Consider the following 45,714-nt stretch of genomic DNA (forward strand, 5'->3'; position numbering starts at 1 on the left):
CCCGCAGCTCGCCGGCCTCCCCCAGCTCGGCCAGCGCCTGCTCGTTGAGCGCGATCACCTCTTCGTCCAGCCCGCCCACCAACAGCAACGTCGGGGTACGCACCTGGGCCAGCGCGTCCCCGGCCAGATCCGGCCGACCACCCCGGCTGACCACGGCAGCCACCCGATCGGCGCGCGACGCCGCCGCGACCAGGGCAGCGGCAGCACCCGTACTGGCCCCGAACAGGCCGATCGGCACGTCGCCGGCCGGACGCCCGGTGGCGAGCCAGTCGACGATCCCGGCCAGCCGGCTGGCCAACAGCCCGATGTCGAAGCGCAGTTCGGCGGTTCGCGTGTCCACCTCGTCCTCGACCGGGGTGAGCAGATCCACCAGCACGGTGGCGAGCCCACTGTCGTTCAGTGTCCGGGCCACCGACACGTTGCGCGGGCTGTGCCGGGAACTGCCACTGCCGTGCGCGAACAGCACCACGCCGACCGGCTGGGCGGGCAGCGTCAGGTCGGCGGGGAGCTGGGCCTCCCCGATCGGCACCATCACCGTGCTGCGCTGCTCGTCCATGCCTCACCTCCGGGTGCTCACCGGTGCTGCGCGTACCCGGCCCGGCGCGCGCCACGCACGCCGGGGCGGTGTCACCGCCGGGCCGTGGGCGCGCCCGCCGGGCCGCGTTTGCCCGCTGGGGCGTCGGGTACGCGACGAGCGACCGCAGACCGTGTCGGCGCCACCGCGCCCCGACGGATCGCGAGGATCGCCATGGCCAAGCAGCAGATCTCCCGGCAGCAGCAGCTGACCGAGCAGGCCCAGCGGGAACAGGACGCCGAGCGTAACCAGGACTTCGGGGACCAGGATTTCGGCGACCAGGCCGCGTCGGCCCGGCTGCCCGACGACCCGAAGGCGGCGGCGCCCAGGGACGCGATCGGCCGTCCGTCGACCGGCGAGCCGGTCTGATCGACCAGTGCGGGGTGGGGCGGGAACACTCCCGCCCCACCCGTCACTGTTCGCGCTCGGGCAGCCGCAGCAGCGGCGAGCGGCCCGGTGGCTGCTCGGGCGCGGGGCCGGACGGATCGGCCGGCGGCACCGGCACGGTCACCGGCTCGTCGCAGGTCACCCGCAGTAGCTGGTCGTGGTGGCGCAGCTCCACCACGTCGTCCGGGCCACCGTGGCGCAGCGAGTACGTCGTCTGGTGCGGTCGGACGTCCACCCGCAACGCCAGCCCGCGCCACTGCAGCGAGAACTCCAACCGGCTGAGCCGGCTGGAGAGCCGGGGGGCGAAGGACAGCCCGCCGTCGTGGTCCCGCAGACCACCGAACCCGCTGACCAGGGCGAGCCACGCACCGGCCAGCGACGCCATGTGTACGCCGTCGCGGGTGTTCTCGTTGAGGTCGTGCAGGTCCATCAGCGCTGCCTCACGCAGGTAGGTGTGCGCGAGTTCGGGGTGGCCCACCTCGGCGGCGAGCACCGACTGGGTGCAGGCCGACAACGACGAGTCGCGTACGGTGCGGCGCTCGTAGTAGAGGAAGTTGCGCACCTTCTCCTCGGGGGTGAAGGCATCCCCCCGCCAGTGCATGGCGAGCACCAGGTCGGCCTGCTTGACCACCTGCTTGCGGTACAGCTCGAAGTACGGGTAGTGCAGCAGCAGCGGGTACTTCTCCGCCGGGGTGTGGGTGAAGTCCCACTCCTGGAGCCGGGTGAAGCCCTCGACCTGCTGGTGCACGTCGAGTTCGTCGTCGTACGGGACGTGCATGGAGGTGGCGGCGTCCCGCCAGCTCGCGGCCTCCTCGTCGGTGACCCCGAGGTGGAACGCCTCGTCCCGGTAGCGCATCACCACGTCGGCGGCGGCGAGCAGGTTCCGCTGCGCCATCAGGTTGGTGTAGACGTTGTCGTTCTTCACAGCGGTGTACTCGTCCGGGCCGGTGACACCGTCGATGTGGAACCGCCCGTGCCGGTCGTGGTGGCCGATCGAGCGCCACAGCCGGGCGGTCTCCACCAGCAGCTCCAGCCCGATCTCCCGTTCCATCTGGGTGTCCCCGGTGACCATCACGTAGCGGCGCACCGCGTCGGCGATGTCGGCGGCGATGTGGAAGGCGGCGGTGCCGGCCGGCCAGTAACCGGATGATTCCGGGCCCTCGATGGTCCGCCAGGGGAAGGCGGCGCCCCGCAGGTTGAGCGTCTCGGCCCGTTCCCGCGCCGAATCCAGCGTGCTGTGCCGCCACTGCAACGCGCTGCGTACCGCGCTCGGCTGGGTGTACGTGAGCACCGGCAGGACGAACATCTCGGTGTCCCAGAAGGCGTGGCCGTCGTAACCGGGGCCGGTCAGCCCTTTCGCCGAGATCGGCCGCTGCTCGGCGCGCGCGCCGGCCTGCAACACGTGGAAGAGACCGAACCGGACCGCCTGCTGCACCTCCGGGTCGCCCTCGACCAGCACGTCGGAGGCGTCCCAGAACGCGTCGAGATAGTTGCGCTGCTCCCGGTGGAGCCCGTCCCACCCGTCCAGCCGGGCGCCGGCCAGTGCCGCGCCGACCTGGTCGCGCAGCGCCGGCAGTGACCGGCGACTCGACCAGCTGTACGTCAGGTACTTGATCACCCGCAGCTTCTCGCCGGGCTTGAGCACGCAGGCGATCGTGGTGCGCACCCAGTCCTGGTAGCCCTCTGACTCGATGGTGGTGTGGTCCGGGCCGTGCACCTCGTGCTCCATGGCGGCGGCGACCCGGAGACCGGAGACCTTGGTGCGGTGGATCAGCTGCCCGCCGTCGGGGGTGGTCAACTCCTCCTCGGCCAGCAGCGGCGACTCCAGCACCGCCGCGACCCGGGGGTCCTTGCTCTGCGCGGGCAGCGACTCGTTTGCCACCAACTCGGATTGCACGATGAGCCGCAGCGGGCCGTCGACGGCCTCCACCTCGTAGCTGATGGCGGCCACGGACCGCTGGGTGAACGAGACGAGGCGGGTGCTGCGCACCTTGACCTCACGGCCGGCGGGCGAGCGCCAGTGCAGTTCCCGGTGCAGCGTCCCGGCTCGCATGTCGAGGATCCGCTCGTGGGCGAGCAGCTCGCCGTAGCGCACGTCGAGCGGTTCGTCGTCGACGAGCAGCCGGATCAGTTTGCCGTTGGTGACGTTGACGATGGTCTGCCCGGACTCGGGGAAGCCGTAGCCCGCCTCGGCGTACGGCAGCGGGCGCAGCTCGTAGAACGAGTTGAGGTAGGTGCCGGGCAGGCCGTGCGGCTCGCCCTCGTCGAGGTTGCCCCGCAGGCCGACGTGCCCGTTGGAGAGCGCGAAGACCGACTCCGACTGGGCCAGCACGTCCATGTCCAGCCGGGTCTCCCGGACGTGCCACGGCTCGACCGGATAGGCGCGCTCACGAATCATGCGGAGCCCCGTTCGGTGGCGGTGGGGGTGGGCGTCGGTGGGTCGGCGACGTCGAGCAGGTCGGCGAGGTCCGTCACGACGATGTCGGCGCCGTGGGCGAGCAGCTCGTCAGCCTGCCCGACCCGGTCGACGCCGATCACGTAACCGAAGCCACCGGCGCGGCCGGCGGCCACCCCGGAGAGCGCGTCCTCGAAGACGGCGGCCTGTGTCGGGTCGACGCCGAGCAGCCTGGCCCCGGCGAGGAAGGTGTCGGGGTGTGGTTTGCCGCGCAGTCCCTGGGCGCGGGCGACCAGCCCGTCGACCCGGGCCTCCAGCAGTGACTCGAATCCGGCGGCGGCGACCACCTCGGCCCCGTTCGCGCTCGCGGTGACCACGGCGCGGTGCAGCCCGGCGGCGGTCGCCGCCTTCAGGTAGCGCACCGAGCCCGGGTAGACCTCGACGCCGGCGCTGCGCAGACGGTGCAGCAGCAGGACGTTCTTGCGGTTGCCCAGGCCGTTGACGGTTTCCGCCTCAGGCGGGTCGTCCGGGTCGCCTTCGGGCAGCACGATCCCCCGGGAGGCGAGGAACGACCGGACGCCGTCGGCCCGGGGCCGGCCGTCGACGTAGCGGTTGTAGTCCGGGCCGGGATCGAACGGTTGGAACGGCGTGCCGGAGGCCGCGGCGCGCTGGCGGAGAAACTCGTCGAAGGTCTGCGTCCAGGCGGCGTTGTGTACGCGGGCGGTCTGCGTCAGCACACCGTCCAGATCGAAGAGACAGGCGGTCACGTGAGCAGGTAGGCCCAGCACGGTACGAATCTATCCACCCTGCTGGACCCGCAAACCCATTTTCCGCCGCCCCGAGGCGGTTCAGTTCGGTCGCAGCGTCCAGATCACTGTCATCACCGCGGTTGGCTTTCCGCTCTCGGTGGCGATCTCCACGGCGACCGGGAATTCCGGACGCTGCCCGGCCTCCAGCTCCTCGATCACCTCGGCGGCCGGCCGGCCGAGTCGCGCGGTGGCCAGCACCGGCCCCATCGCGAGTTTCCGGTAGGCGATGTCGGCCCGGACGGCCAACGGCACGGCCCGGTCGAGCAGCTGCCCGAAGGCGGCCAGCACGACCGCGCCGGAGGCCGTCTCGCCAAGAGTGAACATGGCGCCGGCGTGTGGCCCGCCGATGTGGTTGTGGGTGGCCGGCGAGTCGGGCAGCCGGACGACCGCCCGGACGCCACCCTCCGCCTCGGGTGCCACCTCGACGAACTCAAGTCCGAGCGTACGAGCGAACGGCACCGCTTCCAGAATGCCGGCCGCCACCTGGCGGGAGTCGATAGTCATGACCCGACGTTACTCACCGGTAACCAGGCCGGCAACCAGCGGAGATCCGCCGACCGGGCACCCTCAGAGGTTGGCGATGGTGCGCAGGATCTCCGCGTAGAAGTTTCCGTCGATGCTGCGGAAGAAGGCAAAGTCCTGACCCGGGTCACCGAAGAACGGCCGCAGCGTCCAGGCCAGTTGGGTGCCGACGAAACCGAAGAGCAGGATCCAGATGTAGAGCAGGGTCATGCTCGCCGGCCGCTGCGTCGGCTCGCCGCGTCGGATCGGAGCGTTGTCCCACGGGCGCTGCGGCGGGTAGCCGGGCGGGAACGAGGCACCGGCCGGCTGCCCGGTCCACTGCGCCGGAACCTGCGCCGGAGCTGGCGCGGTGGTCACCGCGCCGTTCGACGTCGACTCGGCCACCGCCGCCCCGGCCGGCACGGCCACCGCAGTGGCACTCTGACCGGCGGGCGGAGTGCCGACCGGCGTCGCCCCGGCGGGCACCGCGGCCGGCACGGCCTGGACCGGCGCCGGGGCGGTGACCTGCTCGGTGGCCTTGGCGGTAGGAGCCTCCGGCGCGAGCAGGCCGTGGTCGTTGAGCACCTGCATGCCGCCGGTCAGGAAACGCAACCCGACCAGCGCCGACAGGGTCAGGATCGCCACGTTGAGCAGCTTGAAGAACCCGTAGTCGTTGGCGGTGATCAGGAAGAACAGACTGATCGGCGCGAACGCCACAGCGAGCATCGAGGTGACGGTGATCGCCACCATCACCAGTGCCAACGACTGCCGCACCGAGAGCCGGGCGCCGAAGACCAGGTTGAACAGGTAGAGCGTGGGCAGGCAGATGGCCAGCGTGACCAGGAACAGCAGTGGCAGCTTCAACGCCGAGGTCAGCGCCATCAGCGGGCTGTGGAAGAAGCCCAACACCGCCCCGTAACAGGCCAACGCGATGGCGGAGCTGGTCAGCATCCGCCCGGTCAGGCCGTTGAGGTCACGCTCGGCCACGATCTGCTGCCAGATGCCCTCGCGATCGCGCAGGATGCGCTCGATCACGAGCGGGCTGGGACGGTCACCCGACACGGGGACCCCTCTCGATGCTCTTGCACTGTGGACTGGGTGGGCAGACGGTAGGGCACCGGGTGGCCGGTCCGCCACCCCGCTCCGGCGCGTCGTCAGCGCCACCCCACGTCGATCCGGTCGCCACGCTCGTCGAAGAAGTGCAACGCGTCCATCCGCACCGAGACGGCGAGCGGGTGACCGGCACTGACCGCCGGGTACGGCGCCAGCCGCACCGCCAGCTCCGCCGGCCGTCGGTGGTGACGGCCCGGATCGGGGAGCACGCTGGTCTGGACGCCGCCTGTCGCGGGCTCCTGCGCCTCCACCGGCTTGCCGGTGAGCCGCTGCATCACCGAGCCGAACCGGCGCAGGCCGCGCTGGCCGACCGGCGGCGGATCGAGCGGGGTGCCCATCTCGTCCACCATGATCGCGGTCGCGCCGATGTCGAGGAACGCCAATGACTCGTGCCCGTGATGCTCCAGGTAACGGATCCGCCCGCGCAGCACGTCACCGGGGCTGTCCGGGGCGACCGGGGTGAGCGCCTCGGCACGCATGCCGACCACGATCCGCTCACCGTGGTAGTGCGCCACCGCCCGACTGCGGATGTCGTTCCAGGGCAGGTAGAGCGACTGGTCGCCGAGGTTGAGCGTGACGTACCGGTCGAGGTGGACGTAGACCGACGCCTCCAGCAGGTTCATCCGTGGGCTGCCCAGGAACGCCGCCACGTACAGCGTCGCCGGCCGGCCGTACACCTGGGTCGGGGTGCCCACGTCCTGGAGCACGCCGCGGCGCATGATGGCCACCCGGTCGGCCATGGTGAGCGCCTCGGCCTGGTCGTGCGTGACGTAGACGGTGGTGACGCCCAGCTCACGGGTCAGGCCCGAGATCTCCGCGCGCAGCTCGGCACGAAGACCACTGTCCAGGTTCGACAGCGGCTCGTCCATCAGGAACAGGCCGGGCCGGCGGACGATCGCCCGACCCATCGCCACCCGCTGCCGTTGCCCGCCGGAGAGCTGACCCGGCTTGCGGGCCAGCACGTCACCGATGCCCAGCGCGCTCGCCACGTCGCTGACCCGCTCACCCCTCGGCTCGGGCTCGATCCCGGCCAGCCGCAGCGGGAACGCGATGTTGTCGCCAACTGTCATGTGGGGGTAGAGGGCGAAGTCCTGGAAGACCATGGCGATCTTGCGGTCCCGTGGGGGGAGGTCGTTGGCCAACTCGCCGTCGAGCATCACCGCGCCGGTGGTGGGTTCCTCCAACCCGGCGATCATTCGCAACACCGTCGACTTGCCGCACCCGGATGGCCCGAGCAGCACCATGAACTCACCGTCGTTGACATCGAGATTGATGCTGTCGACGGCAACAGTGCCATCCCGGAAAACCTTGGTCACATCCTTGAGCGTGACGGTGCTCACCGTCTTCCCCCCCAGCGCGTCGGCCGAACCCTCCAAGACTGTGACCAGGATCATGGCGTTAGCACATCGGGTAAACGTCTTATGTTCGATCGATGTCGCTGCTATTACACGACAGACGGCCGATCAGCAGTGCGTGGACCTCTCGCCGGGCTCCCCGAGGAACACCTGGCGCACCACCCGCTCCGCCGCCCGCCCGTCGTCCATTGTGCAGAACCGGGCCCGGAACTGCTCACGCGCCTTCGCTGCCGAGTCCGAGCGCACCGCATCGGTGCGGAACACATCGAGAAGGTCGGCGAAAGTGGCGGCCACCGCGCCCGGCGGCTCGGCGGTGACGTCGAAGTAGACACCCCGGGCCAGCCGGTACGCCTCCCAGTCCGGGGTGTAGAGCACGATCGGCCGGTCCAGCACCGCGTAGTCGAACATGGCCGACGAGTAGTCGGTGACCAGCACGTCCGCCACCAGGTAGAGATCCTCCACCCGCTGGTGGCCGCTGACGTCCCGCACCCGCTCCCAGTCCTTCGGCCTACCCGGACGTCGATCCCGGTCGTGGAAGTAGTGGCTGCGCATCAGCAACCGGCCCGAGTCCCCCAACGCCTGCACGAAGCGGTCCGGGTCGAACGGTGGCCGGTAGCCGGGCAGGTGCTCGCGGTGCGTCGGGGCGTACAGGACGACCTGCTCGTCGGGGTCGAGACCGAACTCTTCGCGGAGTCGGCGCACCTCGTCCGGACCGGCCGTGACCAGGCGGTCGTTGCGCGGGTACCCCACCTCCAGGGTCGTGTACGTGGCCGGATACGCCCGGTCCCACATCTGGGTGGAGAAGCTGTTGGCGCTGATGCTGTAGTCCCAGCGGTCCACCCGGCGCAGCAGCCCGGCGAAGTCCATCCGGCCCGCGCCGATCGGGTAGCGCTGCTGATCCAACCCCATCACCTTGACCGGCGTGCCGTGGTGGGTCTGCACGTGCACCTGTTCCGGTCGCTTGCGGACGAAGTCCGGGAAGTTGACGTTGTTGACCAGCCACCGGGCGCGGGCGAGCACCCGGTAGTACGCCGGCGTGCCGGCCACCACGTACTCCACCCCGGCCGGCACGGCGTCCACCCGGTCCCGGCGCACGATCCACACCCCGCGCACCCCCGGCGCCAACCGGCGGGCGACCTCGTAGATGGCCGCCGGGTTACAGGAGTAACCCCGGTACCAGTACGCGGCGTACACCGCGAGCGTCGGGTCGATGGGACGTCGCAACTCAGCCCGGTAGTACTCGCGCAGCAGCCCGTCGCGGGTCAGCCGGGCACCGCGCCGGGCGACCGGGCCGACAGTGCGCCGAGCGGTGCGGGCCCGCCGGCGGGCGGCGTCCCGGGCCCGGCTGGCCGCCCGCAACGCGCTGAAGGTACGCCACCGGCCGGTGGCGACGAGCTTGTGTTTGATCCCCTCGACCCCGTCGGGCACCGGATAGCCGCCGGGCGGCAGCCAACGCTCGTAGTCGGCGGTGATCTGCGCGAAGAAGGCCTCCCGCAGCTCCGGCGCGATCCGCTGACCGTTGCCGAGCACCGTCAGGTAGTGCCAGATCATCCGTTCGAAGACCGCCGGCCGCAGCGCCTCCGTCGCCGACCCCCACGAATCCATCAGATGGAAGACCCGGTGCCACTGCGGGAAGACCTCGAAGTGCCGGTCACCCCGGGTCCGGGTGATCGCGCCCGCGCGGCGTTGGCGGTAGTTGACACAGACCCGGTCCAGTACGCCGATCCGCCGCGCCGCCATCAGCACCGGGTAGCTGAACGAGACGTCCTCGTACCAGCCGGGCGCGAAGCGCAGCCCCAGGTCGACCAGGAACTCCCGACGGACCAGCCGGTTCCACGCGGTGTGCAGCAGGTGCATCGCCTGCGGCCGGTCCCGCAACCGGAAGGTGCCCGAGCCCGGTGACTCCGGAAACACCTCCGCCATCGCGCTGCGGGTGGCGGTGTTGTTCCAGTGGGTGCGGACGTGATCGACGAGCAGGACGTCCGGGCGGGTGACCCGCAACCGTTCGGCGACGTCGGTCAGACACTCCGGCGCCAGCCAGTCGTCGCCGTCGAGGAACCACACGTACTCGCCGACGGCCCGGTCCAGCCCGATGTTCCGGGCCGGACCGAGGCCGACGTTCTCCGGCAACCGGACCGAGCGGACCCGCTGGTCGCGGGCCGCGTACTCGTCGATGATGTCGCCGCTGGCGTCCGGCGAACAGTCGTCGACGGCGATCACCTCGATGTCGGTCTCCGGCTGACCGAGGATGGAGTCCAGGCATTCCCGCAGGTATCCCTGCACCCGGAAGGCCGGCACCACGAAGCTGATCAGGGTCATCCGGCCGTCCCTCCGTCAGCGCGGCGCGGCACCTCCAACGCCCGCCGGCGCGACCGACGCCCGCGCGCTACGGGCCGGTCGCACGAACCAGGCCAGGACGACGCTCACCACGAAAACCACGAGAAGGTACGCACCGAGTGTAGCCAGTCCGACACCCGCAATACCGACGATCGCCGCGAGCGCCACCAGCACCGAACGTCCCTCCCAGCCCAGCGTCGCCGCGTGCAGCGGCGGTGCCGCCTGCCGCTTCTCCAGCCGGGCGGTCAGGTCGTAGTGGTGCACGGTGAGCACGAAGACGTACCCGAAGATCAGCCAGCCGGGCACCCCGCCGACCACGCCGACGGCGATCGCGAACAGGTACTCGGCGGCCCGCAACGCCGCCGGGACCAGCCAGTCCAGCGGACCGTTGTGCGCCGCCCCGGCGCCCAGGCCGCCGACCAGCAGCACCAGCAGCGCGACCGGCACCGCCCACCGGAGCTGATCGGGCGCGTCGTTCAGCAGCGCCCCGACCAGCAGCACCGCCGGGCCGAGCGCGGCGATCACCGCCAGGGTCAGCGGCCCCATCGGGCGCAGCACCGGCAACCAGCGGGCCAGCGGGCCGTCGTCGCGGTGCAGGGTGGCGTCGACAGTGTCCAGCACCGGCACCCACATCCAGCGGGCCCGCAGCGTCCGCAGCGCACCGGTGTACGCGAACGCCAGCACCCCCCAGACCAGCACGGCGATCAGGCTGACCAGCGGGTTGAACAGCGCCACGGTCAGCGCGATCAGCGCCCACCGCTCACCGATCGGGAAGACCACGGTCCGCTTCAGCCAGTACGACAGCGAACCGGTGTCCGCCTGCACCCGGGTCGACGCCGCGTTGAGCCGGTCACCGATCCCGCCGCTGGCGTTCGTCGCCGTACGCGGCCGACGGGCCGCCTCGTCGTGCAGCACCCCGTACCAGGTGTCGGTCATGTGCCGGACGGTCTGCAACGTCATCGCGGCGATCGCGAGCGCCCACCCGTTACCCAGCCCGGCGTGGCTCACCCCGAAGCCCAGACCGGCGTAGACCACGTACTCCTTGGCCCGGTCCGCCATCGTGTCCAGCCAGCCGCCCCAGGCGCTGAAGTGCCGGGTGTAGCGGGCCAGTTGGCCGTCCACGCAGTCCAGTACGAAGCCGAGATAGAGCAGCACCGCGCCACCGACCAGCGCGGGTCGCCCACCGACCCCGAACAGTACCGCCGCCGCCAGCGCGAAGAGCACCGAGATCACCGTCACCCCGGTCGGGGTGAGCCGGAGCCGCGCCGACAGCCGGACCAGGTACGGCGACCAGGTGCTGACGAAGTAGGTGGAAAAGAAGTCGTCCTTCTCCTTCACCGACAACCGCAGCTCGGCCCGGTCCTCGTCGACAGCGGTCACCGCCGCCTCGGCAACGGCCAGCCCGGCCGTGTCCTCGACCCGGTGCGCGACGAGCAGGCGTACCCGCTGGGCGAAGATCAGGGTGCCGAGCGCCGCGAGGCCCGCGAAGAGCCGGTCCACGGCGGGCCCGGGGGCACCGGCCGCGGCCGACCCGCCGGCCCCGGCGGTCGTCGGCAGCGGAGCCACGTCGCCGACCGGACCGATCGGGGCGGCGACGGGGAGCATTCCGGACGCGGCGGCCCGGGCGGCGGCCGCGAGGGTCGGCAGGTCGTCCACGCCGACCCGCAGCGCACCGCCGAACACGCCGGTGGCGTCCCCGTCGAGGGCGTCCAACGCGCCGGCGTCGACCACCTGGCCGCGCTCCTCCCGGACGGCGGTCCGACCGGGCACCGGCGGGTCGCCGAGCACCAGCGCCACAGTCGGCCCCACCGGGCTGGTGGCCAGGTGCCGCAGGACGGCGGTGTGCGCGACCAGGTCCGTTCCGGTGATCAGCACCGGGGCGGTCGCGGTGGCGACCAGGTCGGTCAGCTCGTCGAGGGTGGCGGCGAAGCGCACCTCGTCCGCCCCGGCCCGGCGCAACTGGGCGGCCAGTCGGTCGGCCAGCGGCTCACCGGTCGCCGTGGTCAGGCCCGCCGCGGATGGTCCGGCGGCGAGCACGATCGCGAGCGTCACCGCGGGACCGCGGCGTGGTACGCGTCGAGCGCCTCGGCGATGGTGCCGTCGAGCGTCAACCGGCCCGCGTCGAGGTACAACCCCCGACGGCAGAACCGGGTCAGGTCCTTTTCGTTGTGTGACACCAGCACCAGCGTGCGCCCCTCCCCGAGCAGACGATCAATCGTCGCGTAACACTTCTTGCGGAACTCCGCGTCCCCGACCGCGGTCACCTCGTCCATCAGCAGGATCGGGTGCGGCAGGTGCGAGATGATCGCGAAGCCCAGCCGCACCTTCATCCCCGACGAGTAGTGCCGCACCGACGTGTCGATGGCCCGTTCCACCTGCTCACCGGCGAACTCGACGATCTCGTCGAAGTGCCGCTTCAGGTAGCCCGTCGACAGGCCGTGCAGCCCACCGACCAGGTGCAGGTTCTCCCGGCCGGTCAGGTCGTTGGAGAAACCGGCTGACAACTCCAGCAGCGGCGCCACCGCGCCGTGCACCCGGATGTCGCCCTCGTCCGGAATGAGCACCCCGGCGATCAGCCGCAGCAGGGTGCTCTTGCCGGTGCCGTTGCGCCCGATCACCCCGACGGTCTCGCCGGGCTCCACGGTGAACGACACGTCCCGCAGCGGCCAGAACTGGCCGGGCAGCGCACCACGCGCGCCGCGGTGGATGAACAGCTCCCGCAGCCGCAGTTGACGGCGGCGGTTGCGGACGAACCGGATGCCCAGGCCGTCCGCCTCGATGATCGGCGTGGCCACGTCACAGCTCCTTGAGCACGGCGGGCTCCAACCGGCGGAACGACCACCAACCGGCGACCAGCACCAGCAGGCTGCCGACGACAGTGGTGGCGAGCAGACGGGCGTCCGGGAACTCGTCCGGGTACCAGATCGCGTGGTGCAGCTGGAAGATCCCCACCAGCGGGTTCAGCTCGTACACCACCTTCAACCAGCCCGGCAGACCGGACTCCCGGACCAGGCTGAGCGGGTAGATGATCGGCGTGGCGTAGAAGAGCACCCGGATGATCAGACGCATCAGCCGCTCCACGTCGCGCATCAGCACGTTCCAGGCGGACAGCAGCAGGGCCAGCCCGGTCAGCAGGACGGCCTGCACGGCCACCGCCAGCGGCAGGGACAGCAGCGACCAACCGGGGTGGATCCGACCGTGCGCCGCGTAGATCACCGCGATCGCGACCAGGATCGGCAGGCCGGCCGCGTACTCGGCGAACCGGCCGGTGACCCGGCCGATCGGGAAGACCTGACGCGGCACGTTCATCGTGGTGATCAGCCGGGACTGGCCGGTCAGCGCGTTCGTCGCCTCGCTCAGCGCCGAACTGGTCCACATCCAGGCGAAGATGCCGGTGATCAGGAACAACGGGTACGACCCGGCCGCCTCACCGAGGTGCCGACCGGTGTCACGGGAGTAGAGCACCCCGAAGACGAACCAGTAGATGGCGCCCATGCCGAGCGGCTCGATCAACGACCAGAAGTAGCCCAGCACCGACTGCTGGTACTTGACCGCCAGATCCCGCCTGACCAGGATGCGCAGCGAGTTGCGGTGCGACCACAACGCCGCGACGCCAGAGGTCACCGCCGCCTCCCGCCTCCTGAAACGGACGACAGGTTAGCAGTCGGTGAACGATTGCCCCGAATCGACCGGACTCAGCACTCGATCACGTTGACGGCCAGACCGCCCCGCGCCGTCTCCTTGTACTTGACCTTCATGTCGGCGCCCGTCTCCCGCATGGTCTTGATGACCTTGTCCAGCGACACCTTGTGCACACCGTCGCCGCGCAGCGCCAGCCGGGCGGCCGTGATCGCCTTGATGCTAGCCACCGCGTTCCGCTCGATGCAGGGGATCTGCACCAGGCCACCCACCGGGTCACAGGTCAACCCGAGGTTGTGCTCCATCCCGATCTCGGCCGCGTTCTCCACCTGCTCCGGGGTGCCACCGAGCGCCTCGGCCAACCCGGCCGCCGCCATCGAACACGCCGAACCGACCTCACCCTGGCAACCCACCTCGGCACCCGAGATCGACGCGTTCTCCTTGAACAGCACACCGATCGCGCCCGCCGTCAGCAGGAACCGCAGCACACCCTCGTCATCGGCACCCGGCACGAACCGGGTGTAGTAGTGCAGCACCGCCGGAATGATCCCGGCCGCGCCGTTGGTCGGCGCGGTGACCACCCGGCCGCCCGCCGCGTTCTCCTCGTTGACAGCGAGCGCGAACAGCGTCACCCAGTCCATCGCGTGCAGCGGGTCGACCGTCCCGGCCTCCGCCTCCAGGCCGCGCCGCAGCTCCGCCGCGCGCCGCCGAACCTTCAACCCCCCAGGGAGTACGCCGTCCCGCTCGCAGCCGCGCTGCACGCACTCCCGCATCACCCGCCAGATCTCCAGCAGACCGGCCCGGATGTCCGCCTCGCTGCGCCAGGAACGCTCGTTGGCCAACATCACCTCGCTGATCGACAGACCGGTGCGGGTGGTGACGTCGAGCAGCTGCGCCCCGGTCAGGAACGGGTACCGCACCACGGTGCTGTCCGGCTTGATCCGGTCCGCGCCGGCCGCCTCCTCGTCGACAACGAAGCCGCCCCCGACGGAGTAGTAGGTGCGGCTGCGCAGCTCCGCACCGGCACCGTCGTACGCCACGAAGGTCATCCCGTTCGGGTGGTACGGCAGCGACCGACGGCGGTGCAGCGTCAGGTCCCGATCCGGGTCGAAGGCGATCTCGTGCACGTCGAGGATGTTGATCCGCCGCTCGGCGCGGATCCGTTCGACCCGAGGACCGACGGTGTCCGTGTCGACAGTCTCCGGCGACTCACCGGCCAACCCGAGCAGCACCGCCCGGTCACTGCCGTGGCCGTGCCCGGTGGCACCCAACGAACCGAACAACTCGGCCTGCACCCGCGCCGTGTCAGTGAGCAACCCGTCGGCCTTCAACCCGCCGACGAACGTACGCGCGGCCCGCATCGGCCCCACCGTGTGCGAGCTGGACGGCCCGATACCGACACTGAAGAGGTCGAAAACACTGATCATGGCTGCGCTTCCTCGCCGTCGTCCCGGCGTACGGGACCCGGGCGGGTCGTGACCACCGGTCTGGCGGCCCCGATGGTGACCGTCCGGGGTATGGGTGCCGGCCTTCCGGGGTGTGGAAGGCCGATCAGCCAGCCTACCCGCCCAGGTCACCGCCCACCCGGTCCGGGACGTGAACACCCCACGACCGTCCCCCGCCCCCGCCCTCGCCCGGCCCCGTCTCGCCGCCTCGCCCTCGCCCGGCCCCGTCTCGCCTCGCCTCGCCTCGCCTCGCAAGATCGTGCTCGATCCAGGGTTTAGTGGCATCCGCCCGGTCCGAGGCCACCACAACCAGGATCGAGTGCGATCTTGCGAGGCGGCCCGGCGGAGACAGGTGGTGGCGGACGTTCGGGGAGGCGTCAGCGGGGGTCTGCCCGGGTAATGCACCTACGGGTCCACTGGTTGCCACTCCACCTCGGGACCGAGGGCGAGCTGGTCATCCCCTTCTACCGTGGATTGCAGACGCGGCGCACCGCCGCAGAGTGGGAGTACGACGATGAGTCGCAAACTGGTCCGGCCCCGTGAGGGGCGCATGCTCGCCGGTGTCTGTGCTGGCCTCGGTCGACGGTTCGGCATGTCCGCCGGGATGGTCCGGCTGCTGTTCCTGCTGTCCTTGCTGCTGCCCGGCACGCAGGTGATCGTCTACCTGATCCTGTGGGTGCTGATGCCGAACGAGGACCGCTACCTCGCCTCCACCGGCCACTGACCCCTCCCCGGTAAGACCAGATCTTGGACAGTTTCCGTCACGTGCTGACGGAAACTGTCCAAGATTGCCCCCACCGCTGCCACGCCGGCCGCGAGGGAGCCACCGGCGGCGGGCACGAAACCGGGCCGTCAGCGTCAGCCGGGCCGTCAGCAGCAGCCGGGCCGTGAGCCACCGGGCACCAGCCGAGAAGCGCCCGCTCCGACGGAAGTCGGTGCGGGCGCTTCGGCGTACGGGGGGGGAGGAGGTCAGGGCGCCACGTAGGTGACAGTGATCTGCTGGTAGCCGAGGGAGCGGAGCAGCCCCTCCAGCATCTTGCGGGTGTTCTCCTCGGCGCGGGCGGAGAGCCCGCTGTCCCGGGCGGCGGCGGTGATCCGCTCCTCGGCGAGCTGGTAGACCTGCTGCTGCCGGTTGGGGTCGTTGCCGACCAGGTCACCGAGTCGGTTGAGCAGACCGCGCTGCTCGGCGAAGACGTAGCTCTTCTCCATGTCGAGGTTGGTCTCGCCGAGCTGCGGCGCCGGCAACTTGATCTCGACGGACTTGCCGTCGGCGGACTGGACGATGGCCCCGTCACCGATCTTGGTGAAGTCGACGTACGCCTCGACGCTGCCGGCCCCGACGAACAGGGTGCGCTCGTTGAGCAGGAAGTCCGGAACGTTGCGCCGGTCGTTCTGGGTGTCGACCACGACCTGGAAGTTGCCCTCGGCGGCCACGTAGCGGCTGAGGTCCTGGATCGACTTGAGCAGCGGTGGCTGACTGCGGTCGGTCTGCTCCTTGGCGAACGGGTTGCGGAACTCCGGCAGGATGCCGGTCGCCTGAATGCCGAGCAGCACGATCACGGCCAGCGCGGCGGCGCCGAGCAGCAGGAGCAGACCTCGGGCCGCCCCACCACCCCCGCCGGTGCCACCGGTCGTCGGGCCACCGGGGCCAGCCGGGTCGGCGGGGTCGCCGGTGCCCTCCGGGGTATCGGTGGTCCACTCGGGTGTAGCGGTCGACCGCACCTTGAGATCGTCACCGGTCGGGTAACCGGGGAACTCCCTCGTGGGCTCGTTGCTGCCAGCGTCGCGGGCCATCACGCTCACCGTCCTCGTCAGACACGTCGTCTGTCAATGACGGTACGGCCCCGTTACGACAGTCGCGCGGCGAGCGCCAGGAAGCGACAAAGGAGCAGGTCAGGCGAATGCGGAGAGCCCGGTGAGCCGCTGTCCGATGACCAGTTGGTGGATTTCCGAGGTGCCCTCGTAGGTCAGCACGCTCTCCAGGTTGTTGGCGTGCCGCATCACCGGGTACTCGCCGGAGACGCCGTTGGCGCCGAGGATGGTGCGGCACTGCCGGGCGATGGCCAGCGCCTCCCGTACGTTGTTCAGTTTGCCCACGCTGACCTGCTCGGGCCGCAGCCGCCGGGCGTCGGCGAGCCGGCCCAGGTGCAGCGCGAGCAGTTGCCCCTTCACCAACTCGACGGCCATGTCGGCGAGCTTCGCCTGGGTGAGCTGGAACCCGGCCAGTGGGCGACCGAACTGGGTGCGGGTGGTGGCGTACGCCAGTGTGGTTTCCAGGCAGTCGCGGGCCGCGCCGACGGAACCCCAGACGATGCCGTAGCGGGCCTCGGTGAGGCAGCTCAGCGGCGCCTTGAGGCCGACCGCCTCGGGCAGTCGGGCGTCGGCCGGGAGCCGGACGTCGTCGAGCACGATCTCGCCGGTCACCGACGCGCGCAGCGACATCTTGCGGTGAATCTCCCGGGCCGTGACGCCGGGCGTGTCCATTGGTACGGCGAAACCCCGTACGCCCTCGTCGGTGCGGGCCCAGATCACCGCGACGTCCGCGATCGGGGCGTTGGTGATCCACATCTTTCCGCCGGTGAGCACCCAGTCGTCGCCGTCGCGGCGGGCCCGGGTGGCCATCGAGGCGGGGTCGGAACCGTGGTCCGGCTCGGTCAGGCCGAAGCACCCGATCGCCTCACCGGTGGCCATCGACGGCAGCCAGCGTTGCTTCTGCTCCTCGCTGCCGTAGCGCCAGATGGCGTACATGGCGAGCGATCCCTGCACCGAGACCAGCGAGCGGACGCCGGAGTCACCGGCTTCCAGCTCCTGGCAGGCGAGCCCGTAGGCGACCGCTGAGGTGCCGGCGCAGCCGTAGCCGGTCAGGTGCATGCCGAGCAGGCCGAGCTTGCCGAACTCGCGGGCCAGCTCCCGGGCGGGCACCCGGCCGTCCTCGTACCACTCGGCGACGTGGGGCCGCACCCGGTCGTCGACGAGTTGGCGGACGACGTCACGGACCTGCCGCTCCTCCTCGCTGAGCGACGGGTCCAGGTCGAGCAGGTCCAGCGGAGCGGTCATGGACGCCACCCTAACGAAGCTTCAGGCCGGGCCGCTCACTCGATCGGCTCGGAGAGCACCAGCACCCGGGCGTGGATCTGGTTGCGCTGCTGGAGGGCGGCGCGCAGCGCCCGGTGCAGCCCGTCCTCCAGGTAGAGCCCACCGTTCCACTGCACCACGTGCGGGAAGAGGTCACCGTAGAAGGTGGAGTCCTCGGCGAGGAGCTTGTCCAGCGCCAACTCGCGCTTGGTGGTGATCATCTGATCCAGGCGCAGTGGCCGCGGCGGGATCTCCGCCCACTGCTTGAGCGTCAGATTGTGCTCCGGATAGGGACGCCCGTCCCGGACCGCTCTGAAGATCACGACGGCACGCTCCCCTCCCCGTGGCCGGGCCGACCGACGGCGCCGAGCCGGGCCGCGGCGGGCACCGCGCGGCGCGGCACCGATGACCGTGCCAGCCTAGCCGCCCAGCGCACGCTGCGTTCTGCTCCCTGATGTCAGTTTCGCTATCGCTCGTCCGATCCTCAACCGGACGAACGGGACGTCCGCCTCAGTTCCACCGGCCGCGCCGCACAACCTCGTCCATCGGACGACGCCCCCGACGCAACGACGGTGACCGATGGTCAGCGGCCCGGTAACCGATTGTGACGGCACCGATGGGCTGGTACTCCGCCGGCACGCCGAACGCGTCCCGGTAGGTGCCGAGCCGCTGCGGCGGAATGCCGAAGAAGCACGCCCCCAGCCCCTCGTCCACCGCGGTCAGCAGCATCAGCAACGCGGCGAAGCCGGCGTCCACGTGCCAGTACGGCACCGGCCACCGGTCCGGGGACTGATCCGTCCAGCCCTTGTCCGGCTCCGCGTACCGCCGCAGGTAGGCCGACTCGTTGGCGTGCGGCACCACGATCAGCGGTGCGCGGCGCATGCCGGCGAGCCACCGCTGACGCCCACCCCCGTCGGGGGTGGTGGCAGCCCAGAACCGGTCCCGGTCGACCGGCTCCTCCAGCACCAGGAAACCCCAGCCCTGGGCGAAGCCGGCCGACGGCGCGCGGACCGCGTGGTCGAGCAGCCGGTCCACCACGTCGGGCGGGACCGGGCGGTCCGGGTCGTAGTTGCGCACCATCCGCCGACGGCGGACGACCTCGGCGAACTCCATCAGGCGCCGGGGCGGATGCCCCAGGCACCTCGCCAGGTCGTGCCGGGCTTGAGGGTGAGCAGGTCCTTGCCCGACCGGAACGCGTCCGGTGGGCAGGTCATCGGCTCGACCGCCACCGAGCGGCGCTGCCGCTCACCGGTGAGGGCGTCCCCGGTGAACACCTGCCACCAGCCGAACTCGGCATCCGCCCAGATGCTCACACCGGTCGCGCCGTCCGGCGCGGAGAGGCTCACCGACGAACCGCCGTCGGCGTCGCGGATCACGTCACCGAAGCAGGAGTCCAGGACGGCGGCGCCGATCCGGCGGGGGCTGGTCCAGTCGTACTCGGTGCCGGCCACCGGGGTCACCCCCACCGGCAGCAGCCGGCCGTCCACCAGCACCCGGCTGCGGGTGGGCAGCCGCAGCACCAGGTCGTCCACCGCGACGCCGGGCAGTTGCAGGTACGGGTGCACGGAGAAACCGAACGGCGCCAACTCCCCGCCGATGTTGGTCACCTCGTGCTCGGCGCGCAGCCCGTCCGCGTCGACGCTCCACCGGCTGCGCAGCCGCAGCGGCCACGGGTAGCCGAGCTGCGGCGGCAGGTGGTAGCCGACCGTCACGGCGTCCGCGGACTGCTCCAGCAACTGCCACGGCACCCAGTTGACCAGCCCGTGGATGGCCACGTGCCGCTCCGGCTCGGTCAGTGCGAGCTGGTGCGTCCGCTCGCCGAACGAGTAGCGGCCATCGCGGATCCGGTTCGGCCAGGGGGCCAGCACCTGCCCGGTGCAACCCGGGCAGACCTCGTCGGTCCGGTACCCGTCGATCACGTCGACGCCGTCATGCCGGTACGTCCGGAGCCCACCGCCCACCTCCACGATGACGGCCTCGTGGCCGGCGGCGGAGATGGTCCACTGGGCGCCGGAGAACGGGCGCTGATCGGGGCTTTCCATGCCGGCGACCCTAACCGGTCAGGCCCGGTCGCCGCTTGACGCCGTCGCCGCCCGGTAACGCAGCAGCACCGGGAACGCGACAGCGAGCACCACCACGAGCACCGCGGAGGCGAGCCCACCGGCCACCCAGGCCACCCCGCCGCCGAACCCGGCAGCCATGGTGCCGGCCCGCAGGTCGCCCAGGCGTGGCCCACCGGCCACCACCACCGTGTTGACGCCCTGGAGTCGGCCGCGCATCCGGTCCGGCGCGTAGACCAGCAACATGGACTGACGCAGCACCGCGCTGATCAGGTCGGCGGCGCCGGCCACGGCGAGCAGCACGACCATCAGCCAGAGCTGGTGGGCCAACCCCGCCGCGGCGATCGCCAGGCCCCAGCCGACCACCGCGAGCACCAGGCCGAGCCCCTGCCGGCGGAGCCGGCCGATCCAGCCGGAGGTCAGCCCACCGATCATCGAGCCGATCGCGATGGCGCTGTAGAGCAGGCCGACCGAGCCACCGCCGCCGAACCGCTCGTGCGCGATCTCCGGAAAGAGAGCCCGCGGCATGGCGAGGATCATCGCGATCAGGTCCACCGCGAAGGACAACAGCAGGACCGGGGTGGTGGCCAGGTAGCGGAACCCGTCGATGACGCTGGCCAGGCCGGCCTTTCGGGCCTGGCCGTCGGCGGTGGGCTCGGGCGGCAGCGACGGCAGCCGCAGCGCCGCCCAGAGCATCGCGGTGAACAGCACCGCGTCCAACCCGTACGCGATCGGCAGCACCACAGTGGTGTCCGGCGAGGCGGAGAGGATGAGACCGGCGGCGAGCGGGCCGGCGACCGAGGCGGCGGTGAAGGTCGTGTAGTTCAGCGTGGTGGCGGACGCCACCAGGTCGTCCGGCACCAGCCGGGGCAGCATGGCGCTGCGGGCCGGCGAGCTGATCGCGAAGGCCACCGACTGCACCGCCATCAACGCCAGCAGCAGCACCGGGCTGCCGACGTCCAGCACCGCCTGGAGCAACAGACCGAGGGTGGATGCCCAAAGCAACAATGAGCCACCGAGCAGCACCGCACGCCGGTCGCGGGCGTCGGCGACCGCGCCGCCCCAGAGCCCGAAGACCAGCAACGGTACGAAGGCGGCAATCCCCAGCAGGCCCACCCAGAACGAGTCCCGGGTCAGGGCGTACATCTCCACCGGCACCGCGACGGCGGTGAACTGGAAGCCGAACATCGCCACGGTGTTGCCGAGCCAGAGCCGCCGGTACGCCGGGACCCGCAGCGGACGCACGTCGATCGCCCAGCGGCGCGCGGCGCGCGGCCGGGTCTCCTGCACTCCCGTCACGGCGCCAACCGCTCGACGATCCAGGCACCCTCGTCCCGGCGACGGAAACGGAGCCGGTCGTGCAGCCGGCTGGCCCGACCCTGCCAGAACTCCACCGACTCGGGTTGCACCCGCAGCCCGCCCCAGTGCGACGGGGTCGGGATGTCGGCCTGGCCGGCGAAGCGTTCGGCCACCTCCTGGTACCGCTGCTCCAGCGCCGCCCGGCCCGACACGACCTGCGACTGAGGGCTGGCCCAGGCGCCCAGTTGGGAGCCGCGCGGCCGGCTGGCGAAGTACGCCTCGCTCGTCGCGCGGTCGACGGGCGTCACCCGCCCGGCGACCACCACCTGACGCTGCATGGGAAACCACGGAAAGACCAGGCTGGCGTACGGGTTCGCGGTCGCCTCGACGCCCTTGCGCGACAGGTGGTTGGTGAAGAAGACGAAGCCCTCCGGGTCGTACCCCTTCAACAACACCGTCCGCCCGCTCGGCCGGCCGGCCGGGTCGGCGGTGCCCACCACCATGGCGTTCGGTTCGGGCAGCCCGAAGGCCACCGCGTCGGCGAACCAGCTGTCGAACTGGGTGTGCCAGTCGGCGGCCAGGTCAGCCTCGGTCAGGCCCAGGTCCGCGGCGTACTCGTTACGCATCGCGGCCGGGGCGGGTGTGTCACCCGTCACGTCCCCACTCCTTCTCGGGGGCCCCGCCAGCACCCTCCCGCGCTGACCAGCCCGCCCTGCCCAGTCTCACTGAGCCAGGCGGAGAATGCGCGTCCGGGGATGTCGCGTGCAGCACAGTCGCAGCGGGTCGCGTATCCCTTACTCAGCAGGCAAGATGTTCCGAACACATCCCTGAGGGTCGCCTAAGGCGCCCGGCCGATCGGGCCGGATGAGCTGTTCGGGCGCACCGACCAGATCCAGGAGAGCGACATGGCCGATTTCAAACCCGGGCTGGAGGGCGTCGTCGCCTTCGAGACCGAGATCGCCGAACCTGACCGTGAGGGCGGCGCGCTGCGCTATCGCGGGGTCGACATCGAGGATCTGATCGGCCAGGTGTCGTTCGGCAACGTCTGGGCACTGCTGGTCGACGGCCGGTTCGGGCCGGGCCTGCCGCCGGCGGAACCGTTCCCGGTGCCGGTGCACTCCGGTGACATCCGCGTCGACGTGCAGTCCGCAGTCGCCATGCTGGCCCCGTACTGGGGTCTCAACCAACTGCTGGACATCTCCGACGAGCAGGCCCGTGAGGATCTCGCCCGGGTCTCGGTGACAGCGCTCTCCTTCGTCGCCCAGTCTGCTCGCGGCCTCGGCCTGCCGGCCGTGCCGCAGAAGGAGATCGACAAGGCGCAGACCATCGTCGAGCGGTTCATGAAGCGCTGGCGCGGCGAGCCCGACCCCCGGCACGTCAAGGCCGTCGACGCGTACTTCATCTCGGCCGCCGAGCACGGCCTGAACGCGTCCACCTTCACCGCTCGCATCGTCGCCTCCACCGGGGCGGACGCGGCGGCCTGCATCTCGTCGGGCATCGGCGCCCTCTCCGGCCCGCTGCACGGCGGTGCCCCGTCCCGGGTGCTCAGCATGCTGGAGGCGGTCGAGCGCAGCGGCGACGCGGAGGGTTACGTCAAGGGTGTCCTGGACCGCGGCGAGCGGTTGATGGGCTTCGGCCACCGCGTCTACCGCGCGGAGGACCCGCGCGCCCGGGTGCTCCGGCGCACCGCCAAGGAGCTGGGCGCGCCGCGCTTCGAGATCGCCGAGGCGCTGGAGAAGGCCGCCCTGGCCGAGCTTCAGGCCCGCCGCCCGGACCGGGTGCTGGCCACCAACGTCGAGTTCTGGTCGGCGGTGGTGCTGGACTTCGCCGAGGTGCCGGCGCACATGTTCACCTCGATGTTCACCTGCGCCCGGATGGGCGGCTGGAGCGCGCACATCCTGGAGCAGAAGCGGCTGCAGCGGCTGGTCCGCCCGTCCGCCCGCTACGTCGGCCCGGAGACCCGCAAGCCGTCCGACGTCGAGGGCTGGGCGGCCATTCCGCACGGCGTCTGACCGGTACGAAAGGGGCCCTTCCTCGACGCCGGGCGTCGGGGCGGGGCCCTTTTCGGTGGCTGCCGGCGCCAACTGTGGCGAAGGCCTCAGACCTGCCCTCGGGGGCCCGGCTTCCACCGATGGGTCCGGGTGCGAGGATGGGGGCCGGCAGTGTCGCCGGCCCGCCCTCGCCCTTGCGGAAGGATCTTCAAGACCGTGGCTGACGCACCGATCATCCGGATTCCCGATGAGATCAAGCCCGCCGACGGACGTTTCGGCTGCGGCCCGTCCAAGGTCCGCCCGGCGGCGGTGTCCGCTCTCGCCGAGGTCGCGACCACCTACCTCGGCACTTCGCACCGGCAGAAGACGGTCCGTGACCAGGTGGCCCGGCTGCGCTCCGGCATCGCCGAGTTCTTCTCGCTGCCCGAGGGCTACGAGGTGGTGATCGGCAACGGTGGCACCACCGCGTTCTGGGAGGTCGCCACCTTCGGCCTGATCCGCGACCGGGCCCAGTTCGCCAGCTTCGGCGAGTTCGGCGCCAAGTTCGCCAAGTCGGTCAAGGAAGCCCCGTTCCTGGGTGAGCCGACGGTCCGCAAGGCCGACGCGGGCAGCGCCCCGACCCTGGTCGCCGAGTCCGGCGTGGACGCGTACGCGACGCCGCAGAACGAGACCTCGACCGGTGTGGCGGTTCCGATCAGCCGGGTGGCCGGGGCGGACGAGGGCGCGCTGCTGCTTGTCGACGCGACCTCCGGCGCGGGTGGCCTGGACGTCAACGTCGGCGAGACCGACGTCTACTACTTCGCTCCGCAGAAGTGCTTCGGCTCCGACGGCGGGCTCTGGCTGGCTCTGATGTCCCCGGCCGCACTGGACCGGGCCGCCGAGATCAAGGCGTCCGGGCGCTACATCCCGGCCTTCCTCGATCTGGTCACCGCGATCGACAACTCGCGGCTGGAGCAGACCTACAACACCCCGGCGCTGGCCACCATCTTCCTGGCCGCCGAGCAGACCGACTGGATGAACGCGCAGGGCGGTCTGGCCTGGGCGGCAAAGCGCACCGCCGAGAGCGCCGCCGCGGTCTACGGCTGGGCTGAGCGGTCCAGCGTGGCCACCCCGTTCGTCACCGACCCGTCGTTGCGCTCCAACGTGGTCGCCACCATCGACTTCGCCGACGAGGTGGACGCCACGGCGATCGCCAAGGCGCTGCGCGCCAACGGCATCGTGGACACTGAGCCCTACCGCAAGCTCGGTCGTAACCAGCTGCGGGTGGCGCTGTTCCCGGCCGTCGAGCCGGCCGATGTCGAGGCGCTGACCGCGTCCATCGACTACGTGGTCGAGCGACTCTGAGGTTCGTCACGTTCGGTGTCCGTGGAGGCCTCCACGGACACCGAACGTGATCATCGCCGCAGCTCAGTCACGACATGCGGGGTGTCGCTTCCCCCACCCCGAGGCAGATGCGCGTACGGTGGTCCGAGACGCCTGGGTGGCCGACTCGTGGCGTGCGGCCAGCGAAGCGGGACGGAGGCAACGCTATGCGCCCAGTACGCTTCGTCGCCCTCTCCGAGGACGGCCATGCCCTGGTTCTCGCCGACGAGGTGGGGCGGCTGCTCGCCCTGCCCATCGACGAACGGATCTCCGGTGCGTTGCACGCCGAGCCCGGTTCGCCGCCGCTCGCGGTGGCACCGACCGCCGCCGACCCGGTTCCGTCTCTGTCTCCTCGGGACATTCAGGCCCGCATCCGCTCCGGTGAGTCCGCGGAGGATGTCGCCCGGATCGCCGGCGTGCCGGTCGACCGGGTGCTGCGCTATGCCGGCCCGGTGCTGCAGGAGCGGGCGATGCTCGCCCAGCACGCCCGCCGCACCCGTCTCAAGGGCGCGGAGAAGCCCACCCCGCTCGCCGAGGTGGTCAACGGCCGGCTGAGCCAGCACGGCATCGACACCGAGAAGATCTCCTGGGACGCGTACCGGCGTGACGACGGCACCTGGCGGATCATCGCCACCTGGCCGTCGGGCAAGGCCACCGCGCAGGCCATCTGGGATCTCGACAAGACCCGGCAGCAGGTCACCCCGCACGACGACATGGCGCAGTACCTGTGCGCGGAGCGGCCCACGCCGATCCTCGGCCAGGAGCCGGCACCGGAGCGGGGCGGGCACGGCCTGCCTGGTCCGTCGCGCGGTGAGCCGAGTCGTGGTGGGCACGGGTTGCCGGCGGCGTCCGAGCACCCGCGCCCGGGCCGCGATCCGATCCGGGCCGGCCGGGACGCCCTGCTCGCGTCGCTGGACCGTCCGCTCGGCGCCTCGTCGGGTCGTGGGCTGGAGCCGCGTACCCCGGCTGCGCTCGCCGGTTCGGACGCGCCCCGGCAGCGGCCGGTCGGTGGGGGTGCCGCCGCCCTGCTCGGCGGTGGCCAGGGGTCGGCCTTCGACGACGATTCGGACGCGCCCAAGGAGGTGCCGGCCGTGCCGTCGCTGGCGGTGCTCCGGCCCCGTCGGACGGGCGCTGCAGCGGCCGCCGGCGGCGAGTCGACCGACGCCAGCGGCAAGCCGCGCAAGCGGCTCCCGAGCTGGGACGACGTGCTCTTCGGCAGCGGCCCGGCCGCCCGCGAATCCTCCTGACGCCGCGCGGTGACGGGTGACCTCGCGTCACCCGTCACCGCGCGCGTTCGGTCCTCACCGACTGTCTGCGGCGCCTTCGCGGTGCGGCGCGGCGACCAGGCGTACGGCATCGGCCACGGCCCGGAAGTCCTTCTTGAGAATCGCGCCGTGATTGCTGGCGACCTTCGCGCCGATAGTGATGTTCGGGTTGCGGGCGATCACCGCGTCGAGGCTGGCCCGGATCTTTTCCTGCTCGTCACCGCGACTGCCGAGGGACCTTCCCGAGGCGACCACGTACCGCACCGGGACGGTGATGGCGTCCAGCACCGGGCCCAGCGCCCGCTCGCGGGAGAGTTCGCCCAGCTCGATGTTGCTGTTCGCCATCTGGTCGGCGTTCATCCGTGGGGTCAGGCCGGTCGGGCGCAGCAGGGGCATGAACAGGTTCATCCGGCGGAACAGCGTGCGGATCCGTTGCGCCGTGGCCTCGTCGAGCCAGTCGTGCGGGAACGCGCCGTCGACGAGGACCGCGCCCAGGGCGCGCTCCGGATTCCGGTGGGCCCAGTGCGCCCCGACGACCGCTCCGTAGGACCAGCCCACCAGTAGCACCCGGTCGACGTTCCGGGCCGAGAGCACGGCGTCGACGTCCCGGACGACTGCCTCGAAGGAGTAGTCCGCCGAACGCTTCGACTTCTTGCCGCGGGCCCGCTCGTCGTAGGTGATGTGGCGGAATCCGGTGCCGAGGTCGGCGATGACCCGCCGCCAGTAACCCTGGGTGGCGAACTGGCCGTTGAGGTAGACCACGGGGATGCCGGTGCCGCCGGTGTCGGTGACAGCAAGGGCCGTGTCGTCGACCGGCACCATGCCGGTCCACGTCGAACTGGTGTTAGGGATCGTCATGTCTGCACTCCTGGTCGCGTGGAAGGTCGGGTGGAAGGTCGGGTGCGACTCAGAGGCTGCGGGCGGTGATGTCGCCGTAAGAGGTGGTGGCGCGGATGTCGAGCGCGGTGGTGCCGTCGTTCTTGAGGCCGTTGCTGACGCGGCCGAAGCCGGTGCCGGCATCCAGGGCGGCCGAGACGCCGGTGGCGGCGACGACCGAGATGTCGCCGGACTGGGTACGGAGCACGACCGTGCCGTGCACGGCCTCGGCGATCCGGATGTCACCCCTCGCGGTGCTGATCTCGGCGGGGCCATTGAGCCGGCCGACCTCGACGTCGCCGTCGATCGCGGTGAGGCGGACGCTCGCGGCTTCATCGATCTTGATCTGGCGGTACGCCCCTTCGAAGGCGACGTCCCCTAGACGCCCGACGCTACGGAGTTCGGCGCTGGCGGACGTGCCGTCGATGCGGGAGCCGGCGGGCATCTGAACGGTGACCTCCAGGGATCCGGACGGACCGAAGAGCGGGTTGCCCGGGTCCGCCGTCGTGATCCGCAGGACGCCGTCGGCATAGGCGACGGCGGTCTGCTCGGCGGCTCTGGCGTCGCGGCTCTTGGCGGGGTCAGCCGGACGGACCTCGACGGTGGTGTCGGCCCGGTGTGCGGCGATGAGCTGGATGCGTCCGGCGGGGATGTTCAGGATGGCGGAGATCGGGGCGGGGGTGTCGAACTTCTGCATGGCGCTCTCCCGTGCGTGGCCGTTGTTTCTGATATTTGAAACGCTACGTTGCTTTCCAAAATCCGGCAACGACTTCGTTGCGTAGGGCAGGCATTTTCGCAGCTAGACCGCACACAATCATTGCAATGGACGACGAAGTAACGCAACGCCTGAACGCCGCGCCATTGCAATGAGAAGGGAGTGAACGCTACCGTGGGGGCAGCGAACGCCGTTGCCGGATCACCAAGGAGACAGCGATGCCCGGAGGCAGGCTCAGCCAGCAGGAACGCCAGCAAATCGCGTCCGGGCTGGCCGACAGCCTCCCCTACGCGGAGATCGCCCGGCGCCTCGACCGTCCCACCTCGACGATCACGCGTGAGGTGATGCGCAACGGTGGCCCCACCGCCTACCGCGCCGACCTGGCGCACCGGGCCACCGAACGTCGCGCGCACCGGCGCAGCCCGTCCTCGTCGCGGGGGGCCGAGTCGGCACCCCAACCGCACGGGCGGGACGCCCGGGCCGTCGCCGAATACGAGGAGACGTTCACCACGGTCCTCATGACCTCGGGTCTGAACCGGATGGCGGCCCGGGTGCTGACCTGTCTGTACACCACCGACTCGGGCAGCCTCACCGCGTCCGAGCTCGCCCGGCACCTCCAGGTGAGCCCAGCGTCCATCTCCAAGGCGATCGCCTTCCTGGAGAGCCAGAGCCTCGTCCGGCGGCACCGCGACGAACGCCGCCGCGACCTCTACGTCGTCGACGACGAGCTCTTCTACCAGGCGACGATCGCCAGCGCCCGGGCCAACGACCAGCTCGTCGAGACCGCACGCCAGGGCGTCGCTGTCCTCGGTGCGCACACCCCCGCCGCAGCCAGGCTGGAGAACATCGCCCGCTTCCTCGACTTCATGAGCGAGAGCATCACCCGCGCCGCCGAACAGGCCCGCGAGGTCCTGCACACCAGACCGGCCACAGCCACGCCCCAGGATCAGAGCGGCCAGGCGGCGATCCGTTCGTAGCGCGGCGGGGTGCCGAGGTGGCTGCGCACGAGTAGCAGCTCGAGCACCGGCCATGGTGGACCTCGATATCCGTCCAGGCTGGCCCGGTCGGCCTCGACGTCCGCCGGGGGCATCCGGTCGCCGGGCCGGGCGACGGTCAGGTGCGGGCGGAACGGCTTCTCGTCGTGCGGTAGCCGGGCGTTCCGCAGCCGCGACCGGACCAACCCCGCCAGGTCGTGCAGCGCCTGCATGTCTCCCCGCAGGTCCACCCAGAGCACCGTGGACCGGCCCCGACCGAACCGGCCACCGCCACCGAGGCTCAACCGGGGTACGGCGTCGCGGCCGTCGCGGAACGACTCGGCGGCCAATCCGAGCGCGCTCTCCACCTCGACCAGCCGGTCGGACCCGACCTCGCCGAGGAACGCCAGGGTGAGGTGCAGATGGGCCGGATCGGCGAGCCGGACATTGCTGCCGGCCGCAGCCGCCACGCCGACACGCAGCCGGGCAACCTGCGCGCCGAGGTGGTTGACCGCCTCGACGGACGGGTGGACCGCGACGAAGAGCCGCAACCGCCGCGTCTCTCAGCGGTGCCGTTGCCGGTGCCCGGCCCGGGCCGCCGGCAGGGCCAGCCCGGCGGCGTGCAGCACGCCCTCCACCCGGACCCGCTCGATCTCCTGGTCGACGCCCTCCAGCTCGGCGAGGTGTTCGGCGACGCCGAGGGCACGGCAGGCGCGGCGAAGCCGGTCGTCGTACGCCTGCAGCAGCGCGCTGTGCCAGACCATCGACCGGCCCGCGCCACCGATCCGCTGACCGCCGAGCCGGCGCAGGTCGGCGGCGAGCTGCTCCAGCGGCCGGCGGTCATCGCTGTCGAACGCACTGAGGTCGATGTCCCGGGTCAGCGCGTCGGCCTCGACGGCCCGGTCGAGGCGGGCGATGGTGCGTTTCTCCCGTCGGCGCTCACGCCACTCGGACCAGCCGCAGACCACCCGGTCGACGATCTCGTCGTAACAGAAGAGCAGGGCGAATGCCGCCGGCAAGGTGGCCACGGCGAGGAACGCCAGGGCCAGCATCAGCGCGCGTCCGACACCCACGTATCGACGCTAAGCCCCGACGTGCCACCCCGCCAGCGATTTGGCCGCATCCGCGCGATCCGCGCAACCGGACGCGGCCCGCCCAGCTCGGGCGCGCGGTAAACCTCAGCAGTCGGTGGAGGTGACGTAGAAGCGGGGCATCGGCAGCACCCGGAAGCGCAGCCGGGCACCGGAGTGGCGCAGCTGCCAGGTGAGGGCGACCAGCGCGGCGGCCAGCGAGATGAGCCCGCCCATCCAGATGCTGGCACCGGCACCGAAGTGCTCAGCGACCCAGCCGATCAGCGGCGCGCCGACCGGGTTGGTCCCCAGGAACACCAGCACCCACAGGGCCATCACCCGACCCCGGAAGGCCGCGTCCACACCCAACTGGACCCGCTGGTTGGCGGCCTGGGCGAAGAAGACCATGAAGAAGCCGGTCGGCACCAGCAGCGCCACGACCAGCCAGTACGTCCCGGCGAAGCCGACCAGGGTGCCGAAGCTGGCGCAGGCGACCGCCGCACCCAGCACCAGCCAGACCGACGGGCGGCTGCGCCGGCCGGTGCCGCTGAGCGCGCCACCGAGCGCGCCGACGGCCAGGGCGGTGCTGAACAGGCCGAAGGACGCGGCCCCGGTGTGGAATACCGTCTTGGCCAGCGCGGCCAGGGTGAGCTGGAAGTTGAACAGCGACATGCCGATCACCGACATGACCGCCATCGGCAGCAGCAGGTCGGGCCGGCGCCAGACGTACCGCAGCCCGTCGACCACCTTCGCGGACGCCCGCTCGTCGCGTGGCAGCAGGGCATCGCGGTGCAGTTCGGCGGTCCGCATCCGGACCACGTTGACCAGCGGCGCGACCGAGCTGAGGGCAGTGAAGAGGAAGACCGGGCCCACGTCGAACGCGGCGATGGCCAGGCCGGCGACGGCCGGGCCGACGATCCGGGCCGAGTTGAACACGGCGGCGTTGAGTGACAGCGCGTTGGGCAGCAGGGGCGTGCCGACCAGTTCGGAGACGAACGCCTGGCGGACCGGGGTCTCCACGGCGTTGGCGGTGCCGAGCAGCGCGGCGAACGCGAAGACGTGCCAGAGCTGCACCAGGTCGGTGAGGACCAGCACTGACATGCCGAGGGCCAGCACGGTCCAGAAGGCGTTCGCGGCGAAGAGCAAGACCCGCTTGTCGTACCGGTCGGCGAGCCGGCCGGAGAAGAGCGTGAGCAGCAGCACCGGGGTGAACTGACACGCGGTGACCACGCCGAGCGCGGTCGCCGAGTTGTCGGACAGATCGAGGACGAGCCAGTCCTGGGCGATGAACATCATCCAGACGCCGATCAGCTTGATCAGCTGCCCGGATGCGAAGAGGCGGTAGTTGCGGACCTGTAGGGACTGGAACATCGTGCTCAGCTTCGCCTGCACTCTTGGTGCGCCTCCTCGGACGTACGCGTCATCGACAGGTGACGGCACGGACCCGGTGGCGCGGGTGCGGCTCAGGCGCGAGCGAGCTGCTGAAGAATCTCGGCGGCCCTCTGCAGGGTCTCCCGTTCGTCCTCGTCGAGTGCGGCCAGCCGGTGGGCCAACCACTCGTCGCGGGCCCGCTCGAACTGGTCGAGCACGGCCTGCGCTCCTTCGGTCGCCGCGAGAATGACCTGCCGTCCGTCGGTCGGATGGGGTGTCCGCTGCACGAGGCCGCGGTCCTCCAACTTCCCGACGATCTTGGTCATCGTCGGCGGCTGCACCCGCTCCACGTCGGCCAGCTCCCGGGGTGTCATCGCGCCCGCCAGCCGCAGGCTGGTGAGCGCGGAGACCTGGGTGACCGTGAGGTCGCCGACCGGCCGGGCCTGTCGGACCCGCCGGTTGAGTCGGGTGATCGCATCACGCAGCTGGGGAGCCAGCTGCGCCGGTGGCACGCGTTTCGCCGTCACCGTCCGCTCCGTCACAGTAGTTAGCTTAACTAATGAGCATGGCTAACGACATCCGTTATGACCAGGCTCACGAGGGGATTCAGATGGTACGGGCGGGGAACCCTGATCGACTCCCCGCCCGGACGCAGCTCGGCTCAGAGCACCAGGGACTCGATCGGCCCCCGCAGGAAGTACAGCACGAAGAGCGCGGCCACCCCGTACAGCAACGGGTGGATCTCCCGGGCCTTACCCCGCGCCAGCTTGACCACGACGAAGGTGATCAGACCAGCGCCGATCCCGTTGGAGATCGAGTAGGTGAACGGCATCAGCACGATGGTGAGGAACGCCGGAATGGCGATCTCGTAGTCGGACCAGTCGATCGTCCGCACCGCGGTCATCATCAGGAAACCGACCACCACGAGGGCCGTCGACGCCGCCTCGAACGGCACGATCACGACCAGCGGCGCCAGGAACATCGCGAGCAGGAAGAGCGCGCCGGTGACCAGGTTGGCCACGCCGGTCCGCGCACCCTCCGCGACACCGGCGGCACTCTCGATGTACGACGTGTTGCTGGAGGTGCTGGCCGCACCGCCGGCCGCCGCGGCGATCGAGTCGACAAGCAGGATCTCCTTGGCCTTCGGCGGAGTGCCCTGCTCGTCGAGCAGACCACCCTCCTGGCCAACCGCGACCATGGTGCCCATGGTGTCGAAGAAGTCCGTGATCAACAGCGTGAAGATGAACATCAGCACGACCAGCCAACCGGCCTTGCCCCACGAGTCCAGCACGTTGAACTTGCCGAGCAGCGACAGGTCCGGCAGGTCGACCACCGTCTTCGGCAGCTCCGGCACGTTCAACGACCAGCCCTTCGGATTGGGCTGACCGTTGACGAACGACGGGCCGATGTTGCCGATCGCCTCCACGATCACCGCGAGCACCGTCGAGGCGAGGATGCCGATCAGGATCGCGCCCTTCACCCGCCGGACCACCAGCACCAGCGTGATCAGCAGACCGACCACGAAGACCAGCATCGGCCAGCTCACCAGCTTGCCGCCGATGCCCAGGCCGACCGGGACGGTGGTGTTGGCGGCGTCCGGGATGCGCCGGACGAAGCCGGCGTCCACCAGACCGATGATGGTCAGGAACAGGCCGATGCCGACCCCGATCGCGGTCTTCATCTGGGTCGGGACCGAGCGGAAGACAGCGGTCCGCAGACCGGTCAGCACCAGCACCGCGATGATCACACCCTCGATCACCACCAGGCCCATCGCGTCGGCCCAGGTCATCTCGGGGGCGATCTCGTACGCCACCAGGGCGTTGACGCCCAGACCGGCGGCGAGCGCCAGCGGGAACCGGCCGACCACACCCATCAGGATGGTCATCAGGCCGGCGACCAGCGCGGTCGCGGCTGCCAGTGCGGGGATCGGGAGGCTCTTGCCGTCACCGTCGACGGCGCCGCCCAGGATCAGCGGGTTGAGCACCACGATGTACGCCATCGTGAAGAAGGTCGCCAGGCCACCGCGTACCTCACGGCTCAGCGTCGAGCCACGGGCGGAGATCTCGAAAAACCGGTCGAAACCGTTACGCGGATGAGCAGGGTTGGGAGGTGTGCCGTTCTCGGGCGGCGCTACGGCCATCAGGTCCTCGCAGGTGATCTTCCGATTGTCGCGCGCATCGTCCCAGATCGTCGGTGGGCAGCGGAAGTACATCCCGTACGCTTGCCGGGTGTCGAACGAGCAGCCACCGCGACCCGCACCACTGGACCCGCCGATGGTGCCGTTCGCGCTCGCCGGGTTGGTCGCGTGGGCGGTGGCCGGGCTGGTCCTGCTGATCTTCTTCCGGGGCTGGCTCACCGACAACGGTCACCAGAACTGGCTCTGGACCTGCCTCGCCGGCTTCCTCTGGGGTTTCCCGGGCCTCGCCGTGATGATGCGCCACGACGCCAACCGACGCCGCCGCCGCGCGAGGTGAGCTGGGCACCGCGCCGGAGCACTCCGGCGCGGTCGATCAGGAGTGCCCGTACGGCTCCGCCGGCTCGGCCGCCTCGACCGAGCCCGGGGCCCGGCTGACCGACATGGCCTCCACCGCGCTGTCGTCGTACACCGTGGGCAGCTCGTCGACAGCGGTCTCCGCCGCCTCGATCAACGTCTCGGAGTGGGCGCCGCAACCGTGATCGGCGCTCACCACCCGGCCGTCGTCGGGTGCGTAGAAGTTGCCGCACGCCCCGAAGGCCTGCCGCATCGCACCGGCCAACGGCAGGTAGAAACCGCAGGTGCCGCAGCGGGCGGCGGACGGGGCGGCGGTCGAGATGGCCGCGGCGGGGCCGTGGTCACCGTCGTACCAGCGCTGCGCCGTGTCGATGCGGCCCTCCCGGGAGAGCACGCGGGCGCGTCCGAGGCCCAACTCCCACGCCGTCTCCTCGACCGCCGGGTCGTCGGAGAGCAGGTAACCGGGGACCAGTCGGTCGTCGTCGGGTGAGGTCGGAAGCAGATCACCCGGGCCCAGGTCGCCCGGCTTGAGCCGCTCCTGCCAGGGCAGCCAGCCGGGCGCGAGCAGCGCGTCCGGGCCGGGCAGCAGGACCGTCTCGCAGATGGTCACCGTCTTGCTGCGCGGCACCCGGGTGACGGTGACCGCCCAGCGCCAACCGCGGTAACCGGCGAGGCGGCATTCGAAGTAGTGGGTGACCAGCCGGTCGCCCTCGGCCACAACCTGCAGGTGATCGCCGACGTCGTCGGCGTCCACCTCGGTGATGCCAGCGCGAGCCACCTCGACGGCGGCGGCGCAGACCTGGTCGAGGCGGGCGGCACGGGTGGAGGCGGGCCTGGTCACCTCACCATTGTTCCCCATGCGCCTCGCAGGGGTGACAGGGACTCCCGGGGAACCTTTCCCAGCGGTGGTGCGGCGTACCCGGATCAGATGGGCGAGGATGGTGCACATGCCGTCGTACTCCCGCTCCGGGCGTTCCGTCCTCGGGCGGACCGTCGGCACCGGCATTCGCGCCGTCCGTCTGCTGCTGCGCGGTTCGGTGGGCAGCGGCCGCTGGGTGACCCGCCGGGCCGGTCGGGCCCGCGCCCGGGGTGCCGGCGGCGAGGTCGGCATGGTTCGCCTGTTCGACCTGCACGCGCTCTCCTGCGCCGGTGACACCCTGATCGCCATCGGCCTGGCCGGCACGATCTTCTTCAACGTGCCGCTCGGCGAGGCCCGCAGCAAGGTCGCGCTCTACCTGCTGGTGACCATGGTTCCGTTCGCGATGCTCGCCCCGGTGGTGGGCCCGCTGCTGGATCATTTCCGACACGGCCGGCGGTACGCCCTGGCCGCGACGATGCTCGGCCGCGCCTTCCTCGCCTGGTTGATCTCCGACTACATCCACGGGTTCGGGCTCTATCCGGCCGCGTTCGGGGTGCTCGCGCTCTCCCGGGCGTACGGTGTGGCCCGCTCCGCGGCGGTGCCCCGGTTGTTGCCGGAGGGTCTCGGCCTGTCCCAGGTGGGCGCCCGGGCCAGCGTCTACGGCACTGTCGCGGGCGCGCTGGTAGCGCCGATCGGATTGGCCGCGTTCTGGTTCGGCCCGCAGTGGCCGCTACGGGTCGCGTCGGTGATCTTCCTGGTCGGCATGGTGATCTCGCTGCGGCTGCCACCGAAGGCCGACTCGGAGCCACCCGAGCGGGTCCCCCGGCCCCTGCGCGCGCTGGGCCGCCGCCGTGGTGACCGGCCACTGGGCCGGGGCCGACCGTCCGGTCGGCTGGTGATCGCCACCCTGATCGGCGCCGCGATGCTCCGCGCGCTCTACGGCTTCCTGCTGCTCTTCCTCGCCTTCGCGATCAAGAAGGGCGACCTGACCACAGTGGTGTTCGGCCGGGACCTGGGTGCCGAGTGGGCGCTGGGCGTCGTCGGCGGCGCGCTCGCGGTCGGCACCTTCCTGGCCACCGCCATCGGCACCCGTCTGCGGATTCACCGCCCGACCGCCATCCAGTCGAGCAGCATGATCATCGTGGCCGGCGTCGCGGTGCTCGCCGTGATCCAGTTCTCGCTGGTGATGGTCGCCCTGCTCTGCCTGGTCGCCGCTCTGGTCAGCGGGGTGGCGAAGCTGGCCGTGGACGCCTCGATCCAGGAGCGCATCCCGGAACGGTTGCGGGCCAGTTCCTTCGCCCACTCCGAGACGGTGCTGATGCTCGCCTTCGTCGCCGGCGGCGGGCTCGGGCTGGTGCCGTTCGACGGTCGGATGGGCATCGCCGTCGCCGCCGGGGTCGGCGTACTGGCCGCGATCCGGGGGGTGCTGGCCGCCGCCCGGCTGCGCGGCGAGAAGCTGGCCGGCCGGCCGCTCGGCGACGACGAGCTGACCGAGGACGAGCCGGCGGACGAGCCCGGGGATTCGGCACCGACCTCACCGGCACCGGCCCAGACCAGCTCCCCGCAGTACGACGACCCGAGCCTCGCCCCGCCGGGCTACCACATCTACCGCCCGTCGTCGGCGGTCGGCGGCCCGGGTGGCGGGGCCGACGACGAGACCCGCCGGGAGTCCCCCGGCTCACTCTCGTGACCGGTCTGCTGGTGGTGACGGCGGTTCCCGCCGAGGCGGACGCGGTCCGCGCCGGGCTGACCGACAGCACCGTGACCGTCGCGCCGATCGGTGTGGGCCCGGCCATCGCCGGTGCCGCCACCGCCCGGCTGTTGGCACTCGCCGAAGCCGCCGGCCGGCCGTACCGCGCGGTGGTCAGCGCCGGTGTGGCCGGCGGCTTCACCGGGCGGGCCGAGGTCGGCGACACGGTGCTCGGCACCGCCAGCATCGCCGCCGACCTGGGTGCCGAGTCGCCCGACGGCTTCATCCCCGTCGACGAGCTGGGCATGCCGCCCGCGCTGCTCGGCGCCGGCAGCAGGGTGTCGGCGGACCCGGGTCTGCTGGCCACGCTGCGGGCCGCTCTTCCGACGGCAACGACCGGGCCGGTGCTGACGGTCAGCACCGTCACCGGCACCAGCGCCGGCACCGACGAGCTGCGCCGGCGGCATCCGGAAGCGGTGGCCGAGGCCATGGAGGGGTACGGCGTGGCGGTCGCCGCCGCGCAGGCCGGGCTGCCCTTCGCCGAACTGCGCACCATCTCCAACCCGATCGGCCCGCGCGACCGGGACGCCTGGCGGCTGCGCGAAGCCCTCGCCGCCCTGACCGCAGCGGCCCCGGCACTGCGCTGACCAGGCCCGCGTTCAGGAAAACCAGCGCTTGCCGGGTTGGCTGAGGCGCAGTGCCGCCGGACGGCGTGCCTCGATCTCGAAGCCGCACGCCAGCAGCAGCTCGGTGCCGAACCCCTCGGCGATGGCGGCCGCGTCGTCGATGCCCGCCTCGCGCATGTCAGCCACCAGCGCGGTGACCAGCCGACGTCCGAGCCCCAACCGCCGATAACGGGGATCAACCAGCACGCCGTCGAGCACCATCTCCCGCTCTGGCATGCCCGGATGCCACTCCCCGAACTCCAGGAACGGGCTGCGCTCGTGGGCCCGCAGTTCACCAACCAGCGCCCCGTCGGGAAGCTCGGCGACGTACCGCCAGGAGGTGGCCGGCAGGTCGCCACCGATCACCCGACGCACCCGCGCAGTCCGTCGGACCTCGGCACCCCACCGTCGGTTGTCGCGGTAACGCCGGTTGCGCTCGTAGGCGGCCGGTGGCAGCGGAAGTGGATACCGCTGGGGCGGCAACCTGTACCACTCCGCCCACCAGGCACCGGGCCAGTCCCGAGGCTCGTGGACCGGCCACACGTCCAGGTGAGCCGGGTAACGGCGGTCTGCCTCGTCCCGCATGTCGTCGTGCGGCACCGGCGTGGGTTCGGTGATGCCGGAGATCGCGGTCGAGGTGCCGATGACCAACTGCCCACCCGCTGCCCGGACGAGACGCTCCACTGTCCGGAATCGGGGATCGGCCGACCGCCCCGACTCGATCCGGGCCAGCGTCGGCTGCGGCACCCCGGACCTCTCGGCCAGCTGCCGCTGACTCAGATCGGCCCGCCGACGCAGAGCGCGCAGCGCCAGGCCAAGCTCGACACCATTGCCCTCGCTGGCGCCATTGCCCCCGTCGGTGCCGTCGCCCCCGTCGGTGTGGTCGCTCGCCTCGGTCACGGACCGATGCTCCCCGCTGGTCAGCGCACTATCAACACCCTCATCGGGACTGTGGATAAAGCTGTGGACAACCCCTCCGGTCGGTGGACGACCTACTCCGCAGACCTCCTTTGGAGCTGAATCGTCTGCGACATCATCACGACCCGCACCACCACGACCCGCACCACCACGACCCGCACCACCACGGCCTGCACCACCACGACCTACATCGCCACGGCCCGCGCCACCACGACCCGCGCCACCACGACCTCCATCACCACGGCCTACATCACGACGACGGCGGAGCGCTGCGGCCCACACCACGACCCCGCACACCGCTGTGGTCGCGCCACGACTTCGGGCCACTCCGGAACACGTCGGCCGCACCAGGACTGCGGGCCCTGCGGCCCCGGGTCCAGCGCGATTCGTTTGCGACATCAGCTCCAAAGGGAGTCCGTGGGAGGTACGGACCCCGCGCCCCGGGCGGATCACCGCCCGCGCTGCTGCCGGGCGGCTGGCCACACTCCCGGTGCCGCCGGCCGTTCGTCGCGGACCTCCCGTCGGCGATCTCCGCCGCCGATCTCCGTCGCGGATCACACTGAGCGGGGTGGGCGCGGGCGGCGAGGCGGGGGCGGGGCTAGCGTGGGGGTGTGGCGCTCTCCCTGGCGATCTCGCCCTGCCCCAACGACACGTTCGTCTTCCACGCGCTGGTGCACGGGCTGGTGCCCGACGCGCCGCCGGTCGAGGTGACGTACGCCGACGTCGACGTCACCAACACGGCGGCCGAGCGGGGCGCGTTCGACCTGGTGAAGGTGAGCTTCGCGGCGCTGCCCTGGCTGCTCGACGACTACCACCTGCTGCCCTGCGGCGGCGCACTCGGTCGCGGGTGCGGCCCGCTGGTGCTCACCCGCGGAGATCGTGACGGCGGACCGGACCGCACCGACCTGACCGGCGCGACGGTGGCGGTGCCGGGCGACCGGACCACCGCGTACCTGCTGTTCCGGCTCTGGTCGGCCGGGCGACCGCCGGCCCGGATCGAGGTGGTCCCGTTCCACGAGATCATGCCGGGCGTGGCGGCGGGTCGCTACGACGCTGGGCTGGTCATCCACGAGGCCCGGTTCACCTACCACCGGCACGGCCTGAGCGCCCTGGTCGACCTCGGCGAATGGTGGGAAACCGACACCGGCCTGCCCATCCCGCTCGGCGCGATCCTGGCCAAGCGTGGCGCGGTCGACCCGGAGGCCGCGGCCGGTTGGATCCGCGAGTCGGTCCGGCAGGCCTGGGCGGACCCGGCGGCCAGCCGGGAGTACGTGCTGGCGCACGCCCAGGAGATGGAGCTCGACGTGGTGGACCGGCACATCGGCCTCTACGTCAACGAGTTCACCGCGGACCTGGGCGAAGCCGGTTTCGCCGCGGTGGCGGCACTGCTCGACCGGGCCGCCACCGCCGGCCTGGTGCCTCAGACCTCCAGCTCGCGGGCCACCGCGTGGACCAGCTGAGCGATCTTCTGCGCGGCCTTCCTGTCCGGGTACCGCCCCCGGCGCAGGTCCGGCTGAACCTTCGCCTCCAGCACCTTGATCATGTCTTCGACCAGGCCGTGCAGTTCCTCGGCCGGTCGACGGCGCAGCTCCGCCATCGACGGCGGCGCGTCCAGCAGCTTGACTCCCATGGCCTGCGCGCCCCGGCGGCTGTCCACCACGCTGAAGTCGACCCGTTGGCCACCCTTGAGGTCGGTGACACCCGCCGGCAGCGCCCCCTTGGGCAGGAACACGTCGCCGCCCTCGTCACTGGTGACGAAGCCGTATCCCTTGGCCGTGTCGTACCACTTCACTCGACCCGTAGGCACCTGAAAACCCCTGCTTCACTTGAGCCGCTACTGCTCCAAGGCTAGCTGGATCATCCCGTCGAGCGCCGCTGGGAATTCGGTGAGCTCGTCCAGCACCAATTCCGCCCCCGCCGCGCGCAGCTCAGCCCGGGAGCACGGGCCGGTCGCGACACCGATGCCGGGCACCCCGGCAGCTGCCGCCGCCGCCATGTCCGCCACGTGGTCACCGACGTAGTGGGTGGCGCCGTGCTCCCGCAGGGCGGTCGCCTTCTGCTCGGCGAACAGGTCGCCGGCCAACTCGTCGACAGTGAGGCCGAGATGGTCCAGGTGCAACCGGGCCAACCGGCCGATCTTGGAGGTGACCACCAGCACCCGGCCACCCCGGTCCCGGATCGCGTCGATGGCCTCCCGGGCACCGGGCAGCAGGAGCGTCGGCGTGATCGCGTACGCCGGGTACAGCTCGCGGTACACCCGTACGGCCGACTCGACCTGCTCCGGCGGGAACCAGTGCGCGATCTCGGTACGCAGCGGCGGCCCCAGCCGGGACACCGCCAGCTCGGCGTCGACCGGCACACCGGTCCTCGCGGTCAGCGCCCGGTACGCCGCGGCGATGCCGGGGCGGGAGTCCACCAGGGTCATGTCGAGGTCGAATCCGACGGTCAGTGCGGGCATGTCGAGAAACGTACCGGCTACTCCCGGTCGGCCGGACGTCCGAGGGGCGCGGAAGCCCGATGCCGGGCTAGCGTGGAAAGACGATGACCACCTCACTCGCCGACCACCTGCGGTCGCTGCCCGACGAGTCACTGGCCGCGCTCCTCCAGCTGCGGCCCGACCTCGTCGTGCCCGTGCCGGCCGATGTCTCCGCCCTGGCCATCCGGGCCCAGTCCCGGGTCTCCGTGGCCCGCGCGCTGGACGGGCTGGACCAGTTCACCCTCCAGATCCTCGACGCCGCCCGCCTCACCCGGAACCCGGACGACGCCACCACGGCCACCGACACCGTGCTCGCGATGGCGACCGGCGGGCCGCAGCCGCCGGCTCCGACGGCCGTCCGGGCCGCCGTGGGCCGACTGCGTGCGCTCTTCCTGCTGTACGGCCCGGAGCACGCGCTCCAGGTGGTGCCCGCCGTCGACGAGGTGTCCCCGTACCCCGCCGGGCTCGGCCGGCCGGCTGCGGAGCTGGACCCGCGCACGGCAGCGCTCTGCGCGGACCCGGCGAAACTCCGACGGACGGTGCTCGCCGCCCCACCCTCGGCCCGGGCGATCCTGGACCGGTTGGCGGCCGGCCCACCGGTCGGCAGCGTTCCGCCGGGAGCGTTGCAGGCGCCGCCGCTCGGTACGGAGGACCCGGTCCTCTCCGACCCCACCAACGGGGGTGCCCCGACCGGCTCCCCGGTGCGGTGGCTCGTCGACAACCGGCTGCTGGTCCCCGTGACGACCGGCTCGTCCACGGCCAGCGGAACTGTGGAGCTGCCCCGCGAGGTCGGCCTGCTGCTGCGCCGCGACACCGGCCCGCTCGGGCCCCTGCGCACCAGCCCACCGCCGGTGGCCGCCGCACCGCGGGAGCCGAAGGCTGTCGACTCGGCCGGGGCCGGGCAGACCATGGAGGTGGTCCGGAACACCGAAGGGCTGCTGGAGCAACTCGCCGACGAGCCCGCGCCGGTGCTGCGTTCGGGTGGCATCGGTGTGCGGGATCTGCGCCGGTTGGCGCGCACCGCCGGGCTGGACGAACCGACCACCGCGCTGCTGCTGGAGGTCGCGTACGCGGCGGGGCTCGCCGGTGAGCTGGAGATACCCGGGTCGGCCACCGGCCGGTACGGGGCGGACCAGCAGGTGCTGCCGACCGGCGGGTACGAGGTGTGGCGAGCCGCCTCACTGGCCCAACGGTGGGAGCAGCTCGCCCGAGCGTGGCTGACCATGACCCGGCAGGTGGGGCTGGTCGGCCGCCGGGACGACCGGGACCGCCCGATCGCCGCGCTCTCCGCCGAGGCCGAACGGGCCGGCGTGCCGGCCACCCGACGGGCGGTGCTGGGCGTACTCGCCGATCTGGAACCGGCCACCGCACCCACCCCGCAGGAGGTGCAGGACCTGCTGGACTGGCGGGCTCCGCGCCGCAGCCGGGGCCGGGACGCCGCCCACCGGGAGGTGCTGGCCGAGGCCGCGCAGCTGGGCGTGACGGGGTTGGGGGCGCTCACCACGTACGGTCGGCTGCTGCTGGGTGACCTGACGTCGACCGACGAGCGGACCGACGACCCGCTGGGCGTGCACGCGGACATCGAGAGCGGTGACCCGTCCAGTGCCGCCCGGGCGCTGGACGCGTTGCTGCCCGCACCGGTCGACCACTTCCTGGTGCAGGCCGACCTGACCGTGGTGGTGCCCGGCCCACCCGAGCCGGCGCTCGCCGCCGAACTGGAGGCGATGACCGAACTGGAGTCGGCCGGTGGGGCCAGCGTGCACCGGGTCACCACGGCGAGCGTGCGACGGGCACTGGATTCCGGCTACACCGCCGACGACCTGCACGACGTGTTCCGGCGCCGGTCACGTACCCCGGTGCCGCAGGGGCTCACCTACCTGATCGACGACGTGGCCCGTAAGCACGGCGGGCTGCGGGTCGGCCTGGCCGGGGCGTACCTGCGCAGCGACGACGAGACGCTGATCAGCGAGGTGCTGGCCGACCGGCGACTGGAGTCGTTGGCGTTGCGCCGGCTGGCGCCGACGGTGCTGTGCACGCAGTACCAGGTTGGCCGGTTGCTGGGCGCGCTTCGCGACGCCGGGTACGCGCCGGTGCAGGAGGACGGCACCGGCAGCACCGTGCTGGCCCGGCCGCGCATCCGGCGGGCCCCGCCCCGGGTGTCGGTGACCAGTCGTACGACCGATCCGCTGGCCGCCCCGAAGCTGCCCATGCCCCGGCTGCTCGGCGTGGTGGAGCACATCCGGCGGGGCGACGCGGCGGCGCGGGCGGCCCGACGCGCACCGGCGGTGGTGCGCGGCGGTGCTCCGGGGTTGGGCGGCGGTCCAGTGCCGGCGCACACCCACAGTGAGGCCCTGGCGGTGCTCCAGCAGGCGGTCCGGGACAAGGCGCTGGTCTGGGTCGGTTACGTCGACGCGCACGGGGCGACCGCGTCGCGCCTGCTCAAACCGGTTTCGATCGGTGCCGGCTACCTGCGGGCCGAGGATGAGCGGACCGAGATGCTGCACACGTTCGCGTTGCACCGGATCACCGCGGCGGTGGTGGCGGACTGACCGACGGCGCCGTCGCGCGGGGCGCTGTCGGTCAGCGGCGGCTCCGGCGCACGGTGCCGATCACCGAGATGACCAGCAGCAGCGCGAAGCCGGCGCCGGCGGCCTCCCCGACCGAGTCGATGAAGCCCTGCTGGAGCACCAGCCAGCCGAAGAGGAACCACCCGAGCAGGAGCGTCGCCGCGACGGCGTACGCGATCACGGTCGCTCGGGACACCTCGTCCGGTGCTGCTTGCTCATGCTCCGCGATCACGTCATGGTCGACCGTCATGCCCAGCCTCCCCGCCCGGTCCGGCCCTGGACTCCAAGAGTGACACTCGAGAGTCCGGTCGGACAGGGGGTCACCGCCGCATTTCGCTGCGTGTCGCTCAGGTGCCGGGGCGGCGGCCGACCAGCACCACCCGGGTGCCGACCTTGCCGAGTTCCCACATCCGGACGGCGTCGGCGTGCAGCAGATTGACGCAGCCGTGCGAGCCGATCGACTTCTCGTGCAGGTAGGTGGTGGTCTCGTGGAAGCCCATCCCCTGGGTGAAGTGCTGCCAGTACGGCAGCCACACCTCGTACGGATCGGACCATTCCTTGGGGTTGCGGTAGTTGACGGTGTAGGTGCCGGCCGGGGTGCGGTAGCCGGACATGCCGGTGCGGGTCACCGTCGGCGCCATGATCACTTTGCCGGCGCGGAGCGCCCAGACGGTCTGTCGGGTCAGGTCCACGCAGAACGTGGTGCCCGTGCCACCCTTGCAGCGGGCCGGGTCGGTGGTGGCGAGGCGCTGGGCCACGTCGAGGGTGGTCGGCCCGGCGCGACCCTCGACGGGGCGAATGCCGTACCTCTTCTGGAACTTCTTGATCGCCGCGCAGTCGGCGGCGGACTGCCGGCCGTCAACGGTCACCGCCCCGAACCCACCCAACCGGGCCAGGTAGGTCTCCACCGCGCGCTGGTGCTGGCCCTGGGGGCAGCCGGCGACGGTCGGCGTACCGCTGGGGGTCGGCTTGGTCGTGCTCGTGCGGGTCGGCTTCGGCGTGGGTTTCCGGGAGGGTTTCGGGGTGGCTACGGCCGACGTGGACGGGCCGTGCTGGTCCGGCCGGGGCGTGTCGCTCGCCCCCGTTGCCCGTTCTGCCGCACCGGCTGGGGCGGCTCCCCCGCCACCACTCCCACCGGACTGCGGCTCGAACGCGCACGCACCCGCGCCGACCAGCACGACCACCACGAGGGCGAGCAGCCGGGAAGTGGTCCGAAAGTGCTTCATGGAGCCTCCCCTGACAATCGTCCCCTTCTTAGACGTTCGTGAGTGCCATCACGGTTGCGGCGGGTGCGCATCTTTCTTCCGGCGTCCCGCATCGTGCAACACTGGATGGTCGGCCAGCGGCGGGTATGCGACCCGTTCCGGCCGGACGGCCAACCGAGGAGAGGACGCTGGCGTGAGCGGTGGACCACTGATCGTGCAGTCGGACAAGACCCTGCTGCTGGAGATCGACCACCCCGACGCGCAGGCCTGCCGGATGGCGATTGCGCCGTTCGCGGAGCTGGAACGCTCGCCGGAGCACGTGCACACCTACCGACTGACCCCGCTGGGCCTGTGGAACGCCCGCGCGGCAGGGCACGACGCCGAGGGTGTCGTCGACTCGCTGATCAAGTACTCCCGCTATCCGGTGCCGCACGCCCTGCTGGTGGACGTGGCCGAGACGATGGACCGGTACGGCCGGTTGCAGCTCGCCAACGACCCGGCGTACGGGCTGGTGCTGCGCGCACTGGACCGGCTGGTGCTGATCGAGGTGGCCAAGAGCAAGAAGCTCGCCGGGATGCTCGGCGACAAGATCGACGATGACACCATCCGGGTGCATCCGTCCGAGCGGGGCCGACTCAAGCAGGCGCTGCTGAAGCTGGGTTGGCCGGCGGAGGACCTGGCCGGTTACGTCGACGGTGAGGCGCACCCGATCGAGTTGGCCGAGGCCGGCAAGGACGGGCGCAAGCCGTTCACGCTGCGGTCGTACCAGCGGGAAGCCGTCGAGGCGTTCTGGGCCGGCGGGTCGGGGGTGGTGGTGCTGCCGTGCGGCGCCGGCAAGACCCTGGTCGGCGCGGCGGCGATGGCCGAGGCGAAGGCGACGACGCTGATCCTGGTGACCAACACGGTGGCGGGACGGCAGTGGAAGCGGGAGCTGATCGCCCGCACCTCGTTGACCGAGGAGGAGATCGGCGAGTACTCGGGCGAGCGCAAGGAGATCCGCCCGGTCACCATCGCCACGTACCAGGTGCTCACCTCGCGGCGCGGCGGCGCGTTCACCCACCTGGACCTGTTCGGGGCCCGCGACTGGGGCCTGGTCGTCTACGACGAGGTGCACCTGCTGCCCGCGCCGATCTTCCGGTTCACCGCGGACCTCCAGGCCCGCCGCCGGCTGGGCCTGACGGCGACCCTGGTACGTGAGGACGGCCGCGAGGGTGACGTGTTCAGCCTCATCGGCCCGAAGCGGTACGACGCGCCGTGGAAGGACATCGAGTCGCAGGGCTGGATCGCCCCGGCTGAGTGCACCGAGGTACGGGTGACCCTGACCGACGCGGAGCGGATGTCGTACGCGACAGCGGAGGCCGAGGAGCGCTACCGGATGGCGGCGACCGCCCGCACCAAGCTGCCGGTGGTGAAGGCGCTTGTCGACCGGCACCCGGAGGACCAGGTGTTGGTGATCGGCGCGTACATCGACCAGTTGCACCAGCTCGGCGAGTACCTCGACGCGCCGATCATCCAGGGCTCGACCACGAACAAGGAGCGGGAGCGGCTCTTCGACGCGTTCCGCACCGGGGAGATCCGCACGTTGGTGATCTCGAAGGTCGGGAACTTCTCCATCGACCTGCCCGAGGCGGCGGTGGCGATTCAGGTGTCCGGGACGTTCGGGTCACGCCAGGAGGAGGCGCAGCGCCTGGGCCGGGTGCTCCGGCCGAAGGCCGACGGCCGGCAGGCGCACTTCTACACAGTGGTGTCCCGGGACACGATCGACACGGAGTACGCGGCCCACCGGCAACGCTTCCTCGCCGAGCAGGGGTACGCGTACACGATCGTCGACGCCGACGACGTCCTCGGCCCGTCCCTGCCGTCCTTCGACTGATTCGGCGCAGCGCGGCCTTGATCGACTCGGTTTTCAGGAAGTCGCGGTGTCCGGGGCAGGTTGATGCCCCGGTTTCGCCGAACCCGAGTCGGTCACCGCGTTGCCTGCGGGGCAGCGCCAGGGGGCAACGTACCTCTCGCGCTCACTTTGGAGCTGATGCCGTGAACGAATCAGCCGCCACGGCCCCTGCCGCCCACGCCCCCGCGCCCGAGTAACACCCACCACCCCACCCCACCCCATCCGCGCGGTGATCAAGAAGTTTGCGTCACCGTCGAGCCGATCGGTTAGGCAAAAATCGTTATAAACACGGTGGGCCGGGTTAACCCCGGTAGGGCGGGGTACAACCGGTGGGTGGGG

43 protein-coding genes (1 of these 43 only partly in view) are annotated in these 45,714 nt (G+C 71.5%); 12 read left to right on the forward strand and 31 right to left on the reverse strand.

Annotated features, from left to right (window positions below):
• Positions 1-556 carry the 5' portion of a dienelactone hydrolase family protein gene (locus tag AB0C03_RS27220; protein ID WP_030329583.1) on the reverse strand. Its footprint begins 98 nt before the window's first position, so only the first 556 of its 654 coding nucleotides appear in the window; the start codon lies at positions 554-556; the stop codon falls past the left edge of the window.
• Positions 557-748: 192 nt separating this feature from the next.
• Here AB0C03_RS27220 and AB0C03_RS27225 point away from each other — a divergent pair, with 192 nt between their 5' ends.
• Positions 749-943 carry a hypothetical protein gene (locus AB0C03_RS27225; RefSeq protein ID WP_030329585.1) on the forward strand — a complete coding sequence of 65 codons (195 nt, stop codon included), beginning with the start codon at positions 749-751 and terminating at the stop codon, positions 941-943.
• A gap of 43 nt (positions 944-986) precedes the next feature.
• On the opposite strand, the gene AB0C03_RS27230 is transcribed toward AB0C03_RS27225, so the two are convergent.
• From AB0C03_RS27230 to AB0C03_RS27275, 10 genes are all read right to left on the reverse strand, one after another.
• Positions 987-3,359, reverse strand: a complete 2,373-nt coding sequence (locus AB0C03_RS27230; protein ID WP_030329587.1) for a glycoside hydrolase family 65 protein — start codon at positions 3,357-3,359, stop codon at positions 987-989.
• A complete protein-coding gene (locus tag AB0C03_RS27235; RefSeq protein ID WP_030329589.1) occupies positions 3,356-4,144 on the reverse strand; it encodes an HAD family hydrolase in 789 nt (262 codons plus the stop codon). The genes AB0C03_RS27230 and AB0C03_RS27235 overlap by 4 nt, the downstream gene beginning before the upstream one ends.
• Positions 4,145-4,204: 60 nt before the next feature.
• Positions 4,205-4,669, reverse strand: a complete 465-nt coding sequence (locus tag AB0C03_RS27240; protein ID WP_030329591.1) for a DUF4442 domain-containing protein — start codon at positions 4,667-4,669, stop codon at positions 4,205-4,207.
• Positions 4,670-4,732: 63 nt separating this feature from the next.
• Positions 4,733-5,728: a hypothetical protein gene (locus AB0C03_RS27245; protein ID WP_030329593.1), complete on the reverse strand. Its 996-nt coding sequence runs from the start codon at positions 5,726-5,728 to the stop codon at positions 4,733-4,735.
• Positions 5,729-5,820: 92 nt separating this feature from the next.
• Entirely contained in the window at positions 5,821-7,119 is a 1,299-nt protein-coding gene (locus AB0C03_RS27250; protein ID WP_030329594.1) for an ABC transporter ATP-binding protein, read from the reverse strand.
• A 123-nt stretch (positions 7,120-7,242) separates the two neighbouring features.
• Positions 7,243-9,453 carry a bifunctional glycosyltransferase/CDP-glycerol:glycerophosphate glycerophosphotransferase gene (locus AB0C03_RS27255; RefSeq protein ID WP_210864959.1) on the reverse strand — a complete coding sequence of 737 codons (2,211 nt, stop codon included), beginning with the start codon at positions 9,451-9,453 and terminating at the stop codon, positions 7,243-7,245.
• A 15-nt stretch (positions 9,454-9,468) separates the two neighbouring features.
• Positions 9,469-11,523, reverse strand: coding sequence for a DUF5941 domain-containing protein (locus AB0C03_RS27260; RefSeq protein WP_030329597.1), 2,055 nt, complete (start codon positions 11,521-11,523; stop codon positions 9,469-9,471).
• Positions 11,520-12,266, reverse strand: a complete 747-nt coding sequence (locus tag AB0C03_RS27265) for an ABC transporter ATP-binding protein (RefSeq protein WP_030329600.1) — start codon at positions 12,264-12,266, stop codon at positions 11,520-11,522. Before AB0C03_RS27265 ends, AB0C03_RS27260 begins: the two co-directional genes overlap by 4 nt.
• A gap of 1 nt (position 12,267) precedes the next feature.
• Positions 12,268-13,095 (reverse strand): ABC transporter permease, encoded by an 828-nt coding sequence (locus tag AB0C03_RS27270; RefSeq protein WP_030329602.1) that lies wholly within the window; start codon positions 13,093-13,095, stop codon positions 12,268-12,270.
• A gap of 71 nt (positions 13,096-13,166) precedes the next feature.
• Positions 13,167-14,537, reverse strand: a complete 1,371-nt coding sequence (locus tag AB0C03_RS27275; RefSeq protein ID WP_210861797.1) for an L-serine ammonia-lyase — start codon at positions 14,535-14,537, stop codon at positions 13,167-13,169.
• A 532-nt stretch (positions 14,538-15,069) separates the two neighbouring features.
• On the opposite strand from AB0C03_RS27275, the gene AB0C03_RS27280 reads away from it, so the two are divergent.
• Positions 15,070-15,279 (forward strand): PspC domain-containing protein, encoded by a 210-nt coding sequence (locus tag AB0C03_RS27280; RefSeq protein WP_030329606.1) that lies wholly within the window; start codon positions 15,070-15,072, stop codon positions 15,277-15,279.
• Between the two features lie 245 nt (positions 15,280-15,524).
• On the opposite strand, the gene AB0C03_RS27285 is transcribed toward AB0C03_RS27280, so the two are convergent.
• The 7 genes from AB0C03_RS27285 to pdxH all read right to left on the reverse strand — a co-directional run bounded on the left by AB0C03_RS27285 (position 15,525) and on the right by pdxH (position 21,615).
• A complete protein-coding gene (locus AB0C03_RS27285) occupies positions 15,525-16,349 on the reverse strand; it encodes a DUF4230 domain-containing protein (protein WP_030329609.1) in 825 nt (274 codons plus the stop codon).
• A 99-nt stretch (positions 16,350-16,448) separates the two neighbouring features.
• Positions 16,449-17,612 (reverse strand): acyl-CoA dehydrogenase family protein, encoded by a 1,164-nt coding sequence (locus AB0C03_RS27290; protein ID WP_030329610.1) that lies wholly within the window; start codon positions 17,610-17,612, stop codon positions 16,449-16,451.
• 35 nt (positions 17,613-17,647) lie between these two features.
• The gene (locus AB0C03_RS27295; RefSeq protein WP_030329612.1) at positions 17,648-17,953 is read right to left on the reverse strand and encodes a type II toxin-antitoxin system VapB family antitoxin; all 306 of its coding nucleotides are present in this window, start codon (positions 17,951-17,953) and stop codon (positions 17,648-17,650) included.
• Between the two features lie 187 nt (positions 17,954-18,140).
• Complete coding sequence (locus AB0C03_RS27300; protein WP_030329614.1) at positions 18,141-18,743, reverse strand: nitroreductase family protein; 603 nt, start codon at positions 18,741-18,743, stop codon at positions 18,141-18,143.
• Positions 18,743-19,672, reverse strand: coding sequence for an aldose 1-epimerase family protein (locus AB0C03_RS27305; RefSeq protein WP_357639737.1), 930 nt, complete (start codon positions 19,670-19,672; stop codon positions 18,743-18,745). Before AB0C03_RS27305 ends, AB0C03_RS27300 begins: the two co-directional genes overlap by 1 nt.
• 18 nt (positions 19,673-19,690) lie before the next feature.
• On the reverse strand, positions 19,691-20,989 hold the full coding sequence (locus AB0C03_RS27310) for an MFS transporter (protein ID WP_030329617.1): 1,299 nt from the start codon (positions 20,987-20,989) through the stop codon (positions 19,691-19,693).
• Complete coding sequence (gene pdxH, locus AB0C03_RS27315; protein WP_051708239.1) at positions 20,986-21,615, reverse strand: pyridoxamine 5'-phosphate oxidase; 630 nt, start codon at positions 21,613-21,615, stop codon at positions 20,986-20,988. Before pdxH ends, AB0C03_RS27310 begins: the two co-directional genes overlap by 4 nt.
• 279 nt (positions 21,616-21,894) lie before the next feature.
• On the opposite strand from pdxH, the gene AB0C03_RS27320 reads away from it, so the two are divergent.
• The 3 genes from AB0C03_RS27320 (at position 21,895) to sepH (ending at position 25,589) form a co-directional block, all read left to right on the forward strand.
• Positions 21,895-23,001, forward strand: a complete 1,107-nt coding sequence (locus AB0C03_RS27320; RefSeq protein ID WP_030329620.1) for a citrate synthase 2 — start codon at positions 21,895-21,897, stop codon at positions 22,999-23,001.
• Between the two features lie 195 nt (positions 23,002-23,196).
• Entirely contained in the window at positions 23,197-24,324 is a 1,128-nt protein-coding gene (gene serC, locus AB0C03_RS27325) for a phosphoserine transaminase (RefSeq protein ID WP_210864962.1), read from the forward strand.
• 185 nt (positions 24,325-24,509) lie between these two features.
• Positions 24,510-25,589, forward strand: a complete 1,080-nt coding sequence (gene sepH, locus AB0C03_RS27330; RefSeq protein ID WP_030329624.1) for a septation protein SepH — start codon at positions 24,510-24,512, stop codon at positions 25,587-25,589.
• A 54-nt stretch (positions 25,590-25,643) separates the two neighbouring features.
• Here sepH and AB0C03_RS27335 read toward each other — a convergent pair whose 3' ends face one another.
• Together AB0C03_RS27335 and AB0C03_RS27340 are read right to left on the reverse strand one after the other, a co-directional pair.
• On the reverse strand, positions 25,644-26,465 hold the full coding sequence (locus AB0C03_RS27335) for an alpha/beta hydrolase (protein WP_357639742.1): 822 nt from the start codon (positions 26,463-26,465) through the stop codon (positions 25,644-25,646).
• Between the two features lie 49 nt (positions 26,466-26,514).
• Entirely contained in the window at positions 26,515-27,180 is a 666-nt protein-coding gene (locus AB0C03_RS27340) for a DUF4097 family beta strand repeat-containing protein (protein ID WP_210860756.1), read from the reverse strand.
• A gap of 236 nt (positions 27,181-27,416) precedes the next feature.
• On the opposite strand from AB0C03_RS27340, the gene AB0C03_RS32365 reads away from it, so the two are divergent.
• Entirely contained in the window at positions 27,417-28,175 is a 759-nt protein-coding gene (locus AB0C03_RS32365) for a helix-turn-helix domain-containing protein (RefSeq protein ID WP_030329630.1), read from the forward strand.
• Here the strand turns inward: AB0C03_RS32365 and thpR are convergent.
• The 5 genes from thpR to AB0C03_RS27375 all read right to left on the reverse strand — a co-directional run bounded on the left by thpR (position 28,145) and on the right by AB0C03_RS27375 (position 32,753).
• Positions 28,145-28,723: an RNA 2',3'-cyclic phosphodiesterase gene (thpR, locus tag AB0C03_RS27355; RefSeq protein WP_030329632.1), complete on the reverse strand. Its 579-nt coding sequence runs from the start codon at positions 28,721-28,723 to the stop codon at positions 28,145-28,147. The two genes, AB0C03_RS32365 and thpR, sit on opposite strands and share 31 nt — an antisense overlap.
• Before the next feature lie 12 nt (positions 28,724-28,735).
• Entirely contained in the window at positions 28,736-29,245 is a 510-nt protein-coding gene (locus AB0C03_RS27360) for a hypothetical protein (protein ID WP_210864964.1), read from the reverse strand.
• A 105-nt stretch (positions 29,246-29,350) separates the two neighbouring features.
• Positions 29,351-30,634 carry an MFS transporter gene (locus tag AB0C03_RS27365; RefSeq protein WP_357639746.1) on the reverse strand — a complete coding sequence of 428 codons (1,284 nt, stop codon included), beginning with the start codon at positions 30,632-30,634 and terminating at the stop codon, positions 29,351-29,353.
• 71 nt (positions 30,635-30,705) lie between these two features.
• The gene (locus AB0C03_RS27370) at positions 30,706-31,155 is read right to left on the reverse strand and encodes a MarR family winged helix-turn-helix transcriptional regulator (protein WP_030329638.1); all 450 of its coding nucleotides are present in this window, start codon (positions 31,153-31,155) and stop codon (positions 30,706-30,708) included.
• Between the two features lie 119 nt (positions 31,156-31,274).
• Positions 31,275-32,753 carry an NCS2 family permease gene (locus tag AB0C03_RS27375; RefSeq protein WP_030329640.1) on the reverse strand — a complete coding sequence of 493 codons (1,479 nt, stop codon included), beginning with the start codon at positions 32,751-32,753 and terminating at the stop codon, positions 31,275-31,277.
• An 88-nt stretch (positions 32,754-32,841) separates the two neighbouring features.
• Here AB0C03_RS27375 and AB0C03_RS27380 point away from each other — a divergent pair, with 88 nt between their 5' ends.
• On the forward strand, positions 32,842-33,087 hold the full coding sequence (locus AB0C03_RS27380; protein ID WP_357639750.1) for a DUF2530 domain-containing protein: 246 nt from the start codon (positions 32,842-32,844) through the stop codon (positions 33,085-33,087).
• A 36-nt stretch (positions 33,088-33,123) separates the two neighbouring features.
• On the opposite strand, the gene AB0C03_RS27385 is transcribed toward AB0C03_RS27380, so the two are convergent.
• Entirely contained in the window at positions 33,124-33,963 is an 840-nt protein-coding gene (locus AB0C03_RS27385) for a DUF3027 domain-containing protein (protein WP_030329644.1), read from the reverse strand.
• A gap of 88 nt (positions 33,964-34,051) precedes the next feature.
• Here AB0C03_RS27385 and AB0C03_RS27390 point away from each other — a divergent pair, with 88 nt between their 5' ends.
• Positions 34,052-35,653, forward strand: a complete 1,602-nt coding sequence (locus AB0C03_RS27390) for an MFS transporter (RefSeq protein ID WP_030329646.1) — start codon at positions 34,052-34,054, stop codon at positions 35,651-35,653.
• Positions 35,650-36,300, forward strand: a complete 651-nt coding sequence (locus AB0C03_RS27395; RefSeq protein WP_030329648.1) for a futalosine hydrolase — start codon at positions 35,650-35,652, stop codon at positions 36,298-36,300. The genes AB0C03_RS27390 and AB0C03_RS27395 overlap by 4 nt, the downstream gene beginning before the upstream one ends.
• 12 nt (positions 36,301-36,312) lie before the next feature.
• Here the strand turns inward: AB0C03_RS27395 and AB0C03_RS27400 are convergent, their stop codons facing one another.
• Positions 36,313-37,218, reverse strand: a complete 906-nt coding sequence (locus AB0C03_RS27400) for a helix-turn-helix domain-containing protein (protein ID WP_357639753.1) — start codon at positions 37,216-37,218, stop codon at positions 36,313-36,315.
• 629 nt (positions 37,219-37,847) lie between these two features.
• Here AB0C03_RS27400 and AB0C03_RS27405 point away from each other — a divergent pair.
• Positions 37,848-38,696 carry a 1,4-dihydroxy-6-naphtoate synthase gene (locus tag AB0C03_RS27405; RefSeq protein ID WP_030329650.1) on the forward strand — a complete coding sequence of 283 codons (849 nt, stop codon included), beginning with the start codon at positions 37,848-37,850 and terminating at the stop codon, positions 38,694-38,696.
• Here AB0C03_RS27405 and AB0C03_RS27410 read toward each other — a convergent pair.
• The gene (locus AB0C03_RS27410) at positions 38,657-39,043 is read right to left on the reverse strand and encodes a cold-shock protein (RefSeq protein WP_030329652.1); all 387 of its coding nucleotides are present in this window, start codon (positions 39,041-39,043) and stop codon (positions 38,657-38,659) included. The two genes, AB0C03_RS27405 and AB0C03_RS27410, sit on opposite strands and share 40 nt — an antisense overlap.
• Positions 39,044-39,070: 27 nt before the next feature.
• Complete coding sequence (locus AB0C03_RS27415; RefSeq protein ID WP_357639757.1) at positions 39,071-39,694, reverse strand: HAD family hydrolase; 624 nt, start codon at positions 39,692-39,694, stop codon at positions 39,071-39,073.
• An 83-nt stretch (positions 39,695-39,777) separates the two neighbouring features.
• Here AB0C03_RS27415 and AB0C03_RS27420 point away from each other — a divergent pair, with 83 nt between their 5' ends.
• Entirely contained in the window at positions 39,778-42,261 is a 2,484-nt protein-coding gene (locus AB0C03_RS27420) for a helicase-associated domain-containing protein (protein ID WP_357639760.1), read from the forward strand.
• 31 nt (positions 42,262-42,292) lie between these two features.
• Here AB0C03_RS27420 and AB0C03_RS27425 read toward each other — a convergent pair whose 3' ends face one another.
• On the reverse strand, positions 42,293-42,529 hold the full coding sequence (locus tag AB0C03_RS27425; RefSeq protein ID WP_030329658.1) for a hypothetical protein: 237 nt from the start codon (positions 42,527-42,529) through the stop codon (positions 42,293-42,295).
• A gap of 97 nt (positions 42,530-42,626) precedes the next feature.
• Positions 42,627-43,505: a L,D-transpeptidase family protein gene (locus AB0C03_RS27430; protein ID WP_357639763.1), complete on the reverse strand. Its 879-nt coding sequence runs from the start codon at positions 43,503-43,505 to the stop codon at positions 42,627-42,629.
• 172 nt (positions 43,506-43,677) lie between these two features.
• Between AB0C03_RS27430 and AB0C03_RS27435 the strand changes: the two genes are divergently transcribed.
• Positions 43,678-45,357 (forward strand): DNA repair helicase XPB, encoded by a 1,680-nt coding sequence (locus AB0C03_RS27435; RefSeq protein ID WP_030329662.1) that lies wholly within the window; start codon positions 43,678-43,680, stop codon positions 45,355-45,357.
• Positions 45,358-45,714: the final 357 nt, after the last annotated feature.

The sequence above is a fragment of the Micromonospora parva genome, assembly GCF_040649675.1.
GTDB classification, from domain to species: domain Bacteria; phylum Actinomycetota; class Actinomycetes; order Mycobacteriales; family Micromonosporaceae; genus Micromonospora; species Micromonospora parva.

Coding starts and splice junctions, on each gene's coding strand:
- AB0C03_RS27225 (WP_030329585.1), top strand. CDS start 749: ATGGCCAAGCAGCAGATCTCCCGGCAGCAGCAGCTGACCGAGCAGGCC.
- AB0C03_RS27230 (WP_030329587.1), bottom strand. CDS start 3,359: ATGATTCGTGAGCGCGCCTATCCGGTCGAGCCGTGGCACGTCCGGGAG.
- AB0C03_RS27240 (WP_030329591.1), bottom strand. CDS start 4,669: ATGACTATCGACTCCCGCCAGGTGGCGGCCGGCATTCTGGAAGCGGTG.
- AB0C03_RS27255 (WP_210864959.1), bottom strand. CDS start 9,453: ATGACCCTGATCAGCTTCGTGGTGCCGGCCTTCCGGGTGCAGGGATAC.
- AB0C03_RS27275 (WP_210861797.1), bottom strand. CDS start 14,537: ATGATCAGTGTTTTCGACCTCTTCAGTGTCGGTATCGGGCCGTCCAGC.
- AB0C03_RS27280 (WP_030329606.1), top strand. CDS start 15,070: ATGAGTCGCAAACTGGTCCGGCCCCGTGAGGGGCGCATGCTCGCCGGT.
- AB0C03_RS27285 (WP_030329609.1), bottom strand. CDS start 16,349: ATGGCCCGCGACGCTGGCAGCAACGAGCCCACGAGGGAGTTCCCCGGT.
- AB0C03_RS27290 (WP_030329610.1), bottom strand. CDS start 17,612: ATGACCGCTCCGCTGGACCTGCTCGACCTGGACCCGTCGCTCAGCGAG.
- AB0C03_RS27300 (WP_030329614.1), bottom strand. CDS start 18,743: ATGGAGTTCGCCGAGGTCGTCCGCCGTCGGCGGATGGTGCGCAACTAC.
- AB0C03_RS27305 (WP_357639737.1), bottom strand. CDS start 19,672: ATGGAAAGCCCCGATCAGCGCCCGTTCTCCGGCGCCCAGTGGACCATC.
- pdxH (WP_051708239.1), bottom strand. CDS start 21,615: ATGCGTAACGAGTACGCCGCGGACCTGGGCCTGACCGAGGCTGACCTG.
- AB0C03_RS27320 (WP_030329620.1), top strand. CDS start 21,895: ATGGCCGATTTCAAACCCGGGCTGGAGGGCGTCGTCGCCTTCGAGACC.
- sepH (WP_030329624.1), top strand. CDS start 24,510: ATGCGCCCAGTACGCTTCGTCGCCCTCTCCGAGGACGGCCATGCCCTG.
- AB0C03_RS27335 (WP_357639742.1), bottom strand. CDS start 26,465: ATGACGATCCCTAACACCAGTTCGACGTGGACCGGCATGGTGCCGGTC.
- AB0C03_RS27340 (WP_210860756.1), bottom strand. CDS start 27,180: ATGCAGAAGTTCGACACCCCCGCCCCGATCTCCGCCATCCTGAACATC.
- AB0C03_RS32365 (WP_030329630.1), top strand. CDS start 27,417: ATGCCCGGAGGCAGGCTCAGCCAGCAGGAACGCCAGCAAATCGCGTCC.
- AB0C03_RS27375 (WP_030329640.1), bottom strand. CDS start 32,753: ATGGCCGTAGCGCCGCCCGAGAACGGCACACCTCCCAACCCTGCTCAT.
- AB0C03_RS27385 (WP_030329644.1), bottom strand. CDS start 33,963: ATGGGGAACAATGGTGAGGTGACCAGGCCCGCCTCCACCCGTGCCGCC.
- AB0C03_RS27390 (WP_030329646.1), top strand. CDS start 34,052: ATGCCGTCGTACTCCCGCTCCGGGCGTTCCGTCCTCGGGCGGACCGTC.
- AB0C03_RS27415 (WP_357639757.1), bottom strand. CDS start 39,694: ATGCCCGCACTGACCGTCGGATTCGACCTCGACATGACCCTGGTGGAC.
- AB0C03_RS27420 (WP_357639760.1), top strand. CDS start 39,778: ATGACCACCTCACTCGCCGACCACCTGCGGTCGCTGCCCGACGAGTCA.
- AB0C03_RS27425 (WP_030329658.1), bottom strand. CDS start 42,529: ATGACGGTCGACCATGACGTGATCGCGGAGCATGAGCAAGCAGCACCG.
- AB0C03_RS27430 (WP_357639763.1), bottom strand. CDS start 43,505: ATGAAGCACTTTCGGACCACTTCCCGGCTGCTCGCCCTCGTGGTGGTC.